General features: G+C 60.2%; 59 protein-coding genes (2 of these 59 running past the window's edge). 27 read left to right on the forward strand and 32 right to left on the reverse strand.

All coding sequences use genetic code 11. The features are described from left to right. Positions 1-177: the final stretch of a sulfite exporter TauE/SafE family protein gene (locus BLW66_RS11520; RefSeq protein ID WP_089947308.1), read on the forward strand. The gene continues 738 nt to the left of window position 1, outside the view; 177 of the gene's 915 nt are visible here — the last part of the coding sequence; its start codon lies off the left edge, out of view; the stop codon is at positions 175-177. Beyond that, positions 177-932: a TIGR02186 family protein gene (locus BLW66_RS11525; RefSeq protein WP_089947309.1), complete on the forward strand. Its 756-nt coding sequence runs from the start codon at positions 177-179 to the stop codon at positions 930-932. The genes BLW66_RS11520 and BLW66_RS11525 overlap by 1 nt, the downstream gene beginning before the upstream one ends. On the opposite strand, the gene BLW66_RS11530 is transcribed toward BLW66_RS11525, so the two are convergent. From BLW66_RS11530 to BLW66_RS11560, 7 genes are all read right to left on the reverse strand, one after another. Continuing rightward, complete coding sequence (locus BLW66_RS11530) at positions 929-2,467, reverse strand: ATP-dependent DNA helicase (protein ID WP_089947310.1); 1,539 nt, start codon at positions 2,465-2,467, stop codon at positions 929-931. The genes BLW66_RS11525 and BLW66_RS11530 overlap by 4 nt on opposite strands. Positions 2,468-2,509: 42 nt before the next feature. Further along, complete coding sequence (locus BLW66_RS11535) at positions 2,510-3,142, reverse strand: acyl-homoserine-lactone synthase (RefSeq protein WP_089947311.1); 633 nt, start codon at positions 3,140-3,142, stop codon at positions 2,510-2,512. Between the two features lie 94 nt (positions 3,143-3,236). Beyond that, the gene (locus BLW66_RS11540) at positions 3,237-3,947 is read right to left on the reverse strand and encodes a helix-turn-helix transcriptional regulator (RefSeq protein WP_089947312.1); all 711 of its coding nucleotides are present in this window, start codon (positions 3,945-3,947) and stop codon (positions 3,237-3,239) included. Continuing rightward, positions 3,895-4,107 carry a hypothetical protein gene (locus tag BLW66_RS11545; protein WP_089947313.1) on the reverse strand — a complete coding sequence of 71 codons (213 nt, stop codon included), beginning with the start codon at positions 4,105-4,107 and terminating at the stop codon, positions 3,895-3,897. The genes BLW66_RS11540 and BLW66_RS11545 overlap by 53 nt, the downstream gene beginning before the upstream one ends. Before the next feature lie 209 nt (positions 4,108-4,316). Further along, the gene (gene ccrA, locus BLW66_RS11550; protein WP_089947314.1) at positions 4,317-5,609 is read right to left on the reverse strand and encodes a crotonyl-CoA carboxylase/reductase; all 1,293 of its coding nucleotides are present in this window, start codon (positions 5,607-5,609) and stop codon (positions 4,317-4,319) included. A gap of 136 nt (positions 5,610-5,745) precedes the next feature. Continuing rightward, complete coding sequence (locus BLW66_RS11555; protein WP_089947315.1) at positions 5,746-7,128, reverse strand: 1-acyl-sn-glycerol-3-phosphate acyltransferase; 1,383 nt, start codon at positions 7,126-7,128, stop codon at positions 5,746-5,748. 10 nt (positions 7,129-7,138) lie between these two features. Then, positions 7,139-7,936 (reverse strand): bestrophin-like domain, encoded by a 798-nt coding sequence (locus tag BLW66_RS11560; RefSeq protein ID WP_139254564.1) that lies wholly within the window; start codon positions 7,934-7,936, stop codon positions 7,139-7,141. 200 nt (positions 7,937-8,136) lie between these two features. Between BLW66_RS11560 and BLW66_RS11565 the strand changes: the two genes are divergently transcribed. The 3 genes from BLW66_RS11565 to deoD all read left to right on the forward strand — a co-directional run bounded on the left by BLW66_RS11565 (position 8,137) and on the right by deoD (position 11,981). Then, a complete protein-coding gene (locus BLW66_RS11565) occupies positions 8,137-10,116 on the forward strand; it encodes a protein meaA (protein ID WP_089947317.1) in 1,980 nt (659 codons plus the stop codon). 72 nt (positions 10,117-10,188) lie between these two features. Further along, positions 10,189-11,232, forward strand: a complete 1,044-nt coding sequence (locus tag BLW66_RS11570; protein WP_089947318.1) for a fatty acid desaturase family protein — start codon at positions 10,189-10,191, stop codon at positions 11,230-11,232. Positions 11,233-11,276: 44 nt separating this feature from the next. After that, positions 11,277-11,981, forward strand: a complete 705-nt coding sequence (gene deoD / locus BLW66_RS11575; protein ID WP_089947319.1) for a purine-nucleoside phosphorylase — start codon at positions 11,277-11,279, stop codon at positions 11,979-11,981. A gap of 60 nt (positions 11,982-12,041) precedes the next feature. Here the strand turns inward: deoD and creD are convergent, their stop codons facing one another. From creD to BLW66_RS11640, 14 genes are all read right to left on the reverse strand, one after another. Beyond that, a complete protein-coding gene (creD, locus tag BLW66_RS11580; protein ID WP_089947320.1) occupies positions 12,042-13,454 on the reverse strand; it encodes a cell envelope integrity protein CreD in 1,413 nt (470 codons plus the stop codon). A 35-nt stretch (positions 13,455-13,489) separates the two neighbouring features. Continuing rightward, positions 13,490-14,269: a succinate dehydrogenase iron-sulfur subunit gene (locus BLW66_RS11585; RefSeq protein WP_089947321.1), complete on the reverse strand. Its 780-nt coding sequence runs from the start codon at positions 14,267-14,269 to the stop codon at positions 13,490-13,492. 17 nt (positions 14,270-14,286) lie between these two features. Continuing rightward, positions 14,287-14,691 carry a hypothetical protein gene (locus tag BLW66_RS11590; RefSeq protein ID WP_089947322.1) on the reverse strand — a complete coding sequence of 135 codons (405 nt, stop codon included), beginning with the start codon at positions 14,689-14,691 and terminating at the stop codon, positions 14,287-14,289. 6 nt (positions 14,692-14,697) lie between these two features. Beyond that, positions 14,698-15,030 carry a hypothetical protein gene (locus tag BLW66_RS11595; protein WP_089947323.1) on the reverse strand — a complete coding sequence of 111 codons (333 nt, stop codon included), beginning with the start codon at positions 15,028-15,030 and terminating at the stop codon, positions 14,698-14,700. Then, entirely contained in the window at positions 15,027-15,719 is a 693-nt protein-coding gene (locus BLW66_RS11600) for an FkbM family methyltransferase (protein WP_170833465.1), read from the reverse strand. The genes BLW66_RS11595 and BLW66_RS11600 overlap by 4 nt, the downstream gene beginning before the upstream one ends. Before the next feature lie 5 nt (positions 15,720-15,724). After that, entirely contained in the window at positions 15,725-16,021 is a 297-nt protein-coding gene (locus tag BLW66_RS17940) for a hypothetical protein (RefSeq protein WP_170833466.1), read from the reverse strand. After that, positions 16,018-16,311, reverse strand: a complete 294-nt coding sequence (locus BLW66_RS11605) for a hypothetical protein (protein ID WP_089947325.1) — start codon at positions 16,309-16,311, stop codon at positions 16,018-16,020. Before BLW66_RS11605 ends, BLW66_RS17940 begins: the two co-directional genes overlap by 4 nt. Continuing rightward, entirely contained in the window at positions 16,311-18,116 is a 1,806-nt protein-coding gene (sdhA, locus tag BLW66_RS11610; protein ID WP_089947326.1) for a succinate dehydrogenase flavoprotein subunit, read from the reverse strand. Before sdhA ends, BLW66_RS11605 begins: the two co-directional genes overlap by 1 nt. 18 nt (positions 18,117-18,134) lie before the next feature. Then, entirely contained in the window at positions 18,135-18,506 is a 372-nt protein-coding gene (gene sdhD / locus BLW66_RS11615) for a succinate dehydrogenase, hydrophobic membrane anchor protein (RefSeq protein ID WP_089947327.1), read from the reverse strand. A gap of 11 nt (positions 18,507-18,517) precedes the next feature. Then, a complete protein-coding gene (gene sdhC / locus BLW66_RS11620) occupies positions 18,518-18,901 on the reverse strand; it encodes a succinate dehydrogenase, cytochrome b556 subunit (RefSeq protein ID WP_089947328.1) in 384 nt (127 codons plus the stop codon). 192 nt (positions 18,902-19,093) lie between these two features. After that, on the reverse strand, positions 19,094-20,125 hold the full coding sequence (locus tag BLW66_RS11625; protein ID WP_089947329.1) for a MaoC family dehydratase: 1,032 nt from the start codon (positions 20,123-20,125) through the stop codon (positions 19,094-19,096). Continuing rightward, positions 20,125-20,328 (reverse strand): DUF1737 domain-containing protein, encoded by a 204-nt coding sequence (locus tag BLW66_RS11630; RefSeq protein ID WP_089947330.1) that lies wholly within the window; start codon positions 20,326-20,328, stop codon positions 20,125-20,127. The genes BLW66_RS11625 and BLW66_RS11630 overlap by 1 nt, the downstream gene beginning before the upstream one ends. Beyond that, positions 20,328-20,900, reverse strand: a complete 573-nt coding sequence (locus BLW66_RS11635) for an NnrU family protein (protein ID WP_089947331.1) — start codon at positions 20,898-20,900, stop codon at positions 20,328-20,330. The genes BLW66_RS11630 and BLW66_RS11635 overlap by 1 nt, the downstream gene beginning before the upstream one ends. Then, the gene (locus BLW66_RS11640) at positions 20,897-21,748 is read right to left on the reverse strand and encodes an HpcH/HpaI aldolase/citrate lyase family protein (protein ID WP_089947332.1); all 852 of its coding nucleotides are present in this window, start codon (positions 21,746-21,748) and stop codon (positions 20,897-20,899) included. Before BLW66_RS11640 ends, BLW66_RS11635 begins: the two co-directional genes overlap by 4 nt. A gap of 311 nt (positions 21,749-22,059) precedes the next feature. Here BLW66_RS11640 and BLW66_RS11645 point away from each other — a divergent pair, with 311 nt between their 5' ends. After that, positions 22,060-22,380, forward strand: coding sequence for a hypothetical protein (locus BLW66_RS11645; RefSeq protein ID WP_089947333.1), 321 nt, complete (start codon positions 22,060-22,062; stop codon positions 22,378-22,380). Between the two features lie 24 nt (positions 22,381-22,404). On the opposite strand, the gene BLW66_RS11650 is transcribed toward BLW66_RS11645, so the two are convergent. Further along, positions 22,405-23,157, reverse strand: a complete 753-nt coding sequence (locus tag BLW66_RS11650) for a sulfite exporter TauE/SafE family protein (RefSeq protein ID WP_089947334.1) — start codon at positions 23,155-23,157, stop codon at positions 22,405-22,407. A 164-nt stretch (positions 23,158-23,321) separates the two neighbouring features. Between BLW66_RS11650 and mdh the strand changes: the two genes are divergently transcribed. After that, entirely contained in the window at positions 23,322-24,284 is a 963-nt protein-coding gene (mdh, locus tag BLW66_RS11655; protein WP_089947335.1) for a malate dehydrogenase, read from the forward strand. Positions 24,285-24,396: 112 nt separating this feature from the next. Here the strand turns inward: mdh and BLW66_RS11660 are convergent, their stop codons facing one another. Together BLW66_RS11660 and BLW66_RS11665 are read right to left on the reverse strand one after the other, a co-directional pair. Further along, positions 24,397-25,116, reverse strand: coding sequence for a hypothetical protein (locus tag BLW66_RS11660; protein WP_089947336.1), 720 nt, complete (start codon positions 25,114-25,116; stop codon positions 24,397-24,399). Positions 25,117-25,375: 259 nt separating this feature from the next. Further along, positions 25,376-26,392 (reverse strand): glycosyltransferase family 2 protein, encoded by a 1,017-nt coding sequence (locus BLW66_RS11665; RefSeq protein WP_089947337.1) that lies wholly within the window; start codon positions 26,390-26,392, stop codon positions 25,376-25,378. 225 nt (positions 26,393-26,617) lie between these two features. Between BLW66_RS11665 and sucC the strand changes: the two genes are divergently transcribed. The 12 genes from sucC (at position 26,618) to lpdA (ending at position 38,276) form a co-directional block, all read left to right on the forward strand. Further along, positions 26,618-27,811 (forward strand): ADP-forming succinate--CoA ligase subunit beta, encoded by a 1,194-nt coding sequence (sucC, locus tag BLW66_RS11670; RefSeq protein ID WP_089947338.1) that lies wholly within the window; start codon positions 26,618-26,620, stop codon positions 27,809-27,811. Positions 27,812-27,815: 4 nt separating this feature from the next. Next, on the forward strand, positions 27,816-28,697 hold the full coding sequence (sucD, locus tag BLW66_RS11675; RefSeq protein ID WP_089947339.1) for a succinate--CoA ligase subunit alpha: 882 nt from the start codon (positions 27,816-27,818) through the stop codon (positions 28,695-28,697). Then, positions 28,697-29,329 carry a hypothetical protein gene (locus BLW66_RS11680; protein WP_089947340.1) on the forward strand — a complete coding sequence of 211 codons (633 nt, stop codon included), beginning with the start codon at positions 28,697-28,699 and terminating at the stop codon, positions 29,327-29,329. Before sucD ends, BLW66_RS11680 begins: the two co-directional genes overlap by 1 nt. 6 nt (positions 29,330-29,335) lie before the next feature. Next, positions 29,336-29,974, forward strand: a complete 639-nt coding sequence (locus tag BLW66_RS11685; protein WP_089947341.1) for a hypothetical protein — start codon at positions 29,336-29,338, stop codon at positions 29,972-29,974. Then, positions 29,971-30,678, forward strand: a complete 708-nt coding sequence (locus BLW66_RS11690; RefSeq protein WP_089947342.1) for a hypothetical protein — start codon at positions 29,971-29,973, stop codon at positions 30,676-30,678. The genes BLW66_RS11685 and BLW66_RS11690 overlap by 4 nt, the downstream gene beginning before the upstream one ends. Continuing rightward, positions 30,672-30,812, forward strand: a complete 141-nt coding sequence (locus tag BLW66_RS17945; RefSeq protein WP_170833467.1) for a hypothetical protein — start codon at positions 30,672-30,674, stop codon at positions 30,810-30,812. Before BLW66_RS11690 ends, BLW66_RS17945 begins: the two co-directional genes overlap by 7 nt. After that, positions 30,812-31,300 (forward strand): DUF805 domain-containing protein, encoded by a 489-nt coding sequence (locus BLW66_RS11695; protein ID WP_089947343.1) that lies wholly within the window; start codon positions 30,812-30,814, stop codon positions 31,298-31,300. The genes BLW66_RS17945 and BLW66_RS11695 overlap by 1 nt, the downstream gene beginning before the upstream one ends. Continuing rightward, a complete protein-coding gene (locus BLW66_RS11700) occupies positions 31,297-34,251 on the forward strand; it encodes a 2-oxoglutarate dehydrogenase E1 component (RefSeq protein WP_089947344.1) in 2,955 nt (984 codons plus the stop codon). Before BLW66_RS11695 ends, BLW66_RS11700 begins: the two co-directional genes overlap by 4 nt. Position 34,252: 1 nt before the next feature. Next, positions 34,253-35,782 (forward strand): 2-oxoglutarate dehydrogenase complex dihydrolipoyllysine-residue succinyltransferase, encoded by a 1,530-nt coding sequence (odhB, locus tag BLW66_RS11705; RefSeq protein WP_089947345.1) that lies wholly within the window; start codon positions 34,253-34,255, stop codon positions 35,780-35,782. Positions 35,783-35,836: 54 nt separating this feature from the next. Then, the gene (locus BLW66_RS11710) at positions 35,837-36,388 is read left to right on the forward strand and encodes a L,D-transpeptidase family protein (protein ID WP_089947346.1); all 552 of its coding nucleotides are present in this window, start codon (positions 35,837-35,839) and stop codon (positions 36,386-36,388) included. A 26-nt stretch (positions 36,389-36,414) separates the two neighbouring features. Continuing rightward, positions 36,415-36,804, forward strand: a complete 390-nt coding sequence (locus BLW66_RS11715; RefSeq protein WP_089947347.1) for an MAPEG family protein — start codon at positions 36,415-36,417, stop codon at positions 36,802-36,804. A gap of 83 nt (positions 36,805-36,887) precedes the next feature. Next, entirely contained in the window at positions 36,888-38,276 is a 1,389-nt protein-coding gene (gene lpdA, locus BLW66_RS11720; RefSeq protein WP_089947348.1) for a dihydrolipoyl dehydrogenase, read from the forward strand. 85 nt (positions 38,277-38,361) lie between these two features. Here the strand turns inward: lpdA and BLW66_RS11725 are convergent, their stop codons facing one another. The 6 genes from BLW66_RS11725 to BLW66_RS11750 are packed head-to-tail and all read right to left on the reverse strand — an operon-like array spanning position 38,362 to position 43,665. After that, complete coding sequence (locus tag BLW66_RS11725) at positions 38,362-39,012, reverse strand: GntR family transcriptional regulator (RefSeq protein ID WP_089947349.1); 651 nt, start codon at positions 39,010-39,012, stop codon at positions 38,362-38,364. 39 nt (positions 39,013-39,051) lie between these two features. Next, positions 39,052-39,351 (reverse strand): DUF4387 family protein, encoded by a 300-nt coding sequence (locus tag BLW66_RS11730; protein WP_089947350.1) that lies wholly within the window; start codon positions 39,349-39,351, stop codon positions 39,052-39,054. Further along, positions 39,348-40,697 (reverse strand): acyclic terpene utilization AtuA family protein, encoded by a 1,350-nt coding sequence (locus BLW66_RS11735; RefSeq protein ID WP_089947351.1) that lies wholly within the window; start codon positions 40,695-40,697, stop codon positions 39,348-39,350. The genes BLW66_RS11730 and BLW66_RS11735 overlap by 4 nt, the downstream gene beginning before the upstream one ends. Next, positions 40,697-42,202 (reverse strand): tripartite tricarboxylate transporter permease, encoded by a 1,506-nt coding sequence (locus BLW66_RS11740; protein WP_089947352.1) that lies wholly within the window; start codon positions 42,200-42,202, stop codon positions 40,697-40,699. Before BLW66_RS11740 ends, BLW66_RS11735 begins: the two co-directional genes overlap by 1 nt. Positions 42,203-42,208: 6 nt before the next feature. Next, entirely contained in the window at positions 42,209-42,697 is a 489-nt protein-coding gene (locus BLW66_RS11745; protein WP_089947353.1) for a tripartite tricarboxylate transporter TctB family protein, read from the reverse strand. Further along, positions 42,697-43,665: a Bug family tripartite tricarboxylate transporter substrate binding protein gene (locus BLW66_RS11750; protein ID WP_089947354.1), complete on the reverse strand. Its 969-nt coding sequence runs from the start codon at positions 43,663-43,665 to the stop codon at positions 42,697-42,699. The genes BLW66_RS11745 and BLW66_RS11750 overlap by 1 nt, the downstream gene beginning before the upstream one ends. Positions 43,666-43,767: 102 nt before the next feature. Between BLW66_RS11750 and BLW66_RS11755 the strand changes: the two genes are divergently transcribed. From BLW66_RS11755 to BLW66_RS11770, 4 genes are all read left to right on the forward strand, one after another. Further along, positions 43,768-44,433, forward strand: coding sequence for a response regulator transcription factor (locus tag BLW66_RS11755; protein ID WP_089947434.1), 666 nt, complete (start codon positions 43,768-43,770; stop codon positions 44,431-44,433). Beyond that, complete coding sequence (locus BLW66_RS11760) at positions 44,430-45,803, forward strand: sensor histidine kinase (RefSeq protein ID WP_089947355.1); 1,374 nt, start codon at positions 44,430-44,432, stop codon at positions 45,801-45,803. The genes BLW66_RS11755 and BLW66_RS11760 overlap by 4 nt, the downstream gene beginning before the upstream one ends. Further along, positions 45,773-46,819, forward strand: coding sequence for an ABC transporter substrate-binding protein (locus tag BLW66_RS11765; protein WP_089947356.1), 1,047 nt, complete (start codon positions 45,773-45,775; stop codon positions 46,817-46,819). The genes BLW66_RS11760 and BLW66_RS11765 overlap by 31 nt, the downstream gene beginning before the upstream one ends. Positions 46,820-46,910: 91 nt before the next feature. Next, on the forward strand, positions 46,911-48,239 hold the full coding sequence (locus BLW66_RS11770; protein ID WP_089947435.1) for a cytochrome-c peroxidase: 1,329 nt from the start codon (positions 46,911-46,913) through the stop codon (positions 48,237-48,239). On the opposite strand, the gene BLW66_RS11775 is transcribed toward BLW66_RS11770, so the two are convergent. Continuing rightward, positions 48,236-49,720, reverse strand: a complete 1,485-nt coding sequence (locus BLW66_RS11775; RefSeq protein WP_089947357.1) for a CRTAC1 family protein — start codon at positions 49,718-49,720, stop codon at positions 48,236-48,238. The genes BLW66_RS11770 and BLW66_RS11775 overlap by 4 nt on opposite strands. Continuing rightward, positions 49,717-50,991, reverse strand: coding sequence for an ROK family protein (locus tag BLW66_RS11780; protein WP_089947358.1), 1,275 nt, complete (start codon positions 50,989-50,991; stop codon positions 49,717-49,719). Before BLW66_RS11780 ends, BLW66_RS11775 begins: the two co-directional genes overlap by 4 nt. Positions 50,992-51,193: 202 nt before the next feature. On the opposite strand from BLW66_RS11780, the gene xylF reads away from it, so the two are divergent. The 4 genes from xylF to xylB form a co-directional block, all read left to right on the forward strand. Beyond that, positions 51,194-52,222 carry a D-xylose ABC transporter substrate-binding protein gene (gene xylF, locus BLW66_RS11785; protein WP_089947359.1) on the forward strand — a complete coding sequence of 343 codons (1,029 nt, stop codon included), beginning with the start codon at positions 51,194-51,196 and terminating at the stop codon, positions 52,220-52,222. A 161-nt stretch (positions 52,223-52,383) separates the two neighbouring features. Continuing rightward, complete coding sequence (locus tag BLW66_RS11790) at positions 52,384-53,676, forward strand: sugar ABC transporter permease (protein ID WP_089947360.1); 1,293 nt, start codon at positions 52,384-52,386, stop codon at positions 53,674-53,676. Continuing rightward, positions 53,676-54,425 carry an ATP-binding cassette domain-containing protein gene (locus tag BLW66_RS11795; RefSeq protein WP_089947361.1) on the forward strand — a complete coding sequence of 250 codons (750 nt, stop codon included), beginning with the start codon at positions 53,676-53,678 and terminating at the stop codon, positions 54,423-54,425. Before BLW66_RS11790 ends, BLW66_RS11795 begins: the two co-directional genes overlap by 1 nt. Further along, on the forward strand, positions 54,422-55,573 hold the 5' portion of the coding sequence (xylB, locus tag BLW66_RS11800; RefSeq protein WP_089947362.1) for a xylulokinase. Its footprint extends 288 nt past the window's final position; the window shows 1,152 of its 1,440 coding nt (coding positions 1-1,152); it begins with the start codon at positions 54,422-54,424; the stop codon falls past the right edge of the window. The genes BLW66_RS11795 and xylB overlap by 4 nt, the downstream gene beginning before the upstream one ends.

Genomic DNA, 55,573 nt, shown 5'->3' on the forward strand with positions numbered 1-55,573 from the left:
CTGCTGATCGGCGGCGTTGTTGGCGCACAGATCGGCACGCGGATCGGTGTGAAGCTGAAGGCGGAACAACTGCGCATCTTGCTGTCGATCATGGTTCTGGCCGTGTGTGCGAAACTGGCGCTGGATCTGTTGATCGAACCGTCCGAGCTCTACTCTATCGGCACGGGGGGCCACTGATGTTGCGCCTGACCGCTGCTTTGCTGTGCCTGTTGGCGCTGCCGCTTGCCGCCGAGGAAGTGGTGGCCGACCTGTCGAAAGACGAGGTTGCCATTACCGCCAACTTTGATGGCTCCGACATTTTGATTTACGGCGCGGTGAAGCGCGACGCCCCTGCCGCCGCTGGGCCGATGGAGGTGATCATCACCGTGTCCGGCCCGAAGCAACCGGTGAACGTGCGCAAGAAAGACTGGCGTTTTGGCATCTGGGTCAACGCCAGCTCCGTCGAAGTGGACGAGGCGCCCAGCTTTTATGCCGTGGCCTCCAGCGGCGCCCTGCGCGAGGTGCTGAGCCGGACCGAAGACCTGCGCCACCGCATCTCCATCCCGCGCGCGATCCGGTCTGTGGGCGCGCCTTCTTCCGTGGTGAATGCGGCGGATTTCACCGACGCGCTGATCCGTATCCGCACCCGCAAGAACCTGTACCAGCAGCTTGATAACGCGGTGAACCTGTTTGACGAGACGTTGTTTTCAACGACCATCGACCTGCCCGCCAATCTGGTGGAAGGCCCCTATGACACCCGCATTTTTCTGGTGCGCGACGGGGTTGTCGTCGATGAATACGAGACGGTGATCAAGGTGAATAAGGTCGGGTTGGAGCGCTGGATTTACGATCTGGCCCATGAGCAGCCGCTGATTTACGGCCTGCTGTCACTGTTCATCGCGATCGTTGCCGGTTGGGGCGCGTCTGCCGTGTTCCGCTACATCCGCTTCTAATCCTCGGCGCTTGGCGCTTTCAGTTCCAGCTTGGCAGCGCCCTTGGGCAAGTCATCGGTGCGGAGTGCGCCTGTGGGGCGCGCCAGCATGCTGCGCGTGACCCACATCAGGCGGTTTTCGGCGCGGGTGATTGCAACATAGGCGAGCCGTTTCCACAAAGGCTGCCCCGCCTCCGCGCGCCCTGCACGGGCGGCGGCGTAAAGATCGGGCGCGAACAGCTGAACCGTGTCCCACTGGGAGCCTTGCGACTTGTGGATCGTGACCGCTGCGCCGTGCAGGAAAGCCGCGCCCATGCGGGCGGCGAAGGGAATGAACGGTTCTTCCTCTCCGGGGGCTTCGATCTTGATGATGGACGCGGCGGAGACTTGCGGATCCTCGGCCCCCATCACGTGAAGCCGCGAGAACCCAGGCTTATTGCCGGGCCCCATATAGACCACCTGCGCGCCTTTGATCAGGCCGCGCGCCTCTAGGTCGATGCGCTTTTTGCGGTGCTTGAGCGGCAGCTCGATCCCGTCGCAGATCAGCGGCTCCCCAGGGAGGAGCGTGTCGACGGTTGCGCCATATGCGCCGCGAAAGGCCTGTATCAGACGGATGCGCGTCGCGTTGCGCCACACCAACACGGGGGAGCGGGCCATCAGGTCCGCCTCCACGCGCTCCGCAAATACCACACGGTCGTCCTTGGCGGCGGCATCGCGCACCATGTTCTCGAAAGCGTTGAAGTCGATGTCTGGGTCGGCCAGCGCGTGGGCCAGATCAAGGATCGGGTTGTCTTGGGCCTGCCGGTGGACCCGCGATAGCTCCAGACGGCGGCCGTCTTTCAGCTTGTCGAAGACCATTGCGCCGGATTGCCCCACGGGGGCCAATTGCGCCGGATCGCCGAACAGAACAAGTGTCGGAAAAATTTCGCGCAGGTCTTCGTATTGCTTCTCGTCCAGCATGGAGGATTCGTCGATGAAACCGATATCCAGCGGGTCTTCGCGGCGCTTCCAGCCTTGGATAAAGTCGGAGCCTTTCAACCCCGCCGCCGCCAGCGCCCCCGGAATGGATTTGTTGGCCTCGTAGAACAAGCGTGCGCGCTCTAGAGAGACTTCGGTCAGCCCCTCGATCTGGGGCTTTTCGCCCTGCCCCGCGAGCCAATCCGCGATGCGCTCGTATTCGGGGTCATACATGGGGGTGTATAGAATGCGGTGGATCGTCGTCGCGGGCACGCCCCTGTTGCGCAACACGCTGGCGGCTTTGTTCGTGGGGGCCAGCACCGCGATGGTGCGGCGGTCTTTGCGTGGCTTGCCGTCATAGTCGCCGGAAATAAGGTCAACGCCTGCGTCAACGACGGCTTCGACCATCTTTGCCAGCAGCAGCGTTTTACCGGAGCCCGCCTTGCCAACGATGGCCATGACCTGACTTTTCGCGTCATTCAGCGGGGTGGTGTGACCCTCCACCAAATCGACGCCAGCCTTCGCCATGAGCTCTGTCATAGCGTCGTAGGCTTCGGCCTGATCTTCGGAAAATGTGACGGCGGAGAGGGTTTTCGACATGACGCGGACCCTACCCCGCACCCCACGGGTTTGCCAGAGAGATCAGGCGGCAAACTGCGCTTGTTTGTGGCCAAATGCGCGGGCGTACCAATGGGCTGCGGCCTCTGTTGAAACGCCAGCTTTCGCCGCGAGCCGTGCAAGGTGATCCGGATCAAACGTCCACAGGCCCGCGCTGATGGCATCTTGCCCACGGCCTTGGGTGCCCAGCACCTTTGGGCACCAGCCCAACTTGCGGTAAATGCGGATCATACGGGCATCGAACACGCCGGCGGCATGAGTCAAACCGTGCCCCACACCAAGCTGTGCGCCCGCGAGCATGAGCAAGGCGGCGATACGTGCGCCGTCAGGGGCCGCAGGGGAGACGCAAAACCGCGTGGTTTCCCAAATGCGTTCATCAAAGATCACGCGGTCGCTGAGGTGAGAGAAGAAATCGTTCAACATGGTGCGGCCGGTGCTTGGCAAAAACCGCATGGAGCCGCCGTGCCCACCCGCAGGCGTTTCCCAGATGACGTAGAGCGGGTTCAGGGCATCGTATTGGTCGCGCTCATAGCCGTTGGCGTCGACTGTCACGTCCCATTTCAAACGGTCATGGAATTGCGCAGCGCGGTCTTCCAGCATTCCTGTGTGAAGTTTGGGGTACGCGCCGAGTTGGTCGGCGTAGAGGTATCTGATCATGTCGGGCTCCATCCGCTAGGGGATGGTGAGGTCGCATGATTAGGTTAACGTCTTCGCTGAGCGCCGCGCGGGCCACGCGGTGCTTGGCAACGGATCAAACGACGATCAGCCCGTGGCTAAGCGCCACCGCAACGGCGTGGGTGGTGTTACTCGCGCCCAGCTTCAGGCGTGCGCCTTCGATGTAGACGCGCAACGTGCTTTCGGAGATTTGCAGTGTTTCGGCAATGTTGGCGCGACTGGCGCCGGTTGCCAGAAGTGTCAGCGTGTCTTTTTCGCGGGGCGACAAGGAGCGCGTGGGCGCGCGGGTTGATGCGCCTTCGATTTGCAGCGCTTTCTCATTGAGGTAATGCGAAATCAGCAACAGATCCGACGCGCGTTCGCCAGTGTAGCGCGCCCAAGTATCGTCGTTGCATTTGTGGTTGATGGAGAAGAGTGCGAACTGACCGCTGGGGCCGCGGATCGGGACGCTGAAGCCTTGGTTCCCGACGCCCGCATCTGCGGCTTCGCCAAGGAATGCGCGGGTTGCTTTGGAGGTCCAGTCCAGCGCCTTCCAGTCGATGGGATGAAACAGGCGGTAGCAGCCTTGGACGACAGGATCGATGCGCGCGTAGTCTTCGCAGATGTAGCGGGCCACCCAATCGGAATCGTAGGTTAGCGCCGCGTATTGGCCGCCAGTGCTGTTGACGGAATGATAGACAAGATGTTCGAGATCATAGGTAGCACGAAGGTCGATTATAAAATCTTGAACTTCATCAAGCGTTGTCGCCTGTGAAAGCATTTCCTGCATGTCTACCAGTCGGTTCATTCGCCCCCACCCACCGACGTCGCGCGCGAACAGGTGACAAGATCTCGGTTGAGGCAACCATGATCGTGTCGTCAAGATGCTCCGCCAAATAGCTGAGTTCGTTCTTAGCGGAGAATTTCTTCAAGTCCGTCAGTACGTCTATGATCCAGTCATTCTTCATCAACACTATCCTCCCGAAAGGGTTAACTATCCGTTAAGAACAGCCTAGCAGCGGAATATTGCCGACGAAATTCGCCAAATAACCCTCCCCTAAAATAGCGAGGGGCGTGTTTGTAAGCATCAGTTTTTACAGGTTATTTTTTGACGCACAGAAAAGCTCCGCGAACCAAGGCGATTCGCGGGGCTTTTTGAGACCCTATTTCCGTTACGTCAAGCTTCGCGGCTTGCTTCCACCGTATCCTCGAATGTGGTGAGGCCGGTGCGCGGGGCGGTGACCAGCACGGCCATGTTGCCGGGCTTATGTTCGTTACGCAGCATCTTGGTGTGGGCCTGCGGGATTTCGTTCCACGGGAACACCTCCGACATGCATGGATCAAGACGACGCTCGCACATCAGTTTGTTGGCGGCGGAGGCTTGCTTGAGGTGCGCGAAGTGCGACCCTTGCACGCGCTTCTGGTGCATCCAGAGATAGCGCGCGTCCATCGTCAGGTTGTAGCCGGTGGTGCCGGCGCAGATTACGACCATGCCGCCCTTCTTAACCAAGAACACCGACACCGGCATCGTGGACTCGCCCGGATGCTCAAACACCATGTCAACGTTGTTGCCCTTGCCAGTAATGTCCCAGATGGCCTTGCCAAACTTGCGCACCTCACCGAACCATTCTTTGTATTCAGGCGTGTTCACCGTGGGCATCTGCCCCCAGCAGTTGAAATCCTTGCGGTTCAGCACGCCCTTGGCCCCGAGACCCATCACAAAGTCGCGCTTGTCTTCATCCGAGATCACCCCGATGGCGTTGGCGCCTGCCGTGTTCGCCAGTTGCACCGCGAAGGAGCCAAGACCGCCGGACGCGCCCCAGATCAGAACGTTCTGACCCGGCTTTAACTCGTGCGGGTGGTGACCGAACAACATGCGGTATGCGGTGGCCAGCGTCAGCGTGTAGCACGCGCTTTCTTCCCAGCTGAGATGTGCGGGGCGCGGCATAAGCTGCTGGGCCTGCACGCGGGTGAACTGCGCGAAAGAGCCGTCCGGTGTCTCGTAGCCCCAAATCCGCTGGCTGGAGGAAAACATAGGGTCGCCGCCGTTACATTCCTCATCGTCGCCGTCGTCTTGGTTGCAGTGAACCACAACCTCGTCGCCAACTTTCCAGCGTTTTACTTTGTCGCCAACCGCCCAGATGATGCCTGAAGCGTCGGAGCCTGCGATGTGGTAATCGGCCTTGTGAACATCGAACGGGCTGATTGGAACACCAAGCCCTGCCCACACGCCGTTATAGTTCACGCCAGCGGCCATGACCAAAACCAGAACTTCGCGATCGCCGATGGCGGGAGTTTCAACGACTTCACTTTTGAAGCTGTCTTCGGGTTCGCCGTGGCGGTCGCGGCGGATGGCCCATGCATACATTTGCGGTGGTACGTGTCCCATAGGTGGGATTTCACCAACCTCGTAGAGGTCTTTTTTCTCGGCGCTGTAATCCATCATATCGTCCTGCGTATCTAGAGCCATGTCAGGCGCTCCTCATCCTAGTCGGTGCCGCGACGCAGAATCGAATGCTGCACCGCCAATAAGACAGGGATACAAACACAAAAGTAACAATACAACCTTTAAGTGATATTTTTTGTAATTTTATGTCGTCGCCGTTTTATACCATCTTCAGATGCCCGATAGACGCCGCGTAGTAGGCGATGACCTCGCGCGCGTGGTCGCTTACCGTCAGCACCCCGCCGGTGATGGTGATCAGACCGCGCACCTCCAGCATGCGCAGTGCCTCAGTAACGGCGCGCGCTTTGTTGGCGTCACCGTTCTCGTCGGGCATGCAGACCTCCATCTGTGCCGCGCGGAACTCTACAACGTCTGCTGCAAAGGCGGCTTCCAGCATGTCGAGCTGGATGCGCCCGCCCGCCGCGTGGATGTGGCGGCATACCAGTGGCACGGGCAGGATCGGGACGACGGCACTCACGCGTGACATCAGCTCCGCGCCCAACAGCTCCGTGGTGTTTTCTGGGTTCCGCGCCGCGAAGTCGTGCAACGACACCGGCTTGCCAAACGCCACCGCCGCAAATCCAAGGCGGTGAAACTTGCCCGTTACCCGCTGCCACAAATGACGCCCCACATAGCGCAACAGGTGGCTGATGCGGAACCTGAACCGCGCGGACCTGTCCCCTGCGGCAGCAACCAAAACGCGGTCTTCAAGCACGCGGTCGTAGTTCAACCCAACGGGCACAAACACCACGTCGCGCGGGCTGTCGGCGTGCACGCCGTCAACGATGTAGCTGATTAACCCCAGCTTCGGGTCGCCCAAGGCCCCGCTGCGTGACAACCCGCCTTCGGGGAAGATCGCCTGCGCCACGCCTTCCTTGGTGGACAGCTGGACATAGCGCGCCAGCACCCGACGGTAGAGCGGGTTCAGCGATTTGCGCCGGATAAAGTACCCGCCCATCATCTTGATCAACGGGCGCAGCGGCCAGACCCGCGCCCACTCTCCCACCGCATAGGACAACGCGCTGTCGCGCGCGGCCAGATAGGTGACCAGAATGTAGTCCATGTTGGAGCGGTGGTTCATCACGTAGACCACCGTAGCCTCCGGATCTATCGCGGCCATCGCGTCGTTGCGCGGGTTCACCACCCTGACGCGGTAAAGCGAGCGCGACATCAGCTTGGCGACACGGGTGCCCAGCCCGAAATACACGCTGGCGCTAAAGGACGGGACAATTTCGCGGGCATAGCGCTGCGCTGTCTCGAAGGCGACGTTATCGGGGATGCCTTGCGCGTTGGCATGATCGTTCACCGCACGAATGACGTCCGGATCATAGAGCACGTTCTGGATCATGTCGTGACGCCGCGCCAACTTAAACGGCTGGATGGGCCGCGCCAATTTGGTGTTGAGCCGTGCCACCACGCGCTCTGCCCGCCGCCGGAAGAACCAGCGTACCGAGGGGAACAACAGATGCGACGCCGCTGTCACCGCTGCCAAAACCCCGATGAGGGCTAAGGCCCAGACCGGAATTTCTACAGTGGTGAACATCAGGCGGCCCTCACTTCACGGCTTCGGACATCGTGTTGGTGATCGCGAACAAGGGCTGTTGGTTCACCTCGATCAGGCCGCGGCGTGGGCGGTCGAGGTCGATAATAACGAAGACCAGCGCCACGATCAGGATCAACATCGCGTAGACCGGGAAGCCAGCCTTCACCGCTGTCAGCCCTGAGCTGTAGCCCAGGATACTGCCCAACAGCACGAAGGTCGCGAACATCAAGAACAACACCAGTTCCGGCACGTGGCGCTCAATCGCCGCGTCCCGTTCCCCCAAGGCGTCAATCATGTCATTGAGCGCGGCTGTCATGCTGACCGTAGCGGGGCCGCCGACCTCTTGCACCTCCGCGCTGGCCACCTGCCAAAGCTTGTCGAAAATCTCCTCCGCTGCGCCGACCAGTTCGGCACGGCGCACGGGCTCGCTTGCGGGGACGCGGCCCGCTTCATAACGGATGGTCCCGTAGCGGCTCATCAGGGCCTTGGCCTCATCGCGGCGCGCGTCACTGAGCAGGTCCGTGCGCAGCCATGCGGTGCCAATCGCGTTTGCCTCCGACACCACCGCGCGGGAGCGGTCATCGTAGCGGTTAAGCGCCAGCGAGAAGGTAAAACCTAACAGCAAGGCCAGCAAACCCAGCAAGGATCCTTGCACGGCGCCCACCTGAGATTTGCTTTCGTCGTTGTGGTGGCGCTGGCTTTTCTTGCCAACCATCCGCCCCAGACGCATCGCCACGGCCATCGCAAGCAAGAGCAATGCGGCGAGTAAGATAGAATTGATGTCGTACATAATTTCTCGTGGCCCCATGGGTTGGCTCCTCAATCAGACGTCAGGGCCAATTCCGGCCTATATGCCACATATCAAGCCCTTGAGGCACTAAAAAGCACGAAGCGGTTTTAGTGGGCGACAAAAATTCTGCAACGCAGCGAATTGACATAGCCACAAAATTCCAAGTATCAATCATTCAACGCAATATTATTACCGAACGCGATTCACGTGAGGCCCCTATGTCTGACCAGCCGACCCAACCCCAAAAAGACCGCCCTTGGCTGTTTCGTACCTATGCGGGGCACTCCACCGCCAAGGCCTCTAATGCGCTCTACCGCGGCAACTTGGCCAAGGGGCAAACCGGCCTGTCCGTCGCCTTCGACCTGCCGACGCAAACCGGATATGACAGCGACCACGTTCTGGCGAAGGGTGAGGTTGGCAAGGTTGGCGTGCCGGTGGCGCATCTGGGCGACATGCGGACATTGTTCAACGATATCCCGCTGGACCAGATGAATACCTCCATGACGATCAACGCGACGGCCCCTTGGTTGCTGGCCCTCTATATTGCTGCCGCTGAGGAACAGGGCGCGGACATTTCGGCGCTGCAAGGCACCGTGCAAAACGACATCATCAAGGAATACCTGTCGCGCGGCACCTACATTTGCCCGCCAAAGCCCAGCTTGCGCATGATCACCGACGTGGCGGCTTACACGCGCCAGCATCTGCCGAAATGGAACCCGATGAACGTGTGTTCCTACCACCTGCAAGAGGCCGGTGCGACGCCGGAGCAGGAGTTGGCGTTTGCGCTCGCCACCGCCACCGCCGTGCTGGATGATCTGAAGGGTAAAGTCCCGCCGGAGCATTTCCCCGCTATGGTCGGGCGCATTTCGTTCTTTGTGAACGCGGGCATCCGGTTTGTGACCGAGATGTGCAAAATGCGGGCCTTTGTGGACCTGTGGGACGAGATCACCCGTGAGCGTTACGGCGTGGAGGACCCAAAATTCCGCCGCTTCCGCTACGGGGTTCAAGTGAACTCCCTTGGCTTGACGGAGCAGCAACCGGAAAACAACGTCTACCGTATCCTGATCGAGATGCTGGCCGTAACCCTGTCGAAAAACGCGCGGGCGCGGGCGGTGCAGCTGCCTGCATGGAACGAAGCCCTTGGCCTGCCCCGTCCTTGGGATCAGCAATGGTCCCTCAGGATGCAGCAGATCATGGCCTTCGAGACAGATTTGCTGGAGTACGACGACCTGTTTGATGGCAACCCCGCCGTGGACCGCAAAGTCGAGGCGCTCAAAGAAGGTGCGCGCGCGGAGCTTGCGACCATCGACAGCATGGGCGGTGCGAACGAGGCGATTGAATACATGAAGTCCCGCCTTGTCGAAGCCAACGCCGCGCGTCTGGGCGGCATCGAGACAGGTGAGACGACCGTTGTGGGCGTGAACAAGTTCCAGCAGCACGAAGACAGCCCCCTGACCGCTGGCGACGAGGCGATCATGGTGGCCGACAAGGACGCCGAAGCCGACCAAATCGCGCGGCTTGAGGCGTGGCGCGCCAGCCGCGACACCGCCGCCGTGGAGGCCGCGTTGGACGGCGTGCGCGCGGCGGCAAAGGACGGCACCAATATTATGATCCCGACCATCGCAGCCGCCAAAGCCGGTGCCACAACCGGCGAATGGGGCGATGTGATCCGGCAGGCCTTCGGCCAATACCGTGGCCCCACAGGTGTGTCGCGCAACCCGTCCAACCGGACGGAGGGGCTGGACGACATCCGCGAGAAGGTGGACGCGGTGTCCACCAAGCTGGGGCGGCGCCTCAAGTTTCTTGTGGGCAAGCCCGGCCTTGACGGGCACTCCAACGGCGCGGAGCAGATCGCCGCGCGGGCGCGCGATTGCGGCATGGACATCAGCTATGAGGGCATTCGCCTGACACCGGACGAAATCGTGGATGCCGCCCTAAAAGACGACGCGCATGTTGTGGGCCTGTCGATCCTGTCCGGATCGCATGTGCCGCTGATAGAGGACTTGATGGCAAAGATGCACGCGGCGGGCCTTGGACATATCCCCGTGGTTGTCGGCGGCATTATCCCAGAGGACGACGCAAAGCGGCTGAGGGCGATGGGCGTCGCCAAGGTTTACACCCCGAAGGACTTCGAACTGAACCGCATCATGCTTGACCTTGTGGCATTGGTAGAACCTGCGGACGTCGCCGCGGAGTAAACCCCTACTTGATCACGCCAGCGTGCTGGGCCAAAGTCGCGACTTCAAGAATTGCGACCAAAGGTATTTCCAATGAGCAACGCTGAAGCATCGCGCCGTCCGGCGCGCGAGTGGGTCCCTATTCTTAAAGAGTATCGTGAGCCGTCGCTCACACGTTCTATCTGGGAGTTGACAACAACTTTCGTGCCCTATGTTCTCCTTTGGGTGATTGCATGGCGGTCCTTATCGGCAGAGATGTATTGGGTCACCGTCCCTTCCGTGATCCTGATCGGTATGTTGATGATGCGCATGTTCGCCATCCAGCATGACACCGGCCACGGTGCTATCTTCAAATCATGGTCCGCCAACCGCTGGCTGGGCCGCTGTCTTGGGGTGATCTGCATCGCCCCCGCCGCCGTTTGGGCGAAGAAGCACGATGTGCACCACGCCACCCACGGCAATCTGGACCGCCGCGAAATGGGCGATTTACTGACGCTGACCGTGGCGGAATATAACGCCAAGGGCCCCTTTGCCAAAGCGCTCTACCGGCTTTACCGCAACCCGTATTTCCTACTGGCGTTCGGGCCGGTTTACTCCTTCTTCCTTGAGTACCGCCTGCCCGTCCGCCTGATGGACAAGCGCGAGTACTGGATCAGCGCGATGGGCACCAACCTGTCGATCGCCATTGTTCTGAGCATCATCTACTACTTCGGCGGCTGGGGGCCGATCCTGTTCATCTTTGTGCCCTCCACCCTGATCGGTGCATTTTGCGGGGTGTGGGTGTTCTACATCCAACACCAGTTCGAGGGCGTGGAGTGGGATCACCAAGGCAACTGGTCGGTCCATGATGCGGCGCTTTATGGCTCCAGCTACTACGTGTTGCCGGGGTGGCTGAACTGGTTCAGCTGTAACGTGGGCATTCACCACGTTCACCACCTGTATTCAAAGATTGCGTTCTACCGCCTGCCGGAAGTGCTGCGCGACCACCCCGAACTGGCGGGCACCAGCCGCGTGACCTTCCGCGACAGCCTCAAATGCCTGAAGCTGAAGCTCTGGGATGAAGACAGCCGCCGCATGGTTGACTTCAAGGCAGCTGACGACATCGCGGCGCAACAGACCCTCGCGCCAGCGCAGTAGCCCTGATATAAGCGTGCGGTACCCGCCTTAAAGGAGCGACCCTTATGACTATCCACATTGGCGCCAAGCCCGGCGACATCGCAGAAACCGTATTGCTTCCGGGTGATCCGTACCGCGCCAAATGGGCCGCAGAAACGTTCCTTGAGGACGTCAAGCTGGTCAACGAAGTGCGCGGCATGCTGGGCTTCACCGGCACGTGGAAGGGCAACCGCGTCACGATCCAAGGCTCCGGCATGGGGATGCCCTCCCTGTCGATCTACGCGAACGAGTTGATCAAATCCTACGACGCCAAGACGCTGATCCGCATCGGATCGTGCGGCGGTATGCAGGACAAGGTCAACGTGCGCGATGTGATCTTGGCCACTGCCTGCTCCAGCCTGTCGACCCCGTCGCGCGGGATCTTCAAGGAATTGCAGTTCGCCCCCACCTGCGACTTCGAGCTGCTGCACAACGCCTATAAGACGGCAGAAAAGCGCGGCGTGCCAACGCATGTTGGCGGCATCTATTCGGCGGATGTCTTCTACGACGAACGCCCAGACCTGAACGAGGAAATGACCCGTCACGGCATTTTGGCCGTGGAGATGGAAGCCGCAGAACTCTACATCCTTGCCGCCCGCTACGGGCGTCGGGCCTTGGCGGTTCTGACCGTGTCGGACCATCTGATCACCGGAGAAGCCCTGCCCGCAGACCAGCGCGAGCAAAGCTTCGGCGACATGGTGGAAATCGCATTGGAAGCCGCGTTCGCCTGATCACGACCTGTACCAAGCAACACGAAAAAGCCCGCAGCCATATGGTTGCGGGCTTTTTACTTAGGTGGTTGGCTTATCGTCCGGCGCGGGCTTGGCGGGCGGCGTTTTCCCGTTGAGCCAGTCGATCATCCCATGCCCCGGCTCCCCGTACCAATCCTCGTTGCGGGTCAGATACATGGTGCCCGCCAAGGCAAAGAACGCCAGCGTGGAGCCCGCGAGCAGCGCATAATCCGCACTGCGCAAGATCAGGTAGAGCACGCCGTAAAGCAGCACCAGCATCACCCCAAGCACCAGTGCGCGTATGCCAAGCTTCATTGCCACCAAGCCAAACAGGGTAAGCAAAATGATCGTCGCCCCCGCCGACACACCGTAGGCGGCAGCAAAGCCGATTTGCTCCGAGTAGGACACCATCAGCAGCACAAACAGCGACTGCGCCAAACCCACGAAGATATACTGCACAGGGTGGGTCGGACGGTTGGAGCGGTCCTCAATAAGCAGGATCGTGAGGAAGGTCAGCGCGATAAACAAGATGCCGTACCGCGCGGCGCGGTAGGCTTTCTGGTAGAAGTCGTTGGGCTGAAAGAACTCGACGCCGAAGGCGGTGGAGGACCGTGCGGTCGCGTCAGGGTTCTGGCGCGAGATTTGCGGCAGGTTGCGCGCCAGATGCGGGATGACCCATTCCGCCTCAAATCCGTTTTCGGTAATCGTGCGGGTGTTCGGAAGGAAAGCGCCCGCAAAGCTGGGGTGCGGCCAGTCGCTGTTAAATGACACCTCGGAGTTGCGCCCGACGGGGGCCACCTCAAAGCTGCCCGCGCCGTTGAAGCCCAGCGTCATATCGTATTGTGACGTGTCGCGCGGGTCACCAATTTCGGCAACCACGCCGGGATTGCGTTCGCCAAGGGATCCGGTGATCGGCTCCAGCTGCACGGATGTGCCGTCCACGCGCAATTCCGCCGCGCCGCGCAGCGCTTTGTTGGAGGTCAGCGACACCCGCAAGGTGGCGTCGTCCCAGAGGATGGTTTCCTCCGCATATAGCGCGTCCGCGACTTTCGAAAAGTCAAACTGCGCCTTGATATCAGCGGTCGCCACATAGACCGGCACGCGGAACACGCCACGCGCACGGGTCTGGGTCTCGGACGATAGTTTGAAGGCGTAGTCGTTGGGATAGAGATAGACCGAGGACTTATATTTGACCTCGGTGACTTCATATTCCTCGGTGGAGGCGACCTGTTTGCCGTTCACGAACGTGGTCGTTTCGCGGGTTTCGGTGCGGGTAACGGGGCCTTTGACGGGGATCACGATCATCGGGCCAGCAACGCGCTGCGGCCCGCCCCATTCGTCCCCGACAGAAGACACGGTGTTGCGGCTGTGATCGGCGCGCGCGTCGATCACCTCGCCAGCAAGGAACAGCGGTATGAACATCAAGACGGTCAGCAGACCGACGATGAGAAAACGAAAGCCAATAGATTTCATGAAAATACTCCGAAGCAATGCTCCGGAGTATTACATTACACCTGACGTTCGACCATCAACTTTTTGATCTGCGAGATCGCCTTAGCAGGGTTCAGACCCTTGGGGCATGTTTTCGCGCAGTTCATGATGGTGTGGCAGCGGTACAGTTTGAACGGGTCTTCCAACTCGTCCAGACGCTCGCCCGTGGCTTCGTCGCGGCTGTCGATGATCCAGCGGTAGGCGTGCAGCAGGGCTGCTGGCCCGAGGTAGCGATCACCGTTCCACCAGTAGGATGGGCAGGACGTGGAGCAGCAGGCGCACATCACGCATTCATATAGGCCATCCAGCTTGGAACGGTCCTCGATGGACTGGCGCCACTCTTTCTTGGGGCGGTTGGTTTTGGTTTCCAGCCACGGCATGATGGAGGCGTGCTGCGCATAGAAGTGCGTCAGGTCGGGGATCAAATCCTTAACCACTGGCAGGTGCGGCAACGGGTAGATTTTAACGTCGCCGGAGATTTCATCCATGCCGTAGATACAAGCCAGCGTGTTGATGCCGTCGATGTTCATCGCGCAAGACCCGCAGATACCTTCGCGGCACGAGCGGCGGAAGGTCAGCGTCGGGTCAATCTCGTTCTTGATCTTGATCAGCGCGTCCAGAACCATCGGCCCGCACTTGTCCATATCGACGAAATACGTATCGACAGACGGGTTTTTGCCGTCATCGGGGTTCCAGCGGTAAATCTGGAACTTGCGTACGTTCGTAGCGCCTTCGGGCTTCGGCCACGTTTTGCCGCCCATAATTTTCGAATTCTTAGGAAGGGTCAATTGAACCATGTCATGCCTCCTGAGGCTTAAGAAAAGTTAGCGAGAGTGCCGCCGGCCACGAAGTGGTTCAGCAGACGCACGCGCGTTGTGTGGGAGCTGGCGTTGATCGTTGCCACCTCTTGTTTGGTGAGGACGCGGCGCTTGAAGCCGCGTTTGCTCAGGCAGCGATCTACGCCACTTGCTTCACCGTTGTACCTGATCTGTTTCTCATTCGCCGCGACGGCAATCGGCCCCAAGAGGACGCCGCCGAACAACACGCCGGACACATAACTGCCGACGACCGCATTCTGCCCTGCGCGTGGCGCATTTGGCAGGCAGGCGTAATAGGCCTGCCGCGCATCCGCGAGGCTCATTCCTGCTTGCGAGGGCACTGCGGGGCCAAGGTCGGCGCAGGCGCTGAGGAACAGCAGGGGGATGAGAAATTTCTTCATATCGGTTTAAGCCTTTTTCAACAGGAAGGGGGCAAGCCCGTCCTTCAGCAGACACTGGACCGTGTCTGGGCGGGTGGCGATTTCGATCACCAGTTGGGTTTCTTCGGGGCCAAGCCCTGTCACACCGGCGCGGGCCAGTTGCAGGATTTCTACGGCGGAGGCGTTGTCGATCACGCAGTCGGTGGCGGGCTCCAACGGCACGCCGGGGAAGCGTTTCGCCAACACGGGGCGCACGGTGTCCTTGGCTTCCTTGCGGGTCAACTGATCGGCCAAGCCGTCGTCGCCGCAGGCGCTTAGGCCGATCAACGCGGCCATGACGGGAATGAGTATCAGCTTCATGCGGCCCACCTTGTGAACAAAACATCCATGTGGCGCGGTTGCGCCTTCTTGCCCGCATGCGCGGCCATCGCCAGCACGTCGCGGAATTCCAAACCGGCCTTCGCCAACTCCGCAATTACTGCAGACGGCGGGGCCACGCCCTTGAACCGCTGCGTCACGGACATCTCTAGAATGACGAAGTCGCAGCGCTTCAACGTCTCCGCGCCGCCTTTCAGGACTTCGAATTCGAAGCCTTCCGTATCTATTTTCAATCCCAAGCGCCCCGGCATGTCGGCGGTCAGCATGTCGAGGGTGATCACCGGCACCTCACGCTTGGCAACGGCGGAGAAGCTGCGGGCCAGCTTGTCCGTGCGCTCTCTCAGGCTGGCCATTGCGCCGCCTTTGCCCGGCTCTGTTTCCGGCACCGACAGCACGGCCTTGCCCTGCTCCGCCCCAAGGGCCACCGCGCGGAAGTCGAAACTTTTCGGCGCGACACCGGCTTTCACTGCCGCCTCGCATTCCGCTTGCGGATCGACCAACACGAAGTGCGCCTGCGGGAAGCTGCGGTAAAGCCACGGCGTGCCTTCATGCACGCCCACGTCGATCACGAAGTCCGGCGCGAACTCATAGGCCTTCAGGTAAGGCGGGCGCGTTTTCCACGGGTGGAGGATAAACCCCTCCTCGCGTGCCGCGCGGCGTATGTCGGCCACATCGCTCAGAGCAACACCCCGTTGCTGGACATGCAAGCCAAGCTGCCGTCGCGGGTCATGATTTCGGAGATAAGCCCCGTGGTTGCGGCATCCAAGCCATCCTGCGCGGCCAAGCTTTGCAGTTCTTCCGGCGTGGCAGACTGCGTGCCACAGGCCGCCGCTATCCTTTGCTCTGCGGGGGACAATTGCGGAGACACATCCGCGATGAACTGCGCAATGCGGCCGCTTTGGTTTTGCGTCGGGGCCTGCGTGGTTGGCACGCCGCAGGCGGCCAGCGCCATCAGAACTGCGAATTTCTTCATGTCTTGCCCCCGATTGTGACGCCAAACGTCGTAGGTTGCGGCTTACCCGTCACCTTGCGGTCCATACATTCCGCGAAAGCATCATCCGCAGACTGCGGGCGGAACACCTTGTCGGTGATGGTGATGGAGCCGCGCGCCTTGCCGCCGCCCGTTCCTACTCCGACCCCGATATTACCATGGATACCGTCGGCCAGCCCCACTTCTTCGCGGCACTGCTGCGCCGCCCGCTCCGGCGAGACCGGAACAGGGGCGCAGGCCGCCAACATCAACAATGGGGCCAGCCAGCGCATTAGTATACGCGGGCTTTTGGCGCGATTTTCTTGAGGTCAATCCCGCCTTCGTCTTGGGTGGTCAACGGGTCAAGGTGAACGCCCCGTGTGCTCAGGTTCACCTTGTTGCCATCGACGTGGGCCAAGGAGTGCACCCGCCAGTTCACGTCATCCCGATCAGGGTAATCCTCATGCGCATGCGCGCCACGGCTTTCTTTGCGGGCCTCGGCGGCGACTATTGTGGCCATCGCGTTCGGCATCAGGTTGTCGAGTTCCAGCGTTTCCATCAAGTCGGAGTTCCACACCAAAGACCGGTCGGTCACATTGATGTCGCCCATCTTGGCGGCAACTGCCGTCATTTTCTCAACACCTTCGGCCAGCGTTTTGTCGGTACGGAACACAGCAGCGTCTGCCTGCATGGTTTTTTGCATCTCCAAGCGCAGCTCTGCGGTCGATGTGTCCCCTTTGGCGTGGCGGAAGCCGTCGAACCGGTCCAGCGCCGCGTCGATGGCCTTTTGTGGCATCTCGGGGTTCGGGGTGCCCGGCTTGACGATTTCGGCGGCACGGATCGCAGCCGCGCGGCCAAAGACCACCAAGTCGATCAGGGAGTTGGAGCCGAGACGGTTCGCGCCGTGAACCGACGCACAGCCCGCTTCACCAACGGCCATAAGGCCAGGGGCCACGGCTTCGGGGTTGTCTGACGTCGGGTTCAACACCTCACCCCAATAGTTGGTTGGAATGCCGCCCATGTTGTAATGCACGGTTGGCAGCACTGGGATCGGCTCTTTGTGCAAATCGACGCCCGCAAAGATGCGCGCGCTTTCCGAGATACCCGGCAAACGGAGCGCCAAAGTTTCCGGTGGCAGGTGATTCAGGTGCAAGTGGATGTGATCCCCCTGCGCGCCAACACCGCGCCCTTCGCGGATTTCCATGGTCATACAGCGCGATACAACGTCGCGTGACGCCAAATCCTTATAGGTCGGCGCATAGCGCTCCATGAACCGCTCGCCTTCGGAGTTGGTCAGATAGCCCCCCTCCCCGCGTGCGCCCTCGGTGATCAAACAGCCTGCGCCGTAGATGCCGGTCGGGTGGAATTGCACGAACTCCATGTCCTGCAAAGGCAGACCCGCACGGGCCACCATGCCGCCGCCGTCGCCTGTGCATGTGTGCGCGGATGTGGCCGAGAAGTAAGCGCGGCCATAGCCGCCCGTGGCCAGCACGACCATCTTGGCGCTGAACAGGTGCAGCGTGCCGTCGTCCAGCTTCCAGCACATAACACCGGTGCAGACACCTTCGTCGTTCATGATCAGGTCAGTGGCGAAGTATTCAATGTAGAATTCCGCGTTGTTCTTCAGCGACTGGCCATAAAGCGTGTGCAAAATGGCGTGGCCGGTGCGGTCCGCTGCGGCGCAGGTGCGCTGCACGGGGGGGCCTTCGCCAAACTCGGTGGTGTGGCCGCCAAACGGACGCTGGTAGATCTTGCCTTCTTCGGTGCGCGAGAACGGAACGCCGTAGTGCTCCAGCTCATATACCGCCTTGGGGGCTTCGCGCGCCAGATATTCCATCGCGTCCGTGTCGCCCAACCAATCGGAGCCCTTGACGGTGTCATACATGTGCCACTGCCAGTTGTCCGGACCCATGTTCGACAGCGACGCGGCGATACCGCCCTGTGCGGCGACAGTGTGGGAACGTGTCGGGAAAACCTTGGTCACACAAGCGGTGCGCAGGCCTTGCTCGGCCATGCCCAGCGTCGCGCGCAGGCCAGCACCACCAGCACCAACCACAACAACATCATATTCGTGAGTTTCGTATTCGTAAGCAGCCATAACTTCAGGGCCTTCCGATTAAAGTGCGATGCGCGCAAGCGCGAAAAGGCCGACCGCAATCAGCGTGTAGCAAAAGATGGTGAGACCGATCAGCGTCAGCTTCTGGGCCGCGCCGTGGACGTAGTCCTCCACAGCCTCTTTCGCCTCGGACGTGAAATGCACAACCGCCGCGATCAGCGTCAAACCTGTCACGATTGCGGGGAACGGGCGCCCGAAATAGGCCAGAACCTCTTCATAGGTGCCGCCAAATCCTGCCCCGAAAACGAGGATGAAAATCGGCGTCATCACGATCAGCGCCACAGAACTGATCATCATGTGCCAGTGGTGCGTTGTGCCTTGACGACCGGACCCCATGCCCTGCGCGCGTTTTCTGTCTGTTAGATAACTCATAACTCGCGCTCCTATACCAAGATGATTGTAATAAGGGTGAAGACCGTGGCCAGAACGAACATGCCAATCGCCATCTTCTCGGAGGCTTTCACTTCAACGCAGTAGCCCAGATCCCAGATCACGTGACGCAGCCGGCCCAAGGCGTGGTAAAACAGTGCCCACGTCGCAAGCAACTGCACCAGCTTGCCGATCCAGCTGCCCCATAGGCCATCAATAAACGCAAAGGCACTTTCGGAACTGGCGGCGGCGATCAGCCACCAAACGACAAGGGCGGCTGCAACCAGCAGTCCAATGCCCGTAATCCGCACCATAATAGACGACATGGAAGTCAGTTGCGGGCGGTAGATCATGATGTGAGGGGAAAGCGGTCTGTTTCCCCGATTGACGTCAGCCATGGCGCGTCCTTCGTTTGCTACGATGTTTGCGCGCTATCTTTAGACTATTCGCAGACTGAGTCACGCCCCATCCGCCGTCAAATGCGCGGTGATTTGTAGCAATTCAGAAGAATTATCTTTTTTGTGATCACGCTTTTCCGCCGCGTGATCACAAATTTACGGCGCGCAGGCATCCGCACCGCCAAAGCCCCCCTAAACAGGCATCAGCGCCCAGTAATCCAGATCAAGCAGCACGTCAGGCAGGTACTTACCGTCGTCGCCTTTCAGGGAGAACGGGGCGGCCTCGGCCTTTTGCGCCACCAGACGCAGGCGGATTGCGCCTATGCCGGGAGCGTCCGTTTCGGCTATTTCCAGCACTTCGGACCACGCCTTAACCGTATCGCCAGCCCCGCAGGGGTTGGCATGGGCGCCGGAGTTCAGCCCCACGATGATCTGCGCATTGGCCAAGCCGTTGAACGACAACGCCCGCGCCAAGGAGATTACGTGTCCACCGTAGATCAACCGCCCGCCGTCCCGCGCCGTGCTGTCAAAATGCACCTTGGCGGTGTTCTGCCACATGCGGGTGGCCAGCATGTGTTCGGCTTCTTCAATGGTGACGCCGTCCACGTGGTCGATCTTCTCCCCAACCTGATAGTCGCCCAGCCGGTGCGGCTCCCCCGCTTGGGTGAAATTGTAATCCTCAAAGCTCAGCCCTTCAGGCACCACCAGATCAGCCGCCGAAACAGCATCGGCCAGCTTTGGCACGACGGTCTCCGGCGCTGGCGCGTCCAGATTGCCTTTGCGCACCATCACCCACCGCACGTAGCTCAACACGTCTTCGCCCAGCTGATTGCTGCCCGTCGTGCGCACCCAGACGACGCCGGTTTTGCCGTTGGAGTTCTGCTTGACGCCGATCACTTCGGAGCGCGAACTGATGGTGTCGCCCATGTGCACAGGCTTCAAAAACCGCCCTTCCGCATAGCCCAGATTGGCGACGGCATTGAGCGAGATATCGGGCACCGTTTTGCCAAACACCGTGTGGAACGCGATCAGGTCATCCAGCGGGGCCTCGTGCAGACCGCAATCGCGTGCGAACTCGTCGGACGAATAGAAGGCATGACGCGCGGGATAAAGCGCGTGGTACATCGCCCGCTCCCCACCGGACAGCGTGCGCGGCACCGCGTGCTCCATCACGTCACCAACGGCGTAATCCTCGAAAAAGCGCCCCGCGTTGGTCTTGCTCATCACTGCGCCCCTAGCTTCATGTCTGGGCTGTAATCGGCCTCGATGTCTTTGGTGACGGCTTGGCCGCAGCGCATCACGCCATTGGATGCATCAAAGGCGTAGGTCGGGTCGCCATACAACTCCCAGCCCTTGGCCAAGGCGTCGGACACCTTGTGGCAGAACGCGGATGTGTCGTCCTCGGTCAGCAAACGGTAAATTTTCATTATACACCTCCGAACGGGCTTACGCCCAACATGACATGGATGCCTGCCACAACGGTGAAGAGCACCAGCGAGATCACAAGCAAAACAATTTCCTTCTTGGCCGGAGCCTGCGCGGGCGGCGTCCACGGCCCCTCGGCGCGGTTGATCATGATCACCGAGATCACAGCCCACGCCAACATCCCGCCAAACAAGATGATCGACGCCAAATCGCCATTTGCCAGCAAGTGGGCGATCGCCCAGATTTTAACAGCCGTTAGCTGCGGGTGGCGGATTTTAGTCCCCAGCCAGACTTTCGCAGGCTTCGCCGCCGATGCGCCGAATACGTAAAACGCAAGCAACATCAACAGGTTGTTGATGTGGCCGAAAAAGCTCGGCGGATACCATACGGCGATGAAGTCCGCACTGCGGTACCCCACCACCATCAACACGATGGACAGGATTAACGCGGCGGTGATGACCCCCTTGGAGCCCTCCCCCATCTTGTCGGTCATGGACGCCCGCAGAGCAGGTGCAAGCCGTTTTAGCCAATGAGCAAAGGCCCAGATCAGGACCCCGAGTATAAGTAGCGTCATGCGCCCTCCAGTAATTTGATTGCATCCGCTTTGGCCAACAGCCGCGTCGCTGTCTCAACATGCAGGTTTTCCACGATTTTACCATCAACAACCGCAACGCCCTGCCCATCGGCCTTCGCCTGCTCATAGGCATCTATCTGGCGTCGGGCCAGCTCCAACTCCTCTGTGGAGGGGCCGAAAACTGCGTTGGTGATGGCGACCTGCGCGGGGTGGATCAGCGTTTTGCCGTCAAATCCCATGTCGCGGCCCTCCATGCATTCTGCCTGCAACCCGTCGTCATCCTTGAAGGCGTTGTAAACTCCGTCAACGCAGACCAATCCCTGCGCCCGCGCGGCCAGAAGGCACAGTTGCAGGCTGGTGGTCATCGCGGCGCGCCCGCGCGAGCCGAGGTCTTTGGCAAGGTCGTTCGTGCCCATCACGAAGCCTTCCATCTTCGGGGCTGCGGCGATTGCGGCAGCGTTCAGGATGCCGCGTGGTGTCTCCATCATCGCCCAGATTTTGGTGTCCCCCGTCACACGCGCCGCCAAATCCGCAACGGTGGCGGTGTCTTCGACTTTTGGCAGCAAGATCGCGTCCGGTGCGACGTCAATGAAGGTGGCAAGGTCATCCGCACCCCACGCCGTATCCGCGCCGTTTACCCGCACGATGCATTTTCGCGGGCCGTAGTCCGCCGTGCGCAGTGTTTCGGCCAGCAATTCGCGGGCGGCGACCTTCTCGTCCGGCGACACCGCGTCCTCCAGATCGAAGATGATGGCGTCCACAGGCAGGCCTTGCGCCTTTTCCAGTGCCCGCGTTTTTGAACCGGGGATGTAGAGGACCGAGCGATAGGGGTGCGCGACGTTTTGCATCAAATTCAACTCCTGTTTTGTTATTTAATTACTCACCACACCACAGCGCAGGCTGCAACAGGTGATTTGCCGCACCGCAGAAAAGCTGCGACTTCTTGTGGGGTTTCGCCCCGAACCGGATAAATTTGTCCACATTTACCCGTTGCAAAAGCGGCGCGCCGTTCGCCCGCTTAACCTGATCTTTGCCGTTTTCACCAACCCTGAGCCCGTTGCAGCGAACGACCGTGCGGCCTGAATGGCCTGCCGTTGCTGCCCTTACTGTCTCTGGCCCCGCCGGAATATGGCGTGTCCCCACCGAAAGGAACGTTAAAATGACGAAACACCTCTTTGGGCTTTCTCTTGGATTTGTGATCTTGGTTATGGCCGCCAATATGACCGCCGCGCAGACGCGCAACATGTGCGCAGACCGCGCCGCCGTCATCACCAAGCTGACCGGCCAATTCGGCGAAACGCGCCGCTCCATCGGGCTGGCGGCAAACAATGGCATCGTGGAGCTTCACGCGTCCAGCGACACCGGCACATGGACGATCACCGTGACCCACCCCAACGGGATGACCTGCCTTGTGGCAGCGGGCAACTCCTTCGAGGTGGTGGAAGAACAGCTTCCCGCAGTCCTTGGTGCCCCCGCCTGATAACACGCCAAAACCTCCCGACGGCTAGGTCAGCCCGTCAAAGATCAGCTTGCCACCTGCCCCTAGCAACAGGATGTAGGTGACCAGAAAGAAATACCGTTCCGGCATGGCGCGGTGGGCATAGACGCCGACCGCGACCCCGATCAGCAAAGGCGGGATCATGTAAAGATCCGCCCGCGCGGTGTCCCAGCTAAACACCCCGAGGAAGGCGTAGGGCACCGCCTTCATGGCGTTAATCGCCCAGAATGTGATTACCGTCGTCGCTTGGTAGGTTGTTTTGCCCATACCTTGCGCCAACAGGAAAATCGCCGCCGGTGGGCCACCCGCGTGGCTGACGAAGCTGGTGAACCCCGACACGCACCCCGCGATCAGCCCACGGCGGCTGTTAAACCCCGACTGCGCAACCCGCAGCCAGCCGCGTGACCGCGCGACTTGAAACACCACAAACCCCACAGAAATCACCCCGATCAGGACACGCAGCACATCTGGGTTCGTGGCCTTGTATAGCAACGCGCCAAGAACCACGCCCGGTATGCCGCCAAGGATCAAAGCCTTGGCGCTTGGCCAATGCCACTTGCCCCAGAACGGGCGTAACGTCGCGACATCCGCAATCATCAAAAGCGGCAACATGATTCCAAGCGCCGTCGCTGGCGGCAGGAAAATCGCAAGAATCGCGGTTGCCACGAAAGCGGCACCGCCGCCGAACCCGCCTTTCGCAACGCCCGAGATGAAGGCGGCCGGCAGGGCTAGGGCAAAAAAGGTGGCGTCAAACTCCATGACAGCCAGCTAGAGCGAAAAACACCTTTAGTTCAACAGCTAACACCTCGCCCAAACAGGCCGACAAGTTCACGTTTGGCGATTCTGCGCTGCGGCACACTTGCGCGACTCCCCCGCAGGCGCTACCCATCGCCCCCAACATCAACCGACTGAGGACCATTCACATGGCCAGACCTAAAATAGCCCTGATCGGCGCCGGACAAATCGGCGGCACGCTTGCTCACCTTGTGGCACTGAAAGAGCTTGGCGACGTCGTCCTGTTCGACATCGCAGACGGCACCCCACAGGGCAAAGCGCTCGACATCGCTGAAGCTGGCCCAGCCGGTCCATTTGACGCGACACTCAAAGGCACCACGGATTACGCCGACATCGCGGGCGCAGACGTGTGCATCGTGACCGCTGGCGTTCCACGCAAGCCCGGCATGAGCCGTGATGACCTCTTGGGCATCAACCTCAAGGTGATGAAATCCGTTGGCGAAGGCATCGCAGCCAACGCGCCAAACGCATTTGTCATTTGCATCACAAACCCGCTGGACGCGATGGTTTGGGCGCTGCGCGAATTCTCCGGCCTGCCCCACGAAAAAGTTTGCGGCATGGCTGGCGTTCTGGATTCGGCCCGCTTCCGCCACTTCCTTGCCACCGAATTCGAAGTCTCCATGAAGGACGTCACCGCGTTCGTTCTGGGCGGCCACGGCGACACAATGGTGCCGCTGACACGTTACTCCACCGTTGCGGGCATCCCGCTGCCGGATCTGGTAGACATGGGCTGGACCACGCAAGAGAAACTGGACGCAATTGTTCAGCGCACCCGTGATGGCGGCGCAGAGATTGTTGGCCTGCTGGGCAACGGCTCCGCGTTCTATGCACCTGCGACCTCCGCAATCGAGATGGCCGAAAGCTACCTGAAAGACCAAAAGCGCGTGCTGCCTTGTGCGGCATACGTTGAAGGCGCTTACGGGCTGGACGGCTTCTACGTGGGCGTGCCCACCGTGATCGGCAAAGGCGGCGTTGAGCGCGTGGTGAACATCAAGCTGGCCAAAGACGAGCAAGCCATGTTCGACAAATCCGTGGATGCGGTCAAAGGCTTGGTTAAAGCCTGCAAAGAAATCGACGGCACACTGGCCTAGGCCACCTGCCTCATCAATTAGAGAGGCACGCCCCAGATCATCTGGGGCGGGCCTTTTTCGTTTTAGCCGAAGCGCGCGGGGGCTGGCCTAAGTTCCAATCCCCGCGAGCGGCTTAGTAGCTGTCTTGCAGAGTGTTCAAGCTGACGCGCAGGTGCACGCCTTCGCTTTTCAGGCGGTTCGTCGGGAAGGAAATCCGGCCCAGCTTCGACTTGCCGAAGTGCATGCTGCTGAACTTGACCGTCAGATCAATAGTGCTGCTCAGGATGCGGTTCACCCGCAGAACAGAGCCCACCGGCACGCCGTTGCTGTCCATCACCAACATCCCCACGATGTCGCTTTTCTTCAGACGCAGCGGCGCGACGGCGCTTGAGTTGTTCCGGTTGCGCGAAGGTAGGCTGGCCTGCACAACTGGCGCTTTATTCCCATTGTTGGTTGTCGTGCCGCCGCCAGAGCCACTGCCACCACCAACGCCAACATTCACGTTAACGCCACCGCCACCAGAACCGCCGCCGGAGTTGGAATTGGACCCACCACTTGAGCCGATATTGACGTCTGCATTAATACCGCCCGAATGGGAGCCAGAACCGGAGCCTGACCCGCCTACACCGACAGAGGCCGACGCAACCGACCCGCCAGAGCTATTGGACCCAGTGGAGCCGACATCCGCTGACGCAGAAATGCCGCCATTGTTGCTGGACCCTCCAAGGCCCGCAGACACGGAGGCGCCAATGCCGCCTACGCTCGCCGAAACGCCCAAGTCTAATGCCTGTGCGGGGAGGGTTGTGAGTGTCGTTGCCAGCGCGAATGCGCATGTTTTCTTAAAACCGAACATCTGAAGTCCCTTCTCTAATAAACCTCATTCATTAGTTTTATATTTGAATTCGATTGTGTTCAGAATCTGTCGGGATCATGCCGGCATTGAGAAGAGTGGTTAACTGGAGATTAACGAAACCCTAAGAAACAAGGGAAAATCAGCCTTTTACCTCTAATATCAAATCGTTAGTAATCCTTCCGCGTTAATCTTCCGGCCAAAGTCTTGCCCATGTTACGCAAGGTCACGCACATAAAAAGACGCTCCCGAGCGCGCTTTTTCAGTCGATCTGGCGGAAAAACTCAGCCTTTTCCGTCCTCAACCACCCGTCAAACTGGGTCGCTGACAGGTCGAACCGCTCTTGCGGCAACAACGCTTCGAGCCCGCGCGAGACGTCAAACGGGATCTCCAGCAGCAGATCCTCCGCCCGCAGCGCATCTGCCAACACGCCGTGCACCTTGATACGGTCATGCAGCGCGTTCGCCGCCGCCATGTCACCGCCAGCCGCCTCAATCGCATCAATCTGGGCCTGCATCTGTTCGGTAATCGGCTGGCCTGCCTGCAACTTGCGAAACACCGCCTTGCGCAGCCGTTTGTAGACCCAATGCAGCCGCGTCATCCCGTCGAAATGCAAGATCACCGACGAACGCGACCGCTTCACGCCGGGGAATGTCCACGGGCGATCGGTGTCGAAATGCGGACGGTGAATGCCCAGTACATAGTCGTAGCCCGTCGGGGAGCACGCCTTGCCCTCGCTATGGCCCGTCAACCCGAAGCGCGTCAGCCCCGCGCCGTCCAGCACCAGCGCATCGAAATCCCCCTCCAGATGTTTTGTTGGCAGGCGGAAGTTCTGGCTGAATATACTGTCGCGCGGCTCGCCCTCCAACCAGACCCGTTCCAGATTGGGAATATTCAGGTAGTGCCCCGGTCGCATCCGTTGCAGGCGGCGAAGCTCGGCATCCAAGGGCTCCACCTGATGCACAAACTCGTCTGCATCAAGGTGGATCAGGTAGTCCACATCGGTGACGTTATAGGCGTGCGTCGCGTTCAGGGTTTGGCGGCGTTGATGGGTTTTGGGCACTTTGATGTCCATCTCCGAGCGCCAATAGGCCTTATCGGCAACGGTGACATGAACGGCCTTCAACGGGGCCAGAAGCGCACGGGTGCGCGGGTTGTCGCGGTCCAGATAAATGTGCACCGCGGACGCGCCAGACCACAGATGATGGGCCGCGTAGGCCGCCACAAGTTCGGGCGGCTCATCCATCGTGCCCACCACGCCCCAGCTAGGAACGGTCATGGGCGGGGCCTTTAACTGATCTATTCTTCATGTTTTATAAGTCCCAGCGTGTGTCCATGTCGTCAATGCCTATTGCGATTCGCCTCACCCATCACTTTTGTGATCACAGCTTTAAATCGTGTGATCACAAATGTCGCTTTTCTGGCCGTCAGGCCAAATTCAGCGTTTGCGCGAAGGGTTTCCCATGTATCACGAATAAGAACCCCCTGACTCAAGGAGAGAGTTTTGAACATCCACGAATACCAAGCGAAAGCCCTGCTTCGCTCTTATGGCGCACCGGTCTCCGATGGCCGTGTCGTCCTCGCCGCTGAAAACGCGAAAACCGCAGCTGGTGAGTTGGACGGCCCGCTTTGGGTTGTGAAAGCTCAAATCCACGCAGGTGGTCGCGGCAAAGGCTCCTTCAAAGAAGCCGACGCTGGCGAAGCTGGCGGCGTGCGTCTGTGCAAATCCGTTGAGGAAGCCGCGACCGAGGCGAAGAAGATGCTGGGCCGCACGTTGGTCACGCACCAGTCCGGCCCTGCTGGCAAGCAAGTGAACCGCATCTACATCGAAGACGGCTCCGGCATCGAGACCGAACTGTACCTTGCGCTGCTGGTGGATCGCCAGACCAGCCGAGTGTCCTTCGTGTGCTCCACCGAAGGCGGCATGGACATCGAAGAAGTCGCAGCAAACACCCCTGAGAAAATCCTCAGCTTCTCCGTCGATCCGGCCACAGGCTACCAAGCCTTCCACGGTCGCCGCATCGCGTTCTCGCTGGGCCTCAAGGGCGGCCAGATCAAGCAGTGCGTTCAACTGATGGGCACGCTCTATAAACTGTTCATCGAAAAAGACATGGAGATGCTGGAAATCAACCCGCTGATCGTGTCCGACAAGGGCGACCTGAAATGCCTCGACGCCAAGATGGCGTTTGACGGCAACGCCATGTACCGCCACGCCGACATCGCGGAACTGCGTGACGAAACCGAAGAAGACCCCAAAGAGTTGGCAGCGTCCAAATATGACCTGAACTACATCGCTCTGGACGGTGAAATCGGCTGCATGGTGAACGGTGCCGGTCTGGCGATGGCCACAATGGACATCATCAAACTCTACGGTGCTGAGCCTGCCAACTTCCTCGACGTAGGTGGCGGCGCCACCAAAGAGAAAGTGACCGAAGCGTTCAAGATCATCACCTCCGATCCTAACGTCAAAGGCATCCTCGTGAACATCTTCGGCGGCATCATGCGCTGCGATGTGATCGCAGAGGGCGTTGTGGCGGCCGTGAAAGAAGTGGGCCTGCAGGTGCCATTGGTTGTGCGCCTTGAAGGGACCAACGTTGAAGAGGGCAAAGCCATCATCAACAACTCCGACGTAGACATCATCGCAGCGGACGACCTGAAAGACGGCGCCGAGAAGATCGTTAAAGCGGTGAAAGGATAACACCATGGCCATTCTCATCGACGAAAACACCAAAGTCATCTGTCAGGGCTTCACCGGCTCGCAGGGCACGTTCCACTCCGAGCAGGCAATCGCTTACGGCACCAAAATGGTTGGCGGCGTAACACCTGGCAAAGGTGGTCAGACCCATCTCGACCTGCCTGTCTTCGACAGCTGCCACGAGGCGGTAGAGCGCACCGGCGCGGATGCCACCGTGATCTACGTCCCGCCGCCCTTCGCGGCTGACTCCATTCTGGAAGCGATCGACGCGGAAATCCCGTTCATCTGCTGCATCACCGAGGGCATCCCAGTTCTCGACATGGCAAAGGTGAAGCGCGCGTTGGAAGGCTCCAAGTCCCGCCTGATCGGACCAAACTGCCCGGGCGTGATCACGCCTGACGCCTGCAAAATCGGCATCATGCCGGGCCACATCCACAAACGTGGCTCCGTTGGTGTTGTTTCGCGTTCCGGCACGCTTACCTATGAGGCCGTGAAACAAACGACAGATAGCGGCCTTGGTCAGTCCACAGCAGTCGGCATCGGCGGTGACCCCATCAAAGGCACCGAGCACATCGACATTCTGGAGATGTTCCTTGCTGACCCAGAGACCCAGTCGATCATCATGATCGGTGAGATCGGTGGCTCCGCCGAGGAAGAAGCCGCGCAGTTCTTGGCCGACGAGAAGAAGGCCGGTCGCTGGAAACCAACAGCTGGCTTCATCGCTGGCCGCACGGCCCCTCCCGGCCGCCGCATGGGCCACGCAGGCGCGATTGTTGCCGGTGGTAAAGGCGACGCGGAGTCCAAGATCGAAGCAATGAAAGCCGCAGGCATCGTGGTGGCCGAAAGCCCCGCAGGCTTGGGCGAAGCTGTGCTGAAGGCTATCGGCTAATGATCAAAGCGGTCGCCATAGCTGCGTGCGTCAGCACCGCTTTGGCGGCCACTTCCTTTATGGCCAGCGCCCTGACGTTGACCGAGATGTCCGGCTCCATTGACGCCTGCCACCAGCCGAACGCCAATGTCGACGACACCGTCGCGGCGCTGGCGCAGGAGGGATGGGTTCAGGTTCCCCACGGGGAACTTGGCGCGGAAGTTACCGAGTTGTTAATCTGGCCCCAAGTGGCCTTCTACGCCACCGGTGACACGGGCGGCGAGCAGATCAAGTCCATCGCGGAATTGCAGCGCAAAACCGTTGCTGGGTTTGCGAAGAAGAAAGACATTCCCCAAAGCAAGACCCGCATCCTGACCCGCCAGATCGGGGCGGATACCGAGGCCGCTTTGGTGTTCTGGCTGCAGCCAGATCCCGCGCAGACCAACATCATCTGCCGCTTCGCGCTCTCCGGCCATTCGATGATCGGCCACACCGCTGGGGATTTCGGCACGCCACATCCGGTTGAGACGTCGCCAACCCAAAGCTACACCATCACGTCCATGAACGCAGGACGCATCGCGGCCAAGATCGGCACCCCCGTTACAGTGTCTGGCATTGTCCAGACCACCGTCAACTTCGCAGCACAGGAGTAAGCGCAAATGGCCTTCCTCCTCCGTTACGCCGCCGCGCTTCTTTGTGCCGTAGCCCTGCCCCTCGCGGCGCAGGCAAACGACGTGCTCGCCCAAGTCGAGCAGCACTGCATCCAACCCGGTCTCGATACTGCCCACTTCCTGACGTCCCCCGACGGGTGGACGGCGCTGGCGGGCCACGACTTGACCGACGCCCTGACCCACGCGGCCATCCCCAATGCGCTCATTACCGCGACGCTCCAATACGGCAAGCGTGAAGGTGACACCGCTTACGACGCCACGGTGCGCGAAAATCGCGCCGACAGGGTCGATCGGACCCGCGCGGATGTGGCTGACGGGCAGACCGTCTTCATGCAACATGCCTCCGGCGCGCGGCTGATGGTCAAGCTCGGCAATGGCGGCTGGAACTTCCTTGAATGCATGCTCTGGCATCCTGATGCGGACGCGGATTTGCACGCCGCAATAATGTCTCGCTGGGCCGTCGCTGCGCCGTTCAACCTGCAAACCCCCTACGGGTTTCAGAACGACACCTCGGTCTACATCTCGCTCAACAACCAGCCCGCCGAATTGAATGCAAGGATTATCCGGCCCTCGGCGAAGCTAGCGCCAACTCCGGTCATTTTAATGCTGGAGACTCGCCCGCTATGACCCGCGCATTTTCCCTCTCCGCGCTGGTTGCCCTGCTGCCCGCGCCCGCCCTCTCGCAAGACACGCCAGAGGCGCTGATCGAGCTTGTAGAGCACCACTGCATCGCGCCCTTCCCCGGACAAGCGATCTACGACTTGCCCGCATCCGACTGGACCGTCGTTCCGCCCCGCGATGCCGCGCGATATGCCGGTAACGTCGCTATTCAAGAGGCCATCGATTACGCCGCCTTCGCGACCGAAAGTGGCGGCAAGCCTCTCGACACCGATCCGGACGAGAAGTGGTTTGGCCTGACGCTCCAACAGTATGACGACGCGTTGCAAAGCGAGCGCGATTTCATCCGCCGCGATTGGCTGCGCCTCTTCTCCCATGGAGAGAGCGGTGCGCATCTGCTTATCTCCGCCGCGATCTACCCAGAGGACGTGGCAAGCGGGATCTATGACCCTCGCGATTGGGACAGCACCAGCTGCTGGCTCTGGCACCCCGACGCCGCCAATCCGCTCAATGCCGCAATCACCACGCGGTGGGGACTACCGGTAGGCAGCCGCCTCGTCACGCCCTTGGGCACCCTCACCCGCCATTACGCGCGGGTCGACGTTAAAGACACCCAAATGGAGCTGCAGGCCGTCGTCTCGCAAACAAATCCTGAATTCGACGACAGCCTCGCTGCCAGCGTTCTGCATCTCAAGGTGACAGACAGATGGTAAATCACACAACCACCAGAAAATCAGTCTCCATCGCCGTGATGAACGCAGGGCATCTGTCCCGTCGAGTTGACGCCCCTGTCGCCGTCAGTGGCGTGGTCCAGACGCAAGCTTACCTCGCGTCGGAGGGCAACTGATGGGGCCTGTCCAAGCTGTGAATACATGTTTGCGCAAATACGCCACCTTCTCTGGCCGAGCGTCACGCAGTGAGTTTTGGTGGTTCACTGCTGCTATGCTCTTGAGCATAATGGCCGCATTCGCCCTTGATCTCACCCTCTTTGAGATTTCGCGCAATGAAGAGGCTCCGATATTTTACCCGATCACCGAGATTGTGAGCCTTGGGTATTTGCTGCCAAGCGCAGCCGCTCAGGTCAGACGGCTCCATGACATCGGTGCCCCGTCGCAGCCCGCGCTGTTGCTGATACTGACAGTTTATGCACTTGGCTACGCTGTCACCTATCTGGATTTAACTGGGCGTGTCCCCGACTACGACTCCGCGACGTCTTACCTTGTGTGCGCGACTTATTTTGTTGTTGTCTGTGTTGGCTTCATCATCCTGTCGCTCCTCCCCTCACAATCCGCCACTAACCCCTACGGTCCCAACCCTAACGAGGTCCCAACATGACCGAGCACTCCTCGAACGACCAGTTTCACGCGTCTTCCTTCATGCAAGGACATAACGCCGAGTATCTGGAGCAGCTTTATGCGCGCTACGCCAACGACCCGAACGCGGTTGATGAGGGCTGGCAGGACTTTTTCAAGGCCTTGGGCGATGCCGATCTGGACGTGAAACAGGAGGCCGCTGGCCCCTCTTGGGCGCGCGCCGACTGGCCGCCGCAGCCCAACGACGATCTGACGCAAGCGCTGGACGGCCAATGGGCTGAACCCGCCAAAGCTGCCGAGAAAATCAAAGGCAAAGCCGCTGAGAAAGGCGTCTCCGTCTCTGACGATCAGGTCAAGCAAGCGGTGCTCGACAGCATCCGCGCCATCATGATCATCCGCGCCTACCGCATCCGTGGCCACCTTGCCGCTGATCTGGACCCGCTGGGCATGAAAGAGGCCGAACCCCATCCCGAGTTGGAACCGAAGAACTACGGCTTCTCCGACGCGGACATGGATCGCCCGATCTTCATCGACAACGTGCTGGGGCTGGAAACGGCCTCCATGCGCGAGATCATCGCGATCCTGAAGCGCACCTATTGCGGCACCTTTGCGCTGCAATACATGCACATCTCGGACCCCGAGCAAGCGGGCTGGCTGAAAGAGCGCATCGAGGGCTGGGACAAGGAAATCACCTTCACCCGCGAGGGCCGTAAAGCGATCCTGAACAAGCTGGTCGAGGCCGAGGGCTTCGAGAAATTCTTGCACGTCAAATACATGGGCACCAAACGCTTCGGGCTGGACGGCGGCGAAAGCCTCGTGCCTGCGATGGAGCAGATCATCAAACGCGGCGGCTCCCTTGGGGTCAAAGACGTGGTGATCGGCATGCCACACCGCGGCCGCCTGTCGGTGCTCGCCAATGTGATGAGCAAACCCTACAAGGCCATCTTCAATGAATTCCAAGGCGGCAGCTTCAAGCCGGAAGACGTCGACGGCTCTGGCGATGTGAAGTACCACCTTGGCGCGTCCTCGGACCGCGAATTTGACGGCAACACCGTTCACCTGTCGCTAACCGCGAACCCGTCCCACCTAGAGGCCGTGAACCCTGTTGTCTTGGGCAAGGCCCGCGCCAAGCAAGACCAGAACAACGATCAGGACCGCACCTCTTGCATGCCGATCCTGCTGCACGGCGATGCGGCTTTCGCGGGTCAGGGCGTTGTGGCAGAAGGCTTCGGCCTGTCCGGCCTGAAGGGCCACAAAACCGGCGGCACGATGCACATCGTGGTCAACAACCAGATCGGCTTCACCACCGCGCCGCACTTCTCGCGCTCCTCGCCGTATCCGACGGATATCGCGCTGATGGTTGAAGCCCCGATTTTCCACGTGAACGGCGACGATCCGGAAGCCGTGGTGCATGCCGCGAAAGTGGCCACCGAGTTCCGCCAGAAGTTCCACAAAGACGTGGTGATCGACATCATCTGCTACCGCCGGTTTGGCCACAACGAGGGCGACGAGCCCATGTTCACCAACCCGCTGATGTACAAGAAGATCAAAAAGCAAAAGACCACTTTGACGCTCTACACCGAGCGCCTCGTGCGCGACGGGTTGATCCCCGAGGGCGAAATCGAGGACATGAAAGCGACGTTCCAATCCTACCTCAACGAGGAGTTCGAGGCGGGCAAAGACTACAAGCCGAACAAGGCCGACTGGCTGGACGGCAAGTGGTCCCATCTGGATCGCCGCGACGCGGAAGACTACCAGCGCGGGCAAACCTCCATCTCCGAGGAAACCTTCCAAGAGGTTGGTCGTGGGCTCTACACCGCGCCGGAGGGCTTCGCCCTGCACAAGACGGTCGGGCGTCTTTTGGAGACCAAAGAGCAGATGTTCAAAACCGGCGAAGGCTTTGACTGGGCCACCGGCGAAGCGCTGGCATTCGGCTCCCTGCTGACCGAAGGCTATCCCGTGCGCCTGTCAGGCCAAGACTGCACACGCGGCACATTCAGCCACCGCCACTCCGGCCTGATCAACCAAGATACCGAAGAACGCTACTACCCGCTCAACAATATTCGCGCGGGGCAGTCGCAATATGAGGTCATCGACTCGATGCTGTCGGAATATGCTGTGCTTGGCTTTGAGTACGGCTACTCGCTGGCGGAACCGAACGCGCTTACCCTTTGGGAAGCCCAGTTCGGGGACTTCGCCAACGGCGCGCAGATCATGTTTGACCAATTCATCAGCTCTGGCGAGTCGAAGTGGCTGCGTATGTCGGGCCTCGTGTGCCTGTTGCCGCACGGCTATGAGGGCCAAGGACCGGAGCACTCCTCCGCGCGCCTAGAGCGGTTCCTGACCATGTGCGGCGGCGACAACTGGATCGTGGCCAACTGTACGACCCCTGCGAACTACTTCCACATTCTGCGCCGCCAGATTCACCGCGACTTCCGCAAGCCGCTGATCCTGATGACGCCGAAGTCGTTGCTGCGCCACAAGCTGGCCGTCTCCAAGGCGGAGGAGTTCCAAACCGGATCGTCCTTCCACCGCGTGTTGTGGGACGATGCCCAGCAGGGCAACTCGGACACCAAACTGAAGGCCGACGACAAGATCAAACGCGTCGTCATGTGCTCTGGCAAGGTATACTACGACCTGCTGGAAGAGCGCGACGCGCGCGGCATCGACGACGTCTACCTGATGCGCTTCGAGCAGTTCTACCCCTTCCCGGCCATCTCGGCGGTGAAGGAGCTGGAGCGCTTCCCACAGGCTGAAATGGTCTGGTGTCAGGAAGAGCCTAAGAACCAAGGGGCTTGGTCCTTCATGGAGCCGAACATCGAATGGGTTCTGACCCGTATCAAAGCGAAACACTCGCGTCCGGTTTACGCCGGTCGCTCCGCCGCTGCGTCCCCCGCCACGGGTCTGGCCAGCCAGCACAAAGCACAACAAGCCGCGCTCGTGAATGACGCGCTGACAGTCAAAGGAAACTAATATGTCTGAGATCCGCGTCCCAACCCTTGGCGAAAGCGTTACCGAGGCCACCGTCGCCACATGGTTCAAAAAGCCCGGCGATACCGTCGCCGTGGACGAAATGCTGTGCGAGCTGGAAACCGACAAGGTTACCGTCGAAGTGCCCTCCCCCGTGGCAGGCACCCTGTCTGAAATCGTCGCGCAAGAAGGCGAGACCGTAGGCGTTGACGCCCTGCTGGCACAAGTGTCCGAGGGCGACGCCGCCCCCGCGCCTGCCGCCAAGGAAGAGCCCGCCCCTGAGGCCGCAGCAGAAGCCACGCCGGCGACATCGAGCGCAGGCGGAGACACCACCGACGTGATGGTGCCAACCTTGGGCGAAAGCGTGTCCGAGGCGACCGTGTCCACATGGTTCAAAAAGGTCGGCGACACCGTCGCGCAGGACGAAATGCTGTGCGAGCTGGAAACCGACAAAGTGTCCGTCGAGGTGCCATCGCCCGCCGCTGGCACACTTGTTGAAATCTTGGCCGAAGAAGGCACCACGGTCGATGCCTCCGCCAAGCTTGCGGTTTTGTCCTCTGAAGGTGGTGCGGCTGCAGCCGCTGCGCCTGCGGCGTCCGAGGCCAGCGCCCCTGCGCCCGCAGCAAGCGGCGGCAAGGACGTCGAGAACGCCCCCTCCGCCAACAAGATCATGGCAGAGAAGGGCATCGACCCTGCCACCGTTAAAGGCTCCGGCCGCGATGGCCGCGTGATGAAGGAAGACGCGTTGAAGGCCACATCCGCCCCAGCCGCTGCCGCCTCCGCACCTGCCCCAGCGGCATCCGCCCCACGCGCGCCGGTGTCCTCCGACGACGCATCGCGCGAAGAGCGGGTGAAGATGACCCGCCTGCGCCAGACCATCGCGCGCCGCCTGAAGGAAAGCCAGAACACCGCCGCCATGCTCACCACTTACAACGAGGTGGACATGACCGAGGTGATGGCCCTGCGTAATGAATACAAAGACCTGTTCTTGAAGAAACACGGGGTGAAGCTTGGCTTCATGTCCTTCTTCACCAAGGCCTGCGTTCACGCGTTGAAAGAGGTGCCAGAGGTCAACGCCGAGATCGACGGCACCGACGTCGTTTACAAAAACTACGTCCACATGGGCATCGCGGCGGGCACGCCCACAGGTCTGGTTGTTCCGGTGATCCGCGACGCGGACCAAATGGGCTTCGCCGATATCGAGAAAGCTATTGCCGAGAAAGGCGCGCGTGCGCGTGACGGCAAGCTCAGCATGGCGGAAATGCAGGGCGGCAGCTTCACCATCTCCAACGGTGGTGTCTACGGCTCGCTGATGTCCTCGCCGATCCTGAACCCGCCACAATCCGGCATCCTGGGTATGCACAAAATCCAGGACCGGCCGATGGCGATCGGAGGCCAAGTGGTGATCCGCCCGATGATGTATCTGGCGCTGTCCTACGATCACCGTATCGTTGATGGCAAAGGCGCTGTGACCTTCCTCGTGCGCGTCAAAGAGGCGCTTGAAGATCCACGTCGTCTGTTGATGGATCTCTAAGGAAACAAATGCGGGTTCGGGGGCAGCCCCGAACCCAGATTTTGAGCGGTGAACATGTCACGCCTTATTCGCATATCACTTCTGATCGCGACCCTCGCTGTAGGTGTCGTAGGATATACGAAAGTCATGGCGCGTGTCGGGTCCGGCACACCGCCGGACGCCGCCCCCATCAGCCAGCAAGCCGACGAAATACGGGTGATAAAATCCACCCGAGAGATGCATTTGTTGCGCGACGGGAAAACGATCCGGCAATATCCGATTTCACTGGGTGCAGCCCCAAAAGGGCATAAATCCCGCGAAGGGGACGAGCGCACGCCGGAAGGCACCTACGAGATTGATTGGCGGAATGCGAATTCCATCGCACACCTGAGCCTTCATATTTCCTACCCCAATGCGGAGGATATCGCGCGCGCCAAGTCCGCCGGCGTCGCCCCCGGTGGCAATATCATGATCCACGGGATCGCGAATGGCTGGGGACTTCTGGGGCGGTTGCACCTTGGGTGGGACTGGACCAATGGCTGCATCGCGATCACAAACGAAGAGATGCGCGAAGTGTGGTCTTTGGTTCCCAATGGCACCCCCATCACCATCGTAGACAGCATCTAGGCTGCCTTCTTTATGAAAGACCCGCTATGACCACAGAACTGACCATCCTCGCCCTCGCGGCCCTGCTGCAAACCGTGCAGTTCTGCCTTTATTCAGTCACCGCGCAAATGCAGGTCGGCTCCAAAGTCGCCGCGTCCCCACGCGACCGTGCGATAGAGTTGACCGGCACCGCAGGCCGCCTGCAGCGCGCGATGAACAACCATTTCGAAGGGCTGATCCTGTTCACCATCGCCGTGGTCGTTGTCACTCTCGGCGCGCAGTCCTCATCCACAACCGTCACCTGCGCCTACATCTACCTCGCGGCGCGATGCCTCTACGTGCCCGCCTATGTCTTTGGCTGGACCCCTTGGCGTTCCGTCATCTGGGCCATAGGCTTCACCGCAACCATCACCATGATTGTCGCAGCTTTGCTGTGACAGAGTGCCCGACACAAGTCCGACGCATCGCCGGCGGATCGCAGACACCTAAAAACGCCTCAAAAAGGTAAGGAGATATCTCAATGTCCTCATACGACGTCATCATCATCGGTTCCGGCCCCGGCGGCTATGTCTGCGCCATCCGCTGCGCGCAACTGGGCCTGAAAACCGCCATCGTCGAAGGCCGCGAAACCCTTGGCGGCACCTGCCTGAACGTGGGCTGCATCCCGTCCAAGGCGCTGCTGCATTCCTCCCATATGCTGCACGAAGCAGAGCACAACTTCGCCAAAATGGGCTTGAAGGGCAAAACCCCCTCCGTCGATTGGAAGGAAATGCTCGCCTACAAGGACGACGTCATCGCGACCAACACCAAGGGCGTCGAGTTCTTGATGAAAAAGAACAAGATCGACTGGATCAAGGGCTGGGCCTCCATCCCTGCAGCGGGTCAGGTCAAGGTCGGCGACGACATCCATGAGGCCAAAAACATCGTGATCGCCTCCGGCTCCGAGGTCTCCACCCTGCCCGGCGTTGAGATCGACGAAAAAATCGTCGTCTCCTCCACTGGCGCGCTGGAGTTGGGCAAGATCCCGAACAAGATGGTCGTGATCGGGGCTGGCGTGATCGGGCTGGAACTTGGCTCCGTCTACAAACGTCTGGGCGCGGAGGTAAAGGTCATCGAATTCCTCGACGCCATCACTCCTGGCATGGACGCCGAGGTTGCCAAAACCTTCCAAAGAACACTGAAGAAACAGGGCCTTGAGTTCCAGCTTGGCGCCGCGGTGCAGAGCGTTGAGGTCAAGAACAACAAGGCCAAGGTTACCTACAAGCTGCGCAAGGACGACAGCGAACATGTCGAGGATGCCGACGTGGTGCTTGTGGCCACCGGCCGCAAACCTTTCACCGACGGTTTGGGGCTCGCGGAGCTGGGCGTGGAGCTGGAACCCCGCGGCCAGATCAAGACCGACGCGCATTGGGCCACGTCTGTCAAAGGCATCTACGCCATCGGTGACGCCATCACCGGCCCGATGCTCGCGCATAAAGCCGAAGACGAAGGCATGGGCGTGGCAGAGGTTCTCGCAGGGCAAAAAGGCCATGTGAATTACAAGGTTATCCCTGGCGTGATCTACACCCACCCAGAGGTTGCCAATGTGGGCGCCACCGAGGAGCAGCTCAAAGAAGACGGGCACAGCTACAAGGTCGGCAAGTTTTCCTTCATGGGCAACGGCCGCGCCAAGGCAAATTTCGCGGGCGACGGTTTTGTGAAAATTCTGGCGGACAAAGACACCGACCGCATCTTGGGCGCACATATCATCGGTCCGATGGCAGGCGATCTCATCCATGAGATCTGCGTCGCAATGGAATTCGGGGCTGCGGCAGAAGACCTCGCGCGCACATGCCACGCACATCCGACCTATTCGGAGGCTGTGCGCGAAGCCGCGTTGGCCTGCGGCGACGGCGCCATCCACAGCTGACCCCGCCTATCATTGCTTCATAAATACCTCGGGGTGTGGGGCAGCGCCCCACGAAGCGCCTGCAAGCATAGCTTGCGGGCGCTTTTTATTGCGCCAGCATCCGCAAGCCTTGGGTCACATCCGCCCGCACGGCCAGCCGCAGCCCCGGCTCATCCCCCGCCTTCAGCGCTGCAACAATCAAACGGTGGTGCTGTGGCAACTCCGAGCGGCGCAACTTCTCGTAGAGGCTGCGCATCGTGGGGCCCATTTGCAGCCAGACCGTCTCGGCCATCGCCAGCATCGCGGGGGCCTGCGCGCGCAGGTAGAGCGTGCGGTGGAATTCCAGATTGGTTCGGATGTAGCCCACGGGATCTTGCCGTGCGATGGCCTGTCCGATGTTGCCGTTGATAGATTGCAGCCGGTCGATGAGCGCGAAGTGGGCGCGTGGCAAGGCACGCGCGGCCAGTTCCGGCTCCAACAAGGCGCGCAGCGCCGCCAGCTCCTCAATCCGGTCGTTTGACAGTTCGGGCGTCGATATCCGTCCCGACGAGGACAACGTAAATGCTCCCTCCGCCACCAACCGCCGCATCGCTTCGCGTGCGGGTGTCATGGAAACGCCGAACTCTTTGCCGATACCACGCAAGGTTTTGGCCGATCCGGGCAGGATTTCCCCGTGCATGATTTGTGTGCGCAAACGACGATAGACCATGTCGTTCGCGGCCCCTGTGGGTTCCGGTTTTGATGAGTTCAGCAACATGCGCGGACTGTGATCACATCCCCCGCGCGGGTCAAGGGATCACACGTCCAACTCGGCCACCAGCGCGGCAAAAGACGCGCCGTGCATGTCGCGGTCTTGCCGCGTGCCTTGGATGGACGGGCGCGGCAGGCTGAGCTTCAGCACGCTCAGGGATGCCATCTCGTAGCGATCGACAACGGCGGGATCGGCCTTGAACAGCGCCGCCACCCGCGTTGAGGTAACCGCCGCACAAACCTGCGCATAGACCTCCGGCGTGCCGCAAAAGATGTCGACGGTCAGCCAGAACGGCCCCGCGTTTTTGGAGCGCACTTTTACTGCGATATCACCAAGTTTGCTCATGCGCCCAACTCCTCTACACGCAACGCGAAGGCGTCCATCGGATCGTCCAGTTCCAGCACATGGTTCAAGCAAAACTCGTACACCGCGCCACGGCTGACCTCCGGCGGGGAGAACGGGAATGCGAATGTGGGCATTTCTTCTTCCTCGGTCAGGGGATGGTGCAACAAATATGGGTTAAGCACTTTCGCCACCTCGCGCGACAGCGCCTCGGTGGGGGCCGTGACCATGCCCAGCACGCCAACCTCGGTGCCAGCTTTCGCCGCCGTGTCCAACCCGCCTAGCGTTGCATCCAGCCCGATCAGCCGCAGTTCTATCTCAAAGCCGTCGCCCACGCGGGCTTCGGCCTTCGCGGTGGCTTTGGTGACGATATCATCACACCACGCGCGGATGTTTTCGACGTAGCGCGGATCACGCACCGTGACCAAAGACACGGTTTGAAACCCGGCCAAGCGTGCGCCTTCCAGCTTCACGGTATAGCGATCCGACACGATCCATTCGCTGCCCGTGACGCGCACCGTCCGGTCGTCCAGCGCGGTGTAGTGTGAACGGCTGACGTCAAGGTGCCCGCCCGGCTCGTAAAGGACGTCTGGGTTGGAGTTTTCATAGAGCATATGCGCGGACACCGTGTGCGGCGTCGCGCGGGCCTCTGCCCCCATCGGTGTGATGGTGAAGCCTTCGGCGTCGAACTCAATCAGGATGGTGCCGGAGTTCGGGGCGGTCGTGGCCAAGGCACCGCACTCCCCGATCTTGGCCCCGTGCCACGCGCCGCCCGCGTGGCAACCTTTGGCCAGCGGCAGCGCAGATATGATTGCCGTATCCGTCGTGCGCCCCGCGATCACGATATCCGCGCCCGTATCGAGCGCCGCTTGGATTTGCTCCGCCCCTGCAAGGGCCACGATATTGGAGCAAGACGACAAGACGTCATCCGATATTTCCGGCGCGGGGTTCAGCGGGGTGATTTTTCCCTGTCCCAACGCATCACTGAGCGCATCGGGCCGCTGACCGCTTTTGAGCACGGCGAGCTTAACCTTCATCCCCGCCTCGGCGGCAATTTCGCGCGTGATATCGACCAGCCAGTCCACGGCGCTATCTGCGCCGCAGGTGCCTGCGGTCCCGATGATCAGCGGCACGCCTGCTTCGGCGCGCGCCTCCATCAGTTCGCGCCATTCGGCTTTGGTCGAGCCGCGCGCATATTTGGACGTCCCCGTCCCAAGGTAGTGGGGCCCACTATCAGTGGACCCCCCGTCGATTGCTATAATGTCTGGGTTCTGCGCTATCCCCCGCGCCAAGGCAGCACGATCGTACCCAAGCCCGAGGGCGCCGGAAGGAATGAGAACTTTGACCATTAATCAGTAACCGCCTGTGGTTTTTTCAAGATGTTGCGCAGGAACATGGGAGCCACGAAGCCTGCAATTGCCGCGATCCACAGCCCAATCGCGATAGGGCTGGAGAACAGATACATCGCGTCGCCATCCGACAGCGTCATGGCACGGCGCAAAGCGTCTTCCATGTTGCCGCCCAAGAGGATGCCCAGAATGACCGGAACCGTCGGAATATCGAGCTTGCGCAGGATATATCCCAATGCCCCGAAGCCGACCATCATCAGCAGGTCAAAGTAGCTGCCCGACAGCGAATAGATGCCGACGAAGGAAATCATCGTCACACCCGGAAGCAAGATCCACGCGGGAACCATCAGGATTTTAACGAAGACCTTCACCATCGGCACATTCATCAAGAGCAACACGATGTTGGCGATCAACAGCGATGCGATCAGGCCCCAAACCACCTCTGGACGGTCCGTGAATAACGTCGGACCGGGGGTGATGTTCAGCGTCATCAACAGCGCAAGTAGCACAGCCGTGGTACCAGATCCCGGCACGCCGAGCGTCAGCATTGGCACCAAAGCCCCGCCGGCAGCCGCGTTGTTACCGGCCTCTGGCGCTGCGACCCCTTTGGGAACGCCTGTGCCGAAGCCACCTTTTTCACCAGCTATAGATTTCTCTGTCATGTAGGCCATGAAGGAACCCAGCGACGCCCCTGCCCCCGGCAAGATGCCCGCGACGAAGCCCACACCGGAGGAGCGCAGCATGGTCCATTTGGTTTCCCAAATGTCGGCCCAAGGAACGCGCACCTTGTCGAGCTTTACGCCGATGGACGACCCTTTGCCGTGGCTTTCGATGAAGAAGAACACCTCTGCGATGGCGAAGAGACCAACGATTGCCACAAGGAAATCGACACCATCATAGAGGTGCAGATTGCCGCCCGTCAGACGCGGCAGGCCGGACGAAGAATCCACGCCGATTGTCGCAATGCCAAGGCCGATACAAGCCGCAAGCGCGGCTTTGGCTTGGTTGTTGGAGGCCATGCCACCAAGGGTGCAAAACGCCAGTAGGTAGAGCGCGAAATATTCGGCAGGGCCAAACAGGAAGGCCACACGCGCCAAGGACGGCGCCAGCAGCATAAGGCCGATGGTTGCCAAGAACGCGCCCACGAAAGATGCGACACCGGACAAAACCAGTGCGTCGCCTGCGCGGCCTTGTTTGGCCATCGGGTACCCGTCGAGGGTTGTCATCAATGCAGGCTCATCACCTGGAATGTTCAGCAGGATGGACGAAATCCGCCCGCCATACATCGCGCCGTAGTAGACAGAAGTCATCAGCACCAAGGCGCTGGTGGCGTCAAGGCCAAGGGTGAAGGTGATGGGGATCAGGATCGCCACGCCGTTCGACGGGCCAAGCCCCGGCAGCGCGCCGATGATGGTGCCCAAAAAGCAGCCGCAAACGGCCAGAAACAGAGTGAAGGGCGACAGCGCGACGCCGAAGCCCAGCGCGAGGTTTGAAAGAATATCCATATCAGGTCAGTGCCCCACGAACGGAATAAGAATTGAAATCGCGTCCCACAGTTTCGCGGGCGTCGGAATTCGGTAGGCAACGATGTTGCCAAGACCCAGCGCGAACTTGAACAGCACGAACAGACCCAGCGACAACCCGACCCCTGCAATCATTGCAGGCTTGGCGTTGGGTGAGATCTGATAGCTCAGGATAGCGGCGGCGAACGCTGTCGGCACAATGAAGCCCAAGGGCGTCAAAAGCACGGCGTAGACCGACAACACCAACACGGCGATACCCATGGACACCCAAGAGCCTGCGGCGGGCCAATCGGGCTCCGGATCAGGTTTGAACAAAAGAAACAACGAACTCACCGCAGCAACCCCACCGATCAACATCGGAAACAGTTTTGGCAGGTACTCGCCCGAGAAAAGGTTCGTCTGGATCTGAGTAGCGGCCGCGAGATACGCGACCGCCGTTATCAGAGTGACCAGACCAAATATCCGGTCAGACGCCATTACTGGATAACTCCCAGTTCTTTGGACATCGCATTGATGTCGGAGACCAGACCGTCAACATAAGCTTGGAAATCGCCACCAACCTTGGTGAACGGTGCCAAACCGTTGTCTGTCATGGCTTGCGCCCACTCTGGGCTGTCTGCAACTTGCTGCAACTTGCCGGCCCATTCGTCGAACTTCTCGTCAGAGATGTCTTTTGGGACATAGAGGCCACGCCAGTTTACTGCGACCACATCGAAGCCCTGCTCTTTTGCAGTCGGGATGTCGTCGAAGCCCGGAACGCGCTCTTCAGTCAGAACTGCGATAACGCGGATGTCACCGTTGGACAGGAACGACACAACTTCGGACATGTCACCGGTCATTGCTTGGGTGAAGCCACCCACGGTTTGTGTGATCGCATCTGCGCCGCCGTCAACGCCGATGTATTTCACCTTGGTGATGTCGGTGAAGCCGCCCTCTTTGAGGATCATCAGTGGTTTCAGGTGGTCAAACCCGCCCACGGCAGAGCCGCCAGCGAACGCCACGGAACCGGGATCGGCTTTGATGGCCTCAACCATGTCGCCCAAAGTTTGGAACGGGCTGTCAGCCGCAACAACGATAACGCCCGGATCGGCACCGATTGCACCAACAAAGCGAACTTGGTCGGCAGTCATGCCGGCGTAGGCGTTTTGGGCCAGACGAGTTGTCGTCGCAGAGGACGCCGCCACGATCAGGTCACCGTCGTCAGAGCGCTCGGACACAACGTGGTTGTAGGCAAGACCGCCACCGGCGCCAGGCATGTTTGTCACTTGGACAGGCTTATCGACGGCTTTGATGTCATACATGATCTTGCCGATTTGACGGCAAGTGAAGTCCCAACCGCCACCTGGGTTAGCAGGTGCGATGCATTCAGCAGCAGAGATTGCGGTGGTAGCCGACAGGCCAAGTACGGCACTCGTCATGAGCGCCTTAAAAAGACGGTTTGTCATAGTTTCCTCCCATTTGACATGGCGGGTTTCCCCGCACATGGTCCCAACCAAACGCTGAAACCTGACACGAACCTGTCACGCAGCTCAAAAGGCCACAATCCCATGCGCTATTTGCTGATTGAAGATAACCACAAGCTTGCGGGTGCCGTTGTGGAGCGCCTGCAATTGGATGGGCACGCCGTGGATCACGCGGACCGGCTGGACGCGGCAAGCGCCTGCATGGACGTTGCGGATTACGACCTGATTTTATTGGATATTATGCTGCCTGACGGGGACGGTCGCGATTTTTTGCAGCGCCAGCGCCGCGCCGAAAAACGCACGCCGGTGATCGTGATTACCGCGCGTTCTGCGGTGTCGGACCGCATCTCTTTGCTGGATTTGGGCGCCGATGATTATATTACAAAACCCTTCGATTTTGCCGAGCTGGAAGCGCGCTGTCGCGCCGTTTTGCGCCGCCAAGGCGGCGTTGCTGACAACCAGAAGGTGTTCGAGGGGACCGTTTTGAACCTGACGACCGGCGAATTGCAGTTTGGTGATTCTTCCACCAACCTGCGGAACCGCGAATTGCGCCTGTTGGAGGTCTTCTTTGGCGCACCGAACCAAGTTTTTTCCAAGTCGCACCTGATTGACCGCATGTTTTCACTGTCCGACGAAGCATCGGAAAACGCGATTGAGGTCTATGTGGCCCGCTTGCGCAAGCGACTGGAAGGCTCCGGCGCGCGTATCGAGACGGTGCGCGGGCTTGGCTACCGTATGATTGCCGCATGACGCGCCCTACCTCCATTCGCAGACGGCTGTTCTATCAACTTGCCATTGTGGCGGCGGTGCTGTCGCTGGCGTTTGTGATGGTCGTGCGCGGCGTTGCATCGCGCGCCGCTGAGGGCACGCAGGACGACATCCTCGCCGCATCGGCCACCGCGATTGCGGACAGCCTGAGTTCGGAGCAAGGCGAAGTGACGCTGGAGCTGCCCTACTCCGCCTTGTCGATGCTTGGCACCATCAACGAAGACCGCGTGTTCTACCGTGTCACTGTGGAGGGGGAGACGCTAACCGGCTACCCCGACCTTCCCGTCAGCAACCTGCCAACGCGCATAGACACGCCCGCGTTCTCAACGGAGTTTTACCGCGGCGATGAGGTTCGCCTGTCGTCTATTCTGCGCCGCGTCAGCAACACGGCCACCGGCTCTCGCGTGGTTGTGACCGTGGCGCAAACGCGATCCGGCCTTGCCGCGATCACCCAGCGCATCACCATTACGGCTACAGGCGTGGGGCTGCTGTTCTTCCTGTTGGCCACGACCTTGTCGCTGCTTGCCGCGAATTCCGCGCTGCGCCCGCTGCGCCGCATGACGGGCGCGGTGACGCGGCGCGGACCGTCGGACCTGCGCCCTGTGACCGCCGAGACCCCCGCCGAGCTTGCCCCGCTGGTTGATGCGTTGAACTCGTTCATGGCCCGCCTGCGGTCATCCTTATCGCGCACGGAAGACCTGATCACCGAGGCCGCGCACCGTGTTCGCACGCCACTTGCCACCGTGCGCACGCAGGCGGAAGTGACACACCGCAAACTGAACAAGCCAGAGCACAAGCAAGCCATCCGCGACATGATCCGCGCGATTGACGAAAGCTCCCGCTCCGCAGGGCAAATTCTGGACCATGCAATGGTCACTTTTCGCGCTGACAGCTTGGCGCTGGACCCGCTGGACCTTGTCGCGTTGACCACGGAAACCTGCGACCGCCTTGCGCCAACGGCTGATTTGAAAGACATCGCCTTTGTCCGCCGCCTGCCCGCTGGCCCTGTGACCTTCAAAGGGGACGGCATCATGCTACAGGCCGCGCTGCACAACATCCTTGATAACGCGATCAAGTATTCCCCCGAAGACAGCGACATCACTATCCGCATCGACGTGTCTTCTGACATCAAGCTGTCTATAGAGGATCAGGGCTGGGGGTTTGGCGACGCGGATTTGACAAGCCTTACCAATCGGTATTCGCGCGGGTCCAACGTGGGCGACGTCGTGGGCTCCGGCCTTGGCCTGACAATCGCCGACGAAGTGGCGCGCGCGCACGGCGGCACATTGGAGCTATCCCACAGCATGGAAGGACAAGGCGCATGCGTTTCGCTTATTTTGCCCTACGTTTGATTGCAGCCACATGCCTGTGGATTAGCGCGGCACTGGCCTATGAGATTGAGGACCACCAATATTACGCCGCGACTCCGGAGGTGTCGGTGCTGCGCATCATCTCCACCGCGGATCGCGGGGTGTTTGAACCGATCATCGAGGCGTTCCAGGCGTCCAATGCGGGCATTTCCGTGGATTACACCATCGTCAGCGCGACCGACCTGATGCAAGCGATCTACACAGAGGGCGCATCCTTTGACCTTGCCATATCTTCGGCGATGGATTTGCAAACGAAGCTGGCAAACGACGGCTACGCGCAAAGCTACGTGCCGCAACGCGCCGCCAGCCTGCCGGACTGGGCAATTTGGCGAAACCAGCTGTTTGCCTTCACGCAAGAGCCTGCGGTCATGGTTGTCTCGGACAAGTATTTCAAAGAGGGCGAGGCCCCGAAGACCCGTGACGCGCTGATCGCGTTGCTGCGCGAAAACCCTGAGACCTTTCGCGGGCGCATTGGCACCTATGACGTGCGTCGGTCCGGATTCGGCTACCTGATGGCAACGCAAGACAGCCGCACCTCCGAGACGTTCTGGCGGCTGACAGAAGTTATGGGCCGCCTTGATGCGCAGCTTTACTGCTGCTCCGGCGATATGATCGCGGATGTCGCGTCTGGGAAGCTGGCGTTGGCGTATAATGTTTTGGGAAGCTACGCCGCGTCGGAGTTGGCGCATACGGACGGCTTTCACATCGTCGAACTCACCGATTTTGTAAACGTCATGCTGCGCACCATCTTGATTCCGTCAAACGCACGGAATGTAAGCGACGCGCAGACGATGGTGGACTTCCTGATCTCTCTGCGCAGTCGGGCTGACCTTGTGCAGGCGTCCGGCCTGCCGCCCATCGACACTGGTGCGTTGCGCGACAATCCCGCCCTTCGGCCCATCCGGTTTGGCCCCGGCTTGCTGGTGTTTTTGGACCAGTTGAAGGAAAGCAAGTTCCTGCGCAGTTGGGAAAACTCCATCGTCCAAGAAACACCTTAGCGGGTAGCACCAAGCCGACGTGTTTTACGTTGATGGCTACCTTAAAACGCATATGGTGGTGCGACGTCCCCAGAACAAAGCGCCGCGCCCTATGCACCTTTCGACACTTGCCGCCCTTCTTACCTTCGCCACCGCGCACCCTCTGGCAGCCCAGCAACTTCCAGCGCCAATAGACGACAGCCTATATAGTGCGGTTGACTTGGAGGAGGCCAAGCTGGGGCAACTGCTGTTTTATGATCCGATCCTGTCGGGCAACCGTGACACCGCCTGCGCGACCTGCCACCACCCTGAATTCGGCACCTCCGACGGAGTATCCCTGTCGTTCGGCGACGGCGGACTGGGGCTAGGCGAGCGCCGCCGCGCGGATATAAAAAACATGCCGGAGGAACGTATCCCCCGAAACTCCCCCAGCTTGTTCAACCTTGGCGCGCGGGAATTCAGTGTCCTGTTTCACGACGGGCGGTTGGAGGCGGACGCGACACAACCGAGCGGGCTGCGCACGCCCTTGGACGCCGACATGGTGACGGGGTTTGCCTCTGTTTTGTCGGCGCAAACCATGTTCCCCGTGCTGAGCCGCGACGAGATGGCGGGCTCCCACCGCGAAAACGACATTGCGCGCCTTGTCCGCCAAGGGATCATTACTGGCGAGGACGGTGCGTGGGGGCAGTTGGCGCGGCGCGTGGCAAGTATTAAGGCCTACGCCGATAGCTTTACCGCGCTTTACCCGCATGTTGACGATCCCGATGACATCGCCTTCACCGACATTTCCAACGCCATCGCCGCCTTCATCGCCTTTGAATGGCGGTCCGATACGGCGCCCTTTGACGCCGTCTTGCGCGATGAAACGGCACTAGAGGGGCAAGCGAAGCTGGGGATGGAGCTGTTTTACGGCGCGGCCAATTGTGCGAGCTGCCACGCGGGACCGTTCCTGACCGACCACGGATTTCACGCGATGGGCGCGCCCCAAATCGGGCCCGGCAAAGCGGCGACCTTCGAGGCGCACCACAAGGACGAGGGGCGGTTTCGGGTCACAGGCCGCATGGAAGACTTGTATGCCTTCCGCACCCCATCCTTGCGTAATATCGCACTCACCGCGCCCTATGGGCACGCGGGCGGACACAGGGATTTGGGCCAGTTCATTGCCGACCACGCCGACCCTGCGCGAAGCTTGGCCAGTTACGACAGGGCGCAAGCGGTTTTGCCTGACTTCGAGGGGGACGATTTTGCGGTGATGGACGACCCGCAACAGGTGGCGGACATTGCCGCCGCCGTGCGAGCGGAGCCAGTGGATTTGACCGCGAATGAGATCGCGGCACTTGTCGCGTTTTTGGACACCATGACGGACCCTGTCAGCCTTTCCGGCCGCTTGGGTATCCCTGAAGCAGTCCCCAGCGGGTTGACGGTACCACGTGTTGACTAGGGCTTATGGAGGGTGACGCTTTCACCCGCGACAGCCTCATGCGTCGAAGTCGTGCCGTCTGGCCACGTCACGTGGACTATCGCAACAGCGTCGTTACCTAGGCCGAAATGACGGGGCAGCAGTTGGCCACCCGCGTGCCCGCCGCCTATCGTGTTTTGCATGGTCTGTGACATGCTTGGCGTTTCAACCCGTATCGTCGCCCCAACCGCATCACGGTTGCCGCCCGCCTGACGCAACGAGACCCTGAGCCAGTTTCTCGTGCCTTCGGTTTCATTGCGGTACAGTTCTAGCGGTGCGCGGCGGTTAGACACCACCAGATCAAGCCGCCCGTCCAGATCAAAGTCGGCGAATGCAGCGCCGCGCGCCCGCTCGAACGTGGCGACACCTGCGGCGTGCGCGGTCTCCGTGAATGTGCCGTCGGGGTTTTGCATCAACAGGTTATTCGGGTCCCGCGTCGCCATGCCGGGCATTTGGTCCACGTTGCCCTTGGCAATAAACAAATCCGGACGTCCATCGTTATCGACGTCGCCAAACTCCGCGTGCCAACCGGTGGAGGGGCGGCCGTCGCCCCCCACATGTGGGCGCTGCGAATACGTTCCAACCGCGAAATCGGCGGCAGTATAGACGCCATCCGCATCAGCGAATTGCAGCACCTGATCCCCCATAGAGGTGAGCATCACCTCGTCCAACCCGTCACCGTTCAGGTCACGGCTGGCGATCCCCATGCCCCACAACGACACGTTGTTCCAACCGTCGGCAACTCCCAAAAAGCGACGCTCCGCGATGTCCCACATCTGTTCGTGCCCGCCCGAGACGTAGTAATGGCGGTCATTCGACAAGCGCAGCGTGGGGCGACCGCGCGCGTCGTTCGCCGCAAGAATGGACAAGGGGCAAAACCCCGGCTTTAGGGCGTGAGAGGTGTAGCCCTGAGGGACTGGCCGCAAGATTGCGTTGTCGTCGCACGCCTCAAACGGGCCGTCAGGATCGGCGCGGTCAACGTAGTTGCCGATTGCCAAGGTCGGTCGGTTGTCGGCGCCTTCCCACCACGCTGTAAAGGCGGTTGACCAACTGTCGGAATGCGGGATGCCCAGGGTGTCCGTGGCATCGGTGAATTGGCAGTCCGGCCCACCGGTTAAAACGCGATTGTCCCCCACGCGCAGCACGAAAAGGTCCATAAATCCGTCCGCGTTTATGTCGATCGGATAGGCGCCAGTTACGCCGCGAACCTCGGGGATATCTGTTGCCGCAAAGGTGAAGTGGCCGGTATTGCGGATCATCTGGGCTGGGTTTTCACCCCCCGCCGCAAAAATGTCGGGCAGTGCGTCGCCGTTGCAGTCGAACACTGCGAGACCGCCGCCGACGAAGTGCTCCCACCCGCCGCCGTAAACATGGTGCGGCAGTCGGTCGGAGCGGTCGGTGAAAACAGGCTCCGCCACCGCCGAATGCGCGGTGAGCGCGACGAGCGTGGCAAGATACTTCACAGGTGCTGAACCTCCAGCCCGCCAACCATCACGTCGGTCAGCGCGGACAAGGCTGGGGCGGTTGCGCCGCGCGCCCAGACCATATCATCCCACGGGTGTATCTCTACCTGACAAGGTTGGCGGCCATCGGACAAGGTCAGCTTGCGCATATCTTCAAAAACTTCTGAGGCGTCGAGATAGTCATTCTGTATCCGCTCCCCCGACAGGATAATCAAAGGCGGGTCAAACAACTGGATCACGTTGGACAGCCCAACCGACAAATAGCGGCTGGCGCGGCGGAAGATCGTCTGCGCAGGTGCATGGCCCGCCTTTGCCTGCCGTGACAAGTGATCCAGCAACACGTCAGGTGTGCGCACGGTGTCGCTGTCGTAGTCCAGCGCCGTCGCGGCCTCCCGCGTGAGCGCGTAGTCGGCGATGTAGGCTTCTAAACAGCCGCGCTGACCGCAACGGCATAAGGCACCGTCCATCTGCACTTTGGTATGGCCCAACTCCAGCCCGACGCCGTGCGTCCCACGGTACAAGCGGTTGTTTACAACCATCCCCATACCCACGCCGTTCTCGATCGTGACCACGGCAAAATCCGTCATGTCGCGCCCGACCCCGAACCAAAGCTCCGCGAGGGTCAGCATGTTGGTGTCGTTGTCCAAAAACAAAGGCATATCGAAGCGCTGCGCAAAAGACGTGCGCAGATCCTCGTTCGCGTCCTGCAACAGCGAAGACCACGTGATCATACCAGACGCATTGTCGACGATACCCGGCAAACCGATGCCCACCGCCTTTATGTCGGCCTGCGTTTTCTCGCCATTGGCGATCACCAACTCAATTAACGTGGCGATATCATCCATCAGTTGGGTCACAGAGCCGCGTTTGCCAGATGCCGGAAGCTCTGCCGAGGTCACGACGTTGCCCGCAAAGTCTGACAGCACAGCCGAGTTGCGTTTGAACGACAGCTTGATGCCGATCACATATGCGGCCTCCGCCACAACCTCCAAAGCGACTGGGGGGCGGCCACGTCCTGAATCGCGCGTCGGCCCGTCTACTTCGCGCAGCAAATTGGACGAAATCAGATCCGCAGTAAGCGTTGTGGCGCTGCCCGCGCTGATGTCCAGAGCGCGGGTAATGTCCGCACGCGCGGCCTGTCCGCTGGCCCTAACATGTTGAAAAATCTGTTGCCGCAAAGGGGTATCGCCCACCTTCACACGGTTCAAAAGGGGACCACAACCGGACGGCTGGAGCAGTGTTTTTTCGTCTGCCTCAATATTGTTTGACATGTAAAGTTAATACCTCAACAGACCGCGTTCACACCTAGACACTGGATCAAATGAGGGCGTTAGGGAAGTCTTTTGATCATTTTTTTGCCGTTTCGTGCATTTATTATTTTGCAAACTAAAATAAATACGGGCAATCTACTAAATGAGTCGCATGACTCGCCCCCTGATAGAAAAGCAGGGGGAACCATTTGGGAGGAACAACATGAATAAATACATCATCGCCGCCGCAGTCGCCGCGGCAGGATTCGGCACAGCAGCATTCGCAGACGGCCACGGCGTTACCGTTGGCGTAAGCTGGTCGAACTTCCAAGAAGAGCGCTGGAAGACAGATGAGGCCGCGATCAAGTCTGCCTTGGAAGCCGCTGGCGCGACATACGTATCGGCTGACGCGCAGTCGTCTTCGGCCAAGCAGCTCTCCGACGTTGAAAGCCTGATTGCCCAAGGCGTTGATGCCCTGATCATTCTGGCACAAGACTCCGCAGCCATCGGGCCAGCAGTTGACGCCGCCGACGCCGAAGGCATCCCTGTCGTCGCCTATGACCGTCTGATCGAAGACAGCCGCGCCTTCTACCTGACATTCGACAACGTCGAAGTTGGCCGCATGCAGGCACGTGCCGTTCTGGCAGCCCAGCCGACTGGCAACTACGTCATGATCAAAGGCTCCCCAACCGATCCGAACGCAGACTTCCTGCGTGGTGGCCAGCAAGAAATCTTGCAAGAAGCTATCGACAGCGGCGCGGTCACCATCGTGGACGAAGCCTACACAGATGGCTGGTTGCCTGCCAACGCACAGCGTAACATGGAGCAGATCCTGACAGCCAAAGACAACAAAGTTGACGCTGTTGTGGCCTCCAACGACGGCACCGCTGGTGGTGTCGTGGCAGCACTGACCGCGCAAGGCATGGAAGGCATCCCAGTGTCCGGCCAAGACGGTGACCACGCTGCGCTAAACCGCGTTGCCCTTGGCACACAAACAGTGTCCGTCTGGAAAGACGCACGTGAATTGGGCAAAGCCGCTGGCACGATTGCCGCGACATTGGGCGCCGATGCGGCCTCCATGGTTGAGGGTGCTGCAGATTGGACATCGCCATCCGGAACAGAAATCAAGTCACTGTTCCTGGCTCCGGTTCCGATTACCGCCGAAAACCTGTCGGTCGTCACTGACGCTGGCTGGATCACGGTTGAGGCTTTGTGCCAAGGCGTTTCCAACGGCCCAGCACCATGTAACTAAGGGGCAGCGCACGCGGGGCTTCCCGCGGCTGCATCTTTCGGGTCCGCCTGATGACGGGCGGACCCACCCCACACTTCTCTTTCTTTTCATTCCAGACATCCCGCCACCGGCCGCCGCCGGCGTTGATCGGGATATCGCATCCGTTGTTATGGAGACAGACCATGTCTGACCAAAGCGCCCCCTCCCCCCAGCCAAAGCGCAGCTTCCTGCAGTCGCTAGAGGTTGATACCCGCCTGTTGGGTATGATCGGAGCCTTCTTGATTGTGTGCATCGTGTTCAACTTGCTGACCGATGGTCGGTTCTTGACGCCGCGCAATGTGTTCAACCTCACGATCCAGACGGTATCAGTTGCGATCATGGCAACCGGCATGGTCTTTGTGATTGTCACGCGGCACATCGACCTCTCGGTTGGCGCGCTGCTGGCAACCTGCACAGCCGTGATGGGGATGACGCAAACCGCATGGTTGCCACAGCTGTTCGGGCTTGAGTTGGGGCACCCGCTGATCCCGTGGATCACCATTGCGATAGGCTTGCTAACAGGCGCGATCATCGGCGCGGCGCAGGGCTGGTTGGTCGGATACCAAGCCATTCCCGCCTTCATCGTGACACTCGGCGGTCTTTTGATCTGGCGCAACGTCGGCTGGTGGCTAACAGACGGCGCAACCATCGGGCCACTGGATCAGACGTTCATCCTGTTTGGCGGCATCAACGGCACGCTTGGCGCGTTCTGGAGCTGGGTTGTCGGCATCGTAGCGGCTGTTCTTTCGTTGGTGGCCATGTGGTCCGCTCGGCGCACCAAGACCTCGCACGGCTTCCCTGTGAAGCCCATGTGGGCAGAAGCGTTAATCATGGCGGTTGTTGCGGGTGCAATTCTGGGCTTCGTCGCGATCTTGAACGCCTATACCGTGCCGTCCCGCGTGATTGCCCGCGACCCGAGCCTGTTCGGCTGTGACGTGGCCGAGGGCTGCGTTGCGGCTTATGGGCTGCCGTATTCGGTTCTGGTGCTGATTGCTGTGGCGATCGTAATGACAGTCATCGCCCTGCGCACGCGACTGGGGCGCTACATTTTCGCCACCGGCGGCAACCCCGATGCGGCAGAATTGTCCGGCATCAACACACGCCTGCTTACGGTCAAAATCTTCTCCATGGTCGGTGTTCTGTCTGCCTTGGCGGGCATCGTGGCTTCGGCGCGTCTTGGGTATCACACCAATGACATCGGCACGCTGGACGAGCTGCGCGTGATCGCGGCAGCGGTGATTGGCGGCACGGCACTTTCTGGCGGCGTTGGCACGATCTACGGGGCCATCATCGGCGCGCTGATCATGCAATCCTTGCAGTCCGGCATGGCAATGGTTGGCGTGGATGCGCCCTACCAAAACATCGTGGTCGGCGCGGTCTTGGTCGCGGCGGTTTGGATCGACATTCAATATCGCAAGCGGATGGGAGCAAAATAATGACAACTCCACTGGTCGAAATGAAGAACGTATCAATCGCATTTGGCGGTGTCCGCGCGGTTGATAACGTTAGCATAGAACTGCACGCGGGCGAAGTTGTGGGCCTGCTGGGCCATAATGGCGCGGGCAAGTCGACGCTGATCAAGATGCTGTCCGGCGCCTACAAGATGGACTCTGGCGAGATATGGATCGAGGGCAAACGCGCCACCATCAACTCCCCACGGGACAGCCGCGATTACAACATCGAGACGATTTACCAGACGCTTGCGCTGGCGGATAATCTTGATGCGGCCTCCAACCTGTTTTTGGGTCGTGAGTTAACGACGCCGATGGGCTTTGTCGATGACAGCAAGATGGAGGCCGAGACGCGCAAAATCATGGCGCGCCTGAACCCCAACTTCAAGAAACTGAAAGAGCCTGTGTCGGCGCTATCGGGTGGCCAACGCCAATCCGTAGCCATTGCGCGGGCTGTATATTTCAACGCCAAAATCCTGATCATGGACGAGCCGACAGCGGCCTTGGGTGTCCATGAGACAGCCATGGTTGCGGAGCTTATCGGCGAGTTGAAAAAGCAGGGTTTGGGGATTTTCCTGATCAGCCATGACACCCGCGAAATGATGGACCTATGCGACCGCGTATCCGTCATGAAAAACGGTCAGATGATTGGCACGGAGCGCGTAGAGGATGTGACGGAGGATGACATCCTGTCGATGATCATTCTGGGCAAGAACCCGAAGTCCAAGACATGACCTATCTGGGAATAGACCTAGGGACATCGTCGCTAAAGGCCATTTTGATCAGCGAAGACCAACGCGTCTTGGCCGAACACTCCGTACCTTTGACGGTGTCCCGCCCACACGCCGGATGGTCCGAACAAGATCCCGCGCAATGGGTCGAGGCCACGCAAACCGCGATCAAGGCCATCGGCGCGACGGCGGATGTGTCGGGCGTGCGTGGCATCGGGATGTCGGGGCATATGCACGGGGCGACCCTGATTGACGCCTCAGGCGAAGTGCTGCGCCCTTGCATCTTATGGAACGACACACGCTCCGCCACCGAGGCGGCAGCGCTGGACAACAACCCCAAGTTTCGCGCCCTAACAGGCAACATCGTGTTCCCCGGCTTTACTGCACCCAAAGTCGCATGGGTCCGCAACAATGAGCCGGACCTGTTCGGCAAAATCGCCAAGGTGCTTTTGCCGAAAGACTACCTGCGCTTTGTATTGACGGGCGACTATGTCGCGGAAATGTCGGACGCGGCTGGGACAAGCTGGCTCGACGTGGATAAACGCGACTGGTCGGATGAATTGCTGACCGCAACCGGGCTAACCCGCGACCACATGCCCCGCCTTGTCGAAGGGTCGGAAGTATCGGGCATGTTGCGCGATGATCTGGCGCAGGCTTGGGGGCTTCCCAAGGGTGTCGTCATAGCGGGCGGCGGCGGCGACAATGCCGCCAGCGCGATAGGCGTAGGGGTAGTGAAGAAAGGCGACGCGTTCGTGTCGCTGGGCACGTCCGGCGTGCTGTTCGCGGCCTCTGACGCCTACCAGCCAGACGCGGCAAGCGCGGTGCATACATTCTGCCACGCCGTCCCTGACACGTGGCACCAGATGGGCGTCATTCTGGCCGCCACAGATGCGCTTCAATGGCTCAGTCGCCTGACAGGGCAAACCGCCGCTGAGTTGACCGCCGATCTGGGTGCTCTTCAGGCGCCATCGCAAACACTTTTCCTGCCCTACCTTGGCGGGGAGCGTACGCCGCACAACAACGCGGCAATGCGCGGACAGTTTTTGCATCTGGACCACGCCACGGATGCGAAGCAGGCCGCGCGCGCCGTGTTGGAAGGAGTTGCCTTCGCCTTTGCCGATTGCCAAGCCGCGTTGCGCTCCACCGGCACC

Origin of the sequence: Litoreibacter albidus, from assembly GCF_900107015.1 — a bacterium.
Taxonomy (GTDB): Bacteria; Pseudomonadota; Alphaproteobacteria; order Rhodobacterales; family Rhodobacteraceae; genus Litoreibacter; species Litoreibacter albidus.

Bases quoted from the DNA above. Each gene is read 5' to 3' on its own strand.
- BLW66_RS11525 (WP_089947309.1), top strand. From the start codon at position 177: ATGTTGCGCCTGACCGCTGCTTTGCTGTGCCTGTTGGCGCTGCCGCTT.
- BLW66_RS11530 (WP_089947310.1), bottom strand. From the start codon at position 2,467: ATGTCGAAAACCCTCTCCGCCGTCACATTTTCCGAAGATCAGGCCGAA.
- BLW66_RS11535 (WP_089947311.1), bottom strand. From the start codon at position 3,142: ATGATCAGATACCTCTACGCCGACCAACTCGGCGCGTACCCCAAACTT.
- BLW66_RS11540 (WP_089947312.1), bottom strand. From the start codon at position 3,947: ATGAACCGACTGGTAGACATGCAGGAAATGCTTTCACAGGCGACAACG.
- BLW66_RS11545 (WP_089947313.1), bottom strand. From the start codon at position 4,107: ATGAAGAATGACTGGATCATAGACGTACTGACGGACTTGAAGAAATTC.
- ccrA (WP_089947314.1), bottom strand. From the start codon at position 5,609: ATGGCTCTAGATACGCAGGACGATATGATGGATTACAGCGCCGAGAAA.
- BLW66_RS11555 (WP_089947315.1), bottom strand. From the start codon at position 7,128: ATGTTCACCACTGTAGAAATTCCGGTCTGGGCCTTAGCCCTCATCGGG.
- BLW66_RS11560 (WP_139254564.1), bottom strand. From the start codon at position 7,936: ATGGGGCCACGAGAAATTATGTACGACATCAATTCTATCTTACTCGCC.
- BLW66_RS11565 (WP_089947317.1), top strand. From the start codon at position 8,137: ATGTCTGACCAGCCGACCCAACCCCAAAAAGACCGCCCTTGGCTGTTT.
- BLW66_RS11570 (WP_089947318.1), top strand. From the start codon at position 10,189: ATGAGCAACGCTGAAGCATCGCGCCGTCCGGCGCGCGAGTGGGTCCCT.
- deoD (WP_089947319.1), top strand. From the start codon at position 11,277: ATGACTATCCACATTGGCGCCAAGCCCGGCGACATCGCAGAAACCGTA.
- creD (WP_089947320.1), bottom strand. From the start codon at position 13,454: ATGAAATCTATTGGCTTTCGTTTTCTCATCGTCGGTCTGCTGACCGTC.
- BLW66_RS11585 (WP_089947321.1), bottom strand. From the start codon at position 14,269: ATGGTTCAATTGACCCTTCCTAAGAATTCGAAAATTATGGGCGGCAAA.
- BLW66_RS11590 (WP_089947322.1), bottom strand. From the start codon at position 14,691: ATGAAGAAATTTCTCATCCCCCTGCTGTTCCTCAGCGCCTGCGCCGAC.
- BLW66_RS11595 (WP_089947323.1), bottom strand. From the start codon at position 15,030: ATGAAGCTGATACTCATTCCCGTCATGGCCGCGTTGATCGGCCTAAGC.
- BLW66_RS17940 (WP_170833466.1), bottom strand. From the start codon at position 16,021: ATGAAGAAATTCGCAGTTCTGATGGCGCTGGCCGCCTGCGGCGTGCCA.
- BLW66_RS11605 (WP_089947325.1), bottom strand. From the start codon at position 16,311: ATGCGCTGGCTGGCCCCATTGTTGATGTTGGCGGCCTGCGCCCCTGTT.
- sdhA (WP_089947326.1), bottom strand. From the start codon at position 18,116: ATGGCTGCTTACGAATACGAAACTCACGAATATGATGTTGTTGTGGTT.
- sdhD (WP_089947327.1), bottom strand. From the start codon at position 18,506: ATGAGTTATCTAACAGACAGAAAACGCGCGCAGGGCATGGGGTCCGGT.
- sdhC (WP_089947328.1), bottom strand. From the start codon at position 18,901: ATGGCTGACGTCAATCGGGGAAACAGACCGCTTTCCCCTCACATCATG.
- BLW66_RS11625 (WP_089947329.1), bottom strand. From the start codon at position 20,125: ATGAGCAAGACCAACGCGGGGCGCTTTTTCGAGGATTACGCCGTTGGT.
- BLW66_RS11630 (WP_089947330.1), bottom strand. From the start codon at position 20,328: ATGAAAATTTACCGTTTGCTGACCGAGGACGACACATCCGCGTTCTGC.
- BLW66_RS11635 (WP_089947331.1), bottom strand. From the start codon at position 20,900: ATGACGCTACTTATACTCGGGGTCCTGATCTGGGCCTTTGCTCATTGG.
- BLW66_RS11640 (WP_089947332.1), bottom strand. From the start codon at position 21,748: ATGCAAAACGTCGCGCACCCCTATCGCTCGGTCCTCTACATCCCCGGT.
- BLW66_RS11645 (WP_089947333.1), top strand. From the start codon at position 22,060: ATGACGAAACACCTCTTTGGGCTTTCTCTTGGATTTGTGATCTTGGTT.
- BLW66_RS11650 (WP_089947334.1), bottom strand. From the start codon at position 23,157: ATGGAGTTTGACGCCACCTTTTTTGCCCTAGCCCTGCCGGCCGCCTTC.
- mdh (WP_089947335.1), top strand. From the start codon at position 23,322: ATGGCCAGACCTAAAATAGCCCTGATCGGCGCCGGACAAATCGGCGGC.
- BLW66_RS11660 (WP_089947336.1), bottom strand. From the start codon at position 25,116: ATGTTCGGTTTTAAGAAAACATGCGCATTCGCGCTGGCAACGACACTC.
- BLW66_RS11665 (WP_089947337.1), bottom strand. From the start codon at position 26,392: ATGACCGTTCCTAGCTGGGGCGTGGTGGGCACGATGGATGAGCCGCCC.
- sucD (WP_089947339.1), top strand. From the start codon at position 27,816: ATGGCCATTCTCATCGACGAAAACACCAAAGTCATCTGTCAGGGCTTC.
- BLW66_RS11680 (WP_089947340.1), top strand. From the start codon at position 28,697: ATGATCAAAGCGGTCGCCATAGCTGCGTGCGTCAGCACCGCTTTGGCG.
- BLW66_RS11685 (WP_089947341.1), top strand. From the start codon at position 29,336: ATGGCCTTCCTCCTCCGTTACGCCGCCGCGCTTCTTTGTGCCGTAGCC.
- BLW66_RS11690 (WP_089947342.1), top strand. From the start codon at position 29,971: ATGACCCGCGCATTTTCCCTCTCCGCGCTGGTTGCCCTGCTGCCCGCG.
- BLW66_RS17945 (WP_170833467.1), top strand. From the start codon at position 30,672: ATGGTAAATCACACAACCACCAGAAAATCAGTCTCCATCGCCGTGATG.
- BLW66_RS11695 (WP_089947343.1), top strand. From the start codon at position 30,812: ATGGGGCCTGTCCAAGCTGTGAATACATGTTTGCGCAAATACGCCACC.
- BLW66_RS11700 (WP_089947344.1), top strand. From the start codon at position 31,297: ATGACCGAGCACTCCTCGAACGACCAGTTTCACGCGTCTTCCTTCATG.
- odhB (WP_089947345.1), top strand. From the start codon at position 34,253: ATGTCTGAGATCCGCGTCCCAACCCTTGGCGAAAGCGTTACCGAGGCC.
- BLW66_RS11710 (WP_089947346.1), top strand. From the start codon at position 35,837: ATGTCACGCCTTATTCGCATATCACTTCTGATCGCGACCCTCGCTGTA.
- BLW66_RS11715 (WP_089947347.1), top strand. From the start codon at position 36,415: ATGACCACAGAACTGACCATCCTCGCCCTCGCGGCCCTGCTGCAAACC.
- lpdA (WP_089947348.1), top strand. From the start codon at position 36,888: ATGTCCTCATACGACGTCATCATCATCGGTTCCGGCCCCGGCGGCTAT.
- BLW66_RS11725 (WP_089947349.1), bottom strand. From the start codon at position 39,012: ATGTTGCTGAACTCATCAAAACCGGAACCCACAGGGGCCGCGAACGAC.
- BLW66_RS11730 (WP_089947350.1), bottom strand. From the start codon at position 39,351: ATGAGCAAACTTGGTGATATCGCAGTAAAAGTGCGCTCCAAAAACGCG.
- BLW66_RS11735 (WP_089947351.1), bottom strand. From the start codon at position 40,697: ATGGTCAAAGTTCTCATTCCTTCCGGCGCCCTCGGGCTTGGGTACGAT.
- BLW66_RS11740 (WP_089947352.1), bottom strand. From the start codon at position 42,202: ATGGATATTCTTTCAAACCTCGCGCTGGGCTTCGGCGTCGCGCTGTCG.
- BLW66_RS11745 (WP_089947353.1), bottom strand. From the start codon at position 42,697: ATGGCGTCTGACCGGATATTTGGTCTGGTCACTCTGATAACGGCGGTC.
- BLW66_RS11750 (WP_089947354.1), bottom strand. From the start codon at position 43,665: ATGACAAACCGTCTTTTTAAGGCGCTCATGACGAGTGCCGTACTTGGC.
- BLW66_RS11755 (WP_089947434.1), top strand. From the start codon at position 43,768: ATGCGCTATTTGCTGATTGAAGATAACCACAAGCTTGCGGGTGCCGTT.
- BLW66_RS11760 (WP_089947355.1), top strand. From the start codon at position 44,430: ATGACGCGCCCTACCTCCATTCGCAGACGGCTGTTCTATCAACTTGCC.
- BLW66_RS11765 (WP_089947356.1), top strand. From the start codon at position 45,773: ATGCGTTTCGCTTATTTTGCCCTACGTTTGATTGCAGCCACATGCCTG.
- BLW66_RS11770 (WP_089947435.1), top strand. From the start codon at position 46,911: ATGCACCTTTCGACACTTGCCGCCCTTCTTACCTTCGCCACCGCGCAC.
- BLW66_RS11780 (WP_089947358.1), bottom strand. From the start codon at position 50,991: ATGTCAAACAATATTGAGGCAGACGAAAAAACACTGCTCCAGCCGTCC.
- xylF (WP_089947359.1), top strand. From the start codon at position 51,194: ATGAATAAATACATCATCGCCGCCGCAGTCGCCGCGGCAGGATTCGGC.
- BLW66_RS11790 (WP_089947360.1), top strand. From the start codon at position 52,384: ATGTCTGACCAAAGCGCCCCCTCCCCCCAGCCAAAGCGCAGCTTCCTG.
- BLW66_RS11795 (WP_089947361.1), top strand. From the start codon at position 53,676: ATGACAACTCCACTGGTCGAAATGAAGAACGTATCAATCGCATTTGGC.